The 57,671-nt window shown below is 39.5% G+C and carries 55 protein-coding genes, 2 tRNA genes and 1 other RNA gene (2 of these 58 cut by a window edge); 52 read left to right on the forward strand and 6 right to left on the reverse strand.

Annotated elements, in window-relative coordinates; translation table 11 throughout:
• The 16 genes from EL087_RS01580 to EL087_RS01655 form a co-directional block, all read left to right on the forward strand.
• Nucleotides 1-16 carry the final stretch of a peptide ABC transporter substrate-binding protein gene (locus EL087_RS01580; RefSeq protein ID WP_126406426.1) on the forward strand. The gene continues 1,943 nt to the left of window position 1, outside the view, so only the last 16 of its 1,959 coding nucleotides appear in the window; its start codon lies beyond the left edge, outside the window; the stop codon is at nucleotides 14-16.
• A 200-nt stretch (nucleotides 17-216) separates the two neighbouring features.
• A tRNA-Leu gene (locus EL087_RS01585) sits at nucleotides 217-302 on the forward strand.
• A 203-nt stretch (nucleotides 303-505) separates the two neighbouring features.
• The gene (locus EL087_RS01590) at nucleotides 506-1,387 is read left to right on the forward strand and encodes a class II fructose-bisphosphate aldolase (RefSeq protein ID WP_003025917.1); all 882 of its coding nucleotides are present in this window, start codon (nucleotides 506-508) and stop codon (nucleotides 1,385-1,387) included.
• 104 nt (nucleotides 1,388-1,491) lie between these two features.
• Nucleotides 1,492-1,953, forward strand: coding sequence for a GNAT family N-acetyltransferase (locus EL087_RS01595; protein WP_126406428.1), 462 nt, complete (start codon nucleotides 1,492-1,494; stop codon nucleotides 1,951-1,953).
• A gap of 50 nt (nucleotides 1,954-2,003) precedes the next feature.
• Nucleotides 2,004-2,076: transfer RNA gene (locus EL087_RS01600), tRNA-Thr, on the forward strand.
• Nucleotides 2,077-2,289: 213 nt separating this feature from the next.
• Nucleotides 2,290-2,736: a LytTR family DNA-binding domain-containing protein gene (locus EL087_RS01605; RefSeq protein ID WP_049514692.1), complete on the forward strand. Its 447-nt coding sequence runs from the start codon at nucleotides 2,290-2,292 to the stop codon at nucleotides 2,734-2,736.
• A gap of 5 nt (nucleotides 2,737-2,741) precedes the next feature.
• The gene (locus tag EL087_RS01610; RefSeq protein ID WP_126406430.1) at nucleotides 2,742-3,404 is read left to right on the forward strand and encodes a LiaF transmembrane domain-containing protein; all 663 of its coding nucleotides are present in this window, start codon (nucleotides 2,742-2,744) and stop codon (nucleotides 3,402-3,404) included.
• A 134-nt stretch (nucleotides 3,405-3,538) separates the two neighbouring features.
• Nucleotides 3,539-3,727 (forward strand): 50S ribosomal protein L28, encoded by a 189-nt coding sequence (rpmB, locus tag EL087_RS01615; protein WP_003025909.1) that lies wholly within the window; start codon nucleotides 3,539-3,541, stop codon nucleotides 3,725-3,727.
• Nucleotides 3,728-3,902: 175 nt separating this feature from the next.
• Nucleotides 3,903-4,268: an Asp23/Gls24 family envelope stress response protein gene (locus EL087_RS01620; protein ID WP_003031118.1), complete on the forward strand. Its 366-nt coding sequence runs from the start codon at nucleotides 3,903-3,905 to the stop codon at nucleotides 4,266-4,268.
• Between the two features lie 2 nt (nucleotides 4,269-4,270).
• Nucleotides 4,271-5,938: a DAK2 domain-containing protein gene (locus tag EL087_RS01625; RefSeq protein WP_003043464.1), complete on the forward strand. Its 1,668-nt coding sequence runs from the start codon at nucleotides 4,271-4,273 to the stop codon at nucleotides 5,936-5,938.
• 285 nt (nucleotides 5,939-6,223) lie between these two features.
• Nucleotides 6,224-7,099, forward strand: a complete 876-nt coding sequence (locus EL087_RS01630) for an ABC transporter ATP-binding protein (protein ID WP_126406432.1) — start codon at nucleotides 6,224-6,226, stop codon at nucleotides 7,097-7,099.
• Nucleotides 7,100-7,112: 13 nt separating this feature from the next.
• Nucleotides 7,113-7,847, forward strand: coding sequence for an ABC transporter permease (locus EL087_RS01635; protein WP_126406434.1), 735 nt, complete (start codon nucleotides 7,113-7,115; stop codon nucleotides 7,845-7,847).
• A gap of 4 nt (nucleotides 7,848-7,851) precedes the next feature.
• Nucleotides 7,852-8,949: a sensor histidine kinase gene (locus EL087_RS01640; RefSeq protein ID WP_126406436.1), complete on the forward strand. Its 1,098-nt coding sequence runs from the start codon at nucleotides 7,852-7,854 to the stop codon at nucleotides 8,947-8,949.
• On the forward strand, nucleotides 8,946-9,545 hold the full coding sequence (locus EL087_RS01645) for a response regulator transcription factor (protein ID WP_106082864.1): 600 nt from the start codon (nucleotides 8,946-8,948) through the stop codon (nucleotides 9,543-9,545). Before EL087_RS01640 ends, EL087_RS01645 begins: the two co-directional genes overlap by 4 nt.
• 126 nt (nucleotides 9,546-9,671) lie before the next feature.
• On the forward strand, nucleotides 9,672-10,559 hold the full coding sequence (locus EL087_RS01650; protein ID WP_022526805.1) for an SPFH domain-containing protein: 888 nt from the start codon (nucleotides 9,672-9,674) through the stop codon (nucleotides 10,557-10,559).
• A gap of 109 nt (nucleotides 10,560-10,668) precedes the next feature.
• The gene (locus EL087_RS01655) at nucleotides 10,669-10,884 is read left to right on the forward strand and encodes a hypothetical protein (protein WP_003025899.1); all 216 of its coding nucleotides are present in this window, start codon (nucleotides 10,669-10,671) and stop codon (nucleotides 10,882-10,884) included.
• A 511-nt stretch (nucleotides 10,885-11,395) separates the two neighbouring features.
• On the opposite strand, the gene EL087_RS01660 is transcribed toward EL087_RS01655, so the two are convergent.
• Together EL087_RS01660 and EL087_RS01665 are read right to left on the reverse strand one after the other, a co-directional pair.
• A complete protein-coding gene (locus tag EL087_RS01660; protein ID WP_003031085.1) occupies nucleotides 11,396-12,136 on the reverse strand; it encodes an amino acid ABC transporter ATP-binding protein in 741 nt (246 codons plus the stop codon).
• Nucleotides 12,133-13,698: an ABC transporter substrate-binding protein/permease gene (locus tag EL087_RS01665; RefSeq protein WP_126406438.1), complete on the reverse strand. Its 1,566-nt coding sequence runs from the start codon at nucleotides 13,696-13,698 to the stop codon at nucleotides 12,133-12,135. Before EL087_RS01665 ends, EL087_RS01660 begins: the two co-directional genes overlap by 4 nt.
• Nucleotides 13,699-13,825: 127 nt before the next feature.
• Between EL087_RS01665 and EL087_RS01670 the strand changes: the two genes are divergently transcribed.
• The 8 genes from EL087_RS01670 to sufU all read left to right on the forward strand — a co-directional run bounded on the left by EL087_RS01670 (nucleotide 13,826) and on the right by sufU (nucleotide 22,514).
• The gene (locus tag EL087_RS01670) at nucleotides 13,826-15,715 is read left to right on the forward strand and encodes a DUF2207 domain-containing protein (RefSeq protein ID WP_126406441.1); all 1,890 of its coding nucleotides are present in this window, start codon (nucleotides 13,826-13,828) and stop codon (nucleotides 15,713-15,715) included.
• A gap of 66 nt (nucleotides 15,716-15,781) precedes the next feature.
• The gene (locus EL087_RS01675) at nucleotides 15,782-16,624 is read left to right on the forward strand and encodes an undecaprenyl-diphosphate phosphatase (protein WP_126406444.1); all 843 of its coding nucleotides are present in this window, start codon (nucleotides 15,782-15,784) and stop codon (nucleotides 16,622-16,624) included.
• A gap of 123 nt (nucleotides 16,625-16,747) precedes the next feature.
• Nucleotides 16,748-17,503 carry an adaptor protein MecA gene (gene mecA / locus EL087_RS01680; protein WP_003028444.1) on the forward strand — a complete coding sequence of 252 codons (756 nt, stop codon included), beginning with the start codon at nucleotides 16,748-16,750 and terminating at the stop codon, nucleotides 17,501-17,503.
• On the forward strand, nucleotides 17,494-18,660 hold the full coding sequence (locus EL087_RS01685; RefSeq protein ID WP_003028442.1) for a glycosyltransferase family 4 protein: 1,167 nt from the start codon (nucleotides 17,494-17,496) through the stop codon (nucleotides 18,658-18,660). The genes mecA and EL087_RS01685 overlap by 10 nt, the downstream gene beginning before the upstream one ends.
• Nucleotides 18,661-18,751: 91 nt before the next feature.
• Nucleotides 18,752-19,522, forward strand: coding sequence for a Fe-S cluster assembly ATPase SufC (gene sufC / locus EL087_RS01690; RefSeq protein WP_003025885.1), 771 nt, complete (start codon nucleotides 18,752-18,754; stop codon nucleotides 19,520-19,522).
• A 39-nt stretch (nucleotides 19,523-19,561) separates the two neighbouring features.
• Complete coding sequence (gene sufD, locus EL087_RS01695) at nucleotides 19,562-20,824, forward strand: Fe-S cluster assembly protein SufD (RefSeq protein WP_003025884.1); 1,263 nt, start codon at nucleotides 19,562-19,564, stop codon at nucleotides 20,822-20,824.
• A 15-nt stretch (nucleotides 20,825-20,839) separates the two neighbouring features.
• Nucleotides 20,840-22,072 (forward strand): cysteine desulfurase, encoded by a 1,233-nt coding sequence (locus tag EL087_RS01700; RefSeq protein WP_126406446.1) that lies wholly within the window; start codon nucleotides 20,840-20,842, stop codon nucleotides 22,070-22,072.
• A complete protein-coding gene (sufU, locus tag EL087_RS01705) occupies nucleotides 22,059-22,514 on the forward strand; it encodes a Fe-S cluster assembly sulfur transfer protein SufU (RefSeq protein ID WP_003025879.1) in 456 nt (151 codons plus the stop codon). Before EL087_RS01700 ends, sufU begins: the two co-directional genes overlap by 14 nt.
• A 456-nt stretch (nucleotides 22,515-22,970) precedes the next feature.
• Here sufU and pbp3 read toward each other — a convergent pair whose 3' ends face one another.
• Nucleotides 22,971-24,212 carry a D-alanyl-D-alanine carboxypeptidase PBP3 gene (gene pbp3 / locus EL087_RS01710; protein ID WP_126406449.1) on the reverse strand — a complete coding sequence of 414 codons (1,242 nt, stop codon included), beginning with the start codon at nucleotides 24,210-24,212 and terminating at the stop codon, nucleotides 22,971-22,973.
• Between the two features lie 157 nt (nucleotides 24,213-24,369).
• Between pbp3 and EL087_RS01715 the strand changes: the two genes are divergently transcribed.
• From EL087_RS01715 to pepC, 9 genes are all read left to right on the forward strand, one after another.
• Complete coding sequence (locus tag EL087_RS01715; protein ID WP_003025874.1) at nucleotides 24,370-25,713, forward strand: DEAD/DEAH box helicase; 1,344 nt, start codon at nucleotides 24,370-24,372, stop codon at nucleotides 25,711-25,713.
• 159 nt (nucleotides 25,714-25,872) lie between these two features.
• The gene (locus EL087_RS01720; RefSeq protein ID WP_126406452.1) at nucleotides 25,873-26,682 is read left to right on the forward strand and encodes an amino acid ABC transporter permease; all 810 of its coding nucleotides are present in this window, start codon (nucleotides 25,873-25,875) and stop codon (nucleotides 26,680-26,682) included.
• Nucleotides 26,682-27,425, forward strand: a complete 744-nt coding sequence (locus EL087_RS01725) for an amino acid ABC transporter ATP-binding protein (protein ID WP_126406457.1) — start codon at nucleotides 26,682-26,684, stop codon at nucleotides 27,423-27,425. Before EL087_RS01720 ends, EL087_RS01725 begins: the two co-directional genes overlap by 1 nt.
• A gap of 108 nt (nucleotides 27,426-27,533) precedes the next feature.
• Nucleotides 27,534-27,758 (forward strand): DUF4059 family protein, encoded by a 225-nt coding sequence (locus tag EL087_RS01730; RefSeq protein WP_003031103.1) that lies wholly within the window; start codon nucleotides 27,534-27,536, stop codon nucleotides 27,756-27,758.
• 62 nt (nucleotides 27,759-27,820) lie between these two features.
• Nucleotides 27,821-28,732, forward strand: a complete 912-nt coding sequence (gene trxB / locus EL087_RS01735) for a thioredoxin-disulfide reductase (protein ID WP_126406460.1) — start codon at nucleotides 27,821-27,823, stop codon at nucleotides 28,730-28,732.
• A 396-nt stretch (nucleotides 28,733-29,128) separates the two neighbouring features.
• Nucleotides 29,129-30,505 (forward strand): amino acid permease, encoded by a 1,377-nt coding sequence (locus EL087_RS01740; protein ID WP_126406463.1) that lies wholly within the window; start codon nucleotides 29,129-29,131, stop codon nucleotides 30,503-30,505.
• A gap of 214 nt (nucleotides 30,506-30,719) precedes the next feature.
• On the forward strand, nucleotides 30,720-32,180 hold the full coding sequence (locus EL087_RS01745; protein WP_126406467.1) for a nicotinate phosphoribosyltransferase: 1,461 nt from the start codon (nucleotides 30,720-30,722) through the stop codon (nucleotides 32,178-32,180).
• Nucleotides 32,177-33,001, forward strand: a complete 825-nt coding sequence (nadE, locus tag EL087_RS01750; protein WP_003043513.1) for an ammonia-dependent NAD(+) synthetase — start codon at nucleotides 32,177-32,179, stop codon at nucleotides 32,999-33,001. Before EL087_RS01745 ends, nadE begins: the two co-directional genes overlap by 4 nt.
• Nucleotides 33,002-33,148: 147 nt before the next feature.
• Nucleotides 33,149-34,486, forward strand: coding sequence for an aminopeptidase C (gene pepC, locus EL087_RS01755; RefSeq protein ID WP_126406470.1), 1,338 nt, complete (start codon nucleotides 33,149-33,151; stop codon nucleotides 34,484-34,486).
• Between the two features lie 196 nt (nucleotides 34,487-34,682).
• Here pepC and pbp1a read toward each other — a convergent pair whose 3' ends face one another.
• Both pbp1a and recU read right to left on the reverse strand, forming a co-directional pair.
• Complete coding sequence (gene pbp1a, locus EL087_RS01760) at nucleotides 34,683-36,863, reverse strand: penicillin-binding protein PBP1A (RefSeq protein WP_126406472.1); 2,181 nt, start codon at nucleotides 36,861-36,863, stop codon at nucleotides 34,683-34,685.
• The gene (recU, locus tag EL087_RS01765) at nucleotides 36,856-37,458 is read right to left on the reverse strand and encodes a Holliday junction resolvase RecU (protein WP_049533529.1); all 603 of its coding nucleotides are present in this window, start codon (nucleotides 37,456-37,458) and stop codon (nucleotides 36,856-36,858) included. The genes pbp1a and recU overlap by 8 nt, the downstream gene beginning before the upstream one ends.
• Nucleotides 37,459-37,527: 69 nt before the next feature.
• Between recU and EL087_RS01770 the strand changes: the two genes are divergently transcribed.
• From EL087_RS01770 to ahpF, 7 genes are all read left to right on the forward strand, one after another.
• Nucleotides 37,528-38,055 (forward strand): DUF1273 domain-containing protein, encoded by a 528-nt coding sequence (locus EL087_RS01770; RefSeq protein WP_126406476.1) that lies wholly within the window; start codon nucleotides 37,528-37,530, stop codon nucleotides 38,053-38,055.
• Between the two features lie 69 nt (nucleotides 38,056-38,124).
• Complete coding sequence (gpsB, locus tag EL087_RS01775) at nucleotides 38,125-38,469, forward strand: cell division regulator GpsB (protein ID WP_022525308.1); 345 nt, start codon at nucleotides 38,125-38,127, stop codon at nucleotides 38,467-38,469.
• A 13-nt stretch (nucleotides 38,470-38,482) separates the two neighbouring features.
• Nucleotides 38,483-38,849: RNase P RNA component class B (rnpB, locus tag EL087_RS01780), an RNA gene on the forward strand.
• A gap of 55 nt (nucleotides 38,850-38,904) precedes the next feature.
• Complete coding sequence (locus tag EL087_RS01785; protein WP_126406479.1) at nucleotides 38,905-40,059, forward strand: THUMP domain-containing class I SAM-dependent RNA methyltransferase; 1,155 nt, start codon at nucleotides 38,905-38,907, stop codon at nucleotides 40,057-40,059.
• Between the two features lie 12 nt (nucleotides 40,060-40,071).
• Nucleotides 40,072-41,568 carry a cell division site-positioning protein MapZ family protein gene (locus EL087_RS01790; protein WP_126406482.1) on the forward strand — a complete coding sequence of 499 codons (1,497 nt, stop codon included), beginning with the start codon at nucleotides 40,072-40,074 and terminating at the stop codon, nucleotides 41,566-41,568.
• Nucleotides 41,569-41,670: 102 nt separating this feature from the next.
• A complete protein-coding gene (gene ahpC / locus EL087_RS01795) occupies nucleotides 41,671-42,237 on the forward strand; it encodes an alkyl hydroperoxide reductase subunit C (protein ID WP_003031092.1) in 567 nt (188 codons plus the stop codon).
• A gap of 10 nt (nucleotides 42,238-42,247) precedes the next feature.
• The gene (gene ahpF, locus EL087_RS01800; RefSeq protein WP_126406486.1) at nucleotides 42,248-43,780 is read left to right on the forward strand and encodes an alkyl hydroperoxide reductase subunit F; all 1,533 of its coding nucleotides are present in this window, start codon (nucleotides 42,248-42,250) and stop codon (nucleotides 43,778-43,780) included.
• A gap of 197 nt (nucleotides 43,781-43,977) precedes the next feature.
• On the opposite strand, the gene EL087_RS01805 is transcribed toward ahpF, so the two are convergent.
• Nucleotides 43,978-44,460, reverse strand: coding sequence for an S-ribosylhomocysteine lyase (locus tag EL087_RS01805; RefSeq protein ID WP_126406490.1), 483 nt, complete (start codon nucleotides 44,458-44,460; stop codon nucleotides 43,978-43,980).
• A gap of 215 nt (nucleotides 44,461-44,675) precedes the next feature.
• Between EL087_RS01805 and EL087_RS01810 the strand changes: the two genes are divergently transcribed.
• The 12 genes from EL087_RS01810 to EL087_RS01865 form a co-directional block, all read left to right on the forward strand.
• Complete coding sequence (locus EL087_RS01810) at nucleotides 44,676-46,283, forward strand: ribonuclease Y (RefSeq protein ID WP_126406493.1); 1,608 nt, start codon at nucleotides 44,676-44,678, stop codon at nucleotides 46,281-46,283.
• 164 nt (nucleotides 46,284-46,447) lie between these two features.
• Complete coding sequence (gmk, locus tag EL087_RS01815; protein ID WP_021001355.1) at nucleotides 46,448-47,074, forward strand: guanylate kinase; 627 nt, start codon at nucleotides 46,448-46,450, stop codon at nucleotides 47,072-47,074.
• A gap of 25 nt (nucleotides 47,075-47,099) precedes the next feature.
• On the forward strand, nucleotides 47,100-47,414 hold the full coding sequence (rpoZ, locus tag EL087_RS01820) for a DNA-directed RNA polymerase subunit omega (protein ID WP_003031464.1): 315 nt from the start codon (nucleotides 47,100-47,102) through the stop codon (nucleotides 47,412-47,414).
• A 58-nt stretch (nucleotides 47,415-47,472) separates the two neighbouring features.
• Nucleotides 47,473-49,854 carry a primosomal protein N' gene (locus EL087_RS01825; RefSeq protein WP_126406496.1) on the forward strand — a complete coding sequence of 794 codons (2,382 nt, stop codon included), beginning with the start codon at nucleotides 47,473-47,475 and terminating at the stop codon, nucleotides 49,852-49,854.
• A 74-nt stretch (nucleotides 49,855-49,928) separates the two neighbouring features.
• Entirely contained in the window at nucleotides 49,929-50,864 is a 936-nt protein-coding gene (gene fmt, locus EL087_RS01830) for a methionyl-tRNA formyltransferase (RefSeq protein ID WP_126406499.1), read from the forward strand.
• Nucleotides 50,854-52,167, forward strand: a complete 1,314-nt coding sequence (rsmB, locus tag EL087_RS01835) for a 16S rRNA (cytosine(967)-C(5))-methyltransferase RsmB (RefSeq protein WP_126406502.1) — start codon at nucleotides 50,854-50,856, stop codon at nucleotides 52,165-52,167. The genes fmt and rsmB overlap by 11 nt, the downstream gene beginning before the upstream one ends.
• Before the next feature lie 18 nt (nucleotides 52,168-52,185).
• Nucleotides 52,186-52,926: a Stp1/IreP family PP2C-type Ser/Thr phosphatase gene (locus tag EL087_RS01840; RefSeq protein ID WP_126406505.1), complete on the forward strand. Its 741-nt coding sequence runs from the start codon at nucleotides 52,186-52,188 to the stop codon at nucleotides 52,924-52,926.
• Nucleotides 52,923-54,797, forward strand: a complete 1,875-nt coding sequence (gene pknB, locus EL087_RS01845; RefSeq protein ID WP_126406508.1) for a Stk1 family PASTA domain-containing Ser/Thr kinase — start codon at nucleotides 52,923-52,925, stop codon at nucleotides 54,795-54,797. Before EL087_RS01840 ends, pknB begins: the two co-directional genes overlap by 4 nt.
• Before the next feature lie 260 nt (nucleotides 54,798-55,057).
• The gene (gene liaF / locus EL087_RS01850) at nucleotides 55,058-55,756 is read left to right on the forward strand and encodes a cell wall-active antibiotics response protein LiaF (RefSeq protein ID WP_003025810.1); all 699 of its coding nucleotides are present in this window, start codon (nucleotides 55,058-55,060) and stop codon (nucleotides 55,754-55,756) included.
• A complete protein-coding gene (locus EL087_RS01855; RefSeq protein WP_059221090.1) occupies nucleotides 55,753-56,748 on the forward strand; it encodes a sensor histidine kinase in 996 nt (331 codons plus the stop codon). Before liaF ends, EL087_RS01855 begins: the two co-directional genes overlap by 4 nt.
• Nucleotide 56,749: 1 nt before the next feature.
• On the forward strand, nucleotides 56,750-57,382 hold the full coding sequence (locus EL087_RS01860) for a response regulator transcription factor (protein ID WP_003028406.1): 633 nt from the start codon (nucleotides 56,750-56,752) through the stop codon (nucleotides 57,380-57,382).
• A gap of 39 nt (nucleotides 57,383-57,421) precedes the next feature.
• A protein-coding gene (locus EL087_RS01865) for a bifunctional Cof-type HAD-IIB family hydrolase/peptidylprolyl isomerase (protein ID WP_126406510.1) crosses the window boundary here: on the forward strand, nucleotides 57,422-57,671 show its 5' end (the start). It continues 1,151 nt past the right edge of the window; 250 of the gene's 1,401 nt are visible here — the first part of the coding sequence; its start codon is at nucleotides 57,422-57,424; its stop codon lies beyond the right edge, outside the window.

The raw sequence follows: 57,671 nt of genomic DNA on the forward strand, positions 1-57,671 counted from the left end.
AAATCATGTGAAATAAAACAAATGTAAGAAACTTCTATGAACGACAAGCTTCGTAGGAGTTTCTTTTTGTTGTTCCTATCTAAAGAACCTATATCGAAGAAGTCTCAAATAAGAGTTGGCTTTAGGGAGTGATTTTAAGTGCTGACAGATACATTTTTTCAAAAAAATTTCTTGACAAGGAGTTTCTATCCTGTTATACTAATAAGGTACCCAATCGCGGGGATGGCGGAATTGGCAGACGCGCAGGACTAAGGATCCTGTGACCGCTTTAGGTCGTGAGGGTTCAAGTCCCTCTCTCCGCATCAGATAACCTGGCTTCGGCCGGTTTTTTTGTTACTATAGTTGTATTTTGTTTTATCATTTTTGAAATATGAAGCAGGAAAAACAGTTTTATAAGAGAAAACGCTTAAAAGATTAGGAAATGCTGGTATTTTTTCCTAAAAAGTGATAAAATAAACAATGTAAATGGGAAAACCCATAAAAATAAATAGGAGGCCTAGTACTAATGGCAATCGTTTCAGCAGAAAAATTTGTCCAAGCAGCTCGTGACAATGGTTATGCAGTTGGTGGATTTAATACAAACAACCTTGAGTGGACTCAAGCTATCTTGCGTGCAGCAGAAGCTAAAAAAGCTCCAGTTCTTATCCAAACTTCTATGGGTGCTGCTAAATATATGGGTGGTTACAAAGTATGTAAACTTCTCATCGAAAACCTTGTAGAATCAATGGGAATTACTGTACCAGTTGCTATTCACCTTGACCATGGTCATTATGAAGATGCACTTGAATGTATCAAAGTTGGTTACACTTCAGTTATGTTTGATGGTTCTCATCTTCCAGTTGAAGAAAACCTTGAAAAAGCTCGCAAAGTTGTTGAATTTGCGCATGCAAATGGCGTGTCAGTAGAAGCTGAAGTTGGTACAATCGGTGGTGAAGAAGACGGTATCATCGGTGACGGTGAATTAGCTCCAATCGAAGATGCAAAAGCAATGGTTGAAACTGGAATTGACTTCCTTGCAGCAGGTATTGGTAACATTCATGGACCATACCCAGCTAACTGGAAAGGTCTTCACCTTGACCACTTGCAAAAATTGACAGAAGCTGTCCCTGGATTCCCAATCGTACTTCACGGTGGTTCAGGTATTCCTGATGACCAAATCCAAGCAGCTATCAAATTGGGTGTTGCTAAAGTAAATGTAAACACTGAATGTCAAATTGCTTTTGCAAAAGCTACTCGTAAATTCGTTGCTGAATACGAAGCAAACGAAGCAGAATACGATAAGAAGAAACTTTTTGACCCACGTAAATTCTTGAAACCAGGTTTTGAAGCCATTACAGAAGCTGTTGAAGAACGTATCGATGTATTTGGTTCAGAAGGTAAAGCTTAATTAGGCTTACCAAATAAACAAGAAAATCTCGCCTTGTGCGGGATTTTTGTTGATTGTTGAATACATAAAAGATAAAAATTTGTTGGCAGGAGTGGGAGAGAGGAATGACTCAGATTAAAGAAATCAAGAAAGAGGAGCAGAAGTTAGCGATTGCAGCTGAGATTTTGGCTGATTTACCAGAGTGGTTTGGTATTCCAGATAGTACTCAAGCCTATATTGAGGCGGCTGGGAAACTTCGTGTCTGGGGAGCTTATGAGGGGGATGATCCACTTGGTTTTATTAGTTTGTCCTATTCTAGCGAAGACTGTGCAGAGATTGACTGCCTAGCTATCAAGAAAGAATATCATAGACAAGGGATTGGGTCAAAGCTAGTGAATGTTTTGGAAATGGCAGCAAGACAACAAGTTGACTATTTACAAGTCAAAACAGTGGCACCGGGTCATTATCCAATCTACGATAGAACTAATGCTTTCTATCAGGCTCAAGGTTTTAAAAAATTAGAAATCTTCCCTCAACTGTGGGATTCACACAATCCCTGCATGGTTTTAATCAAGAAAATTTCCTAAAAACTTCTTGACAAAAAAATTTGACGTGTTAGAATAAGAATGTGTTGAATGCCGATTTAGCTCAGTTGGTAGAGCAACGCACTCGTAACGCGTAGGTCGTAGGTTCAAGCCCTATAATCGGCATTATTGAAGGTCTTCATTGATTGAAGGCTTTTTGTTTATTGTTAAGTATTGTTGTGTAAAAAAAGCTAATCGCATCTGACCAGCTTATGAAAAACAAGTAGGATATCCAAATTTTACAACCACTTGCGTCTCGAAAGGAACCACTTACTGAAAATCACTTGAATTTCACGAACCAATTGTTATAATAAAATAAAGAAAAACGAGGGAGCGTTTATGAAGATTCGAGTAGAGCTAGATTCTAATCTAGAAGAAGCAGAAATTGTCATTAAGGCACCTCGCTTTGATGAGCAGATAGAGCGCGTTCAGCGTTCTCTGGAAGAAGTTGCTAAGCCGTCTATTCTTTTTTACAAAGATACGAGCGAATACTATGTTGATTTAGCGGATATTCTCTTTTTTGAGACAGAGGGAAATAAGATTTTTGCACATGCTCGAAATAATGCTTATGAAGTAAAGCTGAAATTGTATGAGCTGGAAGAATGCTTGCCACGCTATTTCTGCCGTATTTCTAAGTCAACGATTACGAATATTAAAGCAATTTATTCGTTGGAAAAGTCTTTTTCAGGGACCAGTAGCATTCGCTTTTATGATACTCATAAACAAGTGCATGTGTCTCGGCATTATTTTCAATTTTTAAAAGAAAAATTAAGTGAAATGAGGTAAATATTATGAGAAAAACATTGTTTGGAATGGGGCTTTTGGTATTGGCAGGCTGGGTGCTACTACAAGGAAATTTTGGTATTCCACTTATTGATTTCAATTTTTGGCCGATGCTCGTTGTGCTTGGATTTGCTTACTTTGCGATTGAAAATTTTTGGAGAGGAAATTTATCTGGTGGGGTTATTTTAGCCATTATTTCCTTAATCGTTGCAAATAGTAGCTATCACTTTTTGCCAATCTCATCTGGAACGATTTTCTTAGCAGGGATTCTGGCTTCTATTGGTATTGGCTTGATTTTCAAACCAAAACGAATTTGGGGTGTTTATCGTGGTTCAAATGCTCATCGCATTATAAATGGGGATATTAATTTTGGAAGTGGTACGCGCTACATCAATTCGGAAGATTTTACCTATGAAACGCTAGATTGTACCTTTGGTAATGCCACAGTTTATTTTGACAATGCCACGATAAAAGGCGATTCCGCTACCTTTGATGTTGATATATCTTTTGGGAATGCAACGTTATATGTGCCTAGTAATTGGCGTGTGGAGTTGGATGTAGACAATGCTTTCGGCACAGTTACCAATCCCCGTAACATCAATGAGAAAGACAAGACCCTCTATGTAAAGGGAGATGTATCTTTCGGTCGTTTGGGAATTATCTATATTTAAGACTGATGGATTGGGCTGCCTTGGCTAAATTTTGAAATATAGAGAAAATAGTCTTGCAAAATCTTAAAAATTGTGATAAAATTTTACGGTATGTGGTATAAAGCCCGTGAAACTAATCAGGAGGACAAGTATAAATGGCAAAAGTATGTTACTTTACAGGTCGTAAAACTGTATCAGGAAACAACCGCTCTCACGCAATGAACCAAACAAAACGTACTGTGAAACCAAATCTTCAAAAGGTGACAATCTTAGTTGATGGTAAACCTAAGAAAGTTTGGGCTTCAGCACGTGCCCTTAAATCAGGCAAAGTTGAACGCGTTTAATTTATGAAGAATCGGACCTCTGGGGTCCTTTTTCTTTTTGCACAAGAAAATAGATTTTTTACGACAAGGAAAATCCCCAACATTGACTGAATCCTTTCTAATTATGTACTCTCTCTTTTACAGTCCGCGTAAAATATGGTAAAATAAACTATAAAATACTTTTGAGGTAGAAACTATGACTGTAAAAATCAATACAAAAGATGGTCAAATCGAACTGACAGATGATGTCATTGCGACAATTGTTGGTGGGGCAGCAACTGAAATTTTTGGTGTTGTCGGAATGGCCAGTAAAAATGCCATTAAAGATAATTTCCAAGCTTTATTAGGCAAAGAAAATTATGCGAAAGGCGTTGTAGTAAAGACCACGGACGAAGGTAGCATTGCTGTTGATGTGTATACAGTTTTGAGCTATGGTACCAAGATCAGTGAAGTGTCTAAAAATATTCAAGAACGTGTGAAATTCAGTCTTGAAAATCAGCTTGGAATTACTGCCGAAACAGTAAATGTCTATATCCAAAATATTAAAGTTGTAGGAGAATAATCGTGTCAAATATTACTACTAGTTTATTTCAAGAAATGGTGCAGTCTGCATCTACTCGTTTGAATAAACAGGCTGAATATGTCAATTCTTTAAATGTTTTTCCTGTGCCAGACGGTGATACAGGTACCAATATGGGAATGACCATTGAAAATGGGGCAAAGGAAGTTGCAGATAAATCTGCTTCTACTGTCGGTGAAGTAGCTGGGATTTTTGCAAAAGGTCTATTGATGGGAGCGCGTGGAAATTCTGGTGTTATCACTTCTCAGCTGTTCCGTGGTTTCTCTCAAAGTGTGAAAGAAAAGGAAGAATTAACAGGACAAGATTTAGCCCTTGCTTTTCAATCTGGAGTGGAAGTAGCCTACAAAGCTGTGATGAAGCCAGTTGAGGGAACGATTTTAACAGTTTCTCGTGGAGCTGCGATCGGTGCTAAGAAAAAAGCAGAAGAGACAGATGATGCTGTTGAGGTCATGAAAGCAGCTCTTGATAGTGCTAAGGTGGCTCTTGCTAAAACACCAGACATGCTTCCGGTCTTAAAAGAAGTTGGTGTTGTAGACTCTGGTGGTCAAGGTCTTGTTTTCATTTATGAAGGCTTTTTGTCAGCATTGACAGGCGAATACATTGCATCTGAAGAATTTCAAGCAACGCCTGCAACTATGACAGAAATGATCAATGCAGAACACCATAAGTCGGTAGCTAGTCATGTGGCAACAGAAGACATCAAATATGGCTATTGTACGGAAATCATGGTCGCTTTGAAAAAAGGTCCAACGTATGTAAAAGAATTTGACTATGATGAATTCCGCAACTATTTGAATGAACTGGGCGACTCACTTCTTGTCGTAAACGATGATGAAATCGTAAAAGTTCATGTTCACACGGAAGACCCAGGTTTGGTCATGCAAGAAGGTTTGAAATATGGAAGCCTTGTCAAAGTCAAAGTAGACAATATGCGTAATCAACACGAAGCGCAGGTTGAAAAAGAAGAGCGCGAAAGTAGCCAACCAATAGAAGAAAAAGAATATGCTATCATTGCAGTTGTTGCAGGAGAAGGCTTGTCAGACATCTTTAAAGCACAAGGTGTAGATTATATCATTTCTGGTGGGCAAACGATGAATCCTTCAACAGAAGATTTCATCAAGGCTGTTGAACATGTGAATGCTCGTCATATCATTATTCTGCCAAACAACAAAAATATTTTCATGGCGGCGCAATCAGCGGCGGAAGTGATTGAACAACCTGCTGCAGTGATTGAAACAAGAACGATTCCGCAAGGTTTGACTAGCTTGCTAGCTTTTGATCCAAGCAAATCCATTGAAGACAACCATGATCGTATGACTGCTGTTCTTGCTGATGTTGTCAGTGGTAGTGTGACGACAGCTGTTCGTGATACAACGATTGATGGTCTTGAAATTCATGAAAACGATAACCTTGGTATGGTGGATGGAAAAATTGTTGTTTCCAATCCAGACATGTTGACGACATTGAATGAAACTTTTAGCAAAATGCTAGATGTAGATAGTGAGATTGTAACGATTTATATCGGTGAAGACGGTAGTGAAGACTTGGCTAATGAACTAGCGCAAGATATTACTGAAAAATTTGAAGATGTAGAAGTAGAAATACATAATGGCGGACAGCCAGTTTATCCATACCTTTTTAGTGTTGAATAAAACAGAAGAATTATTGCGAAGGGCGACTCGATGGAGTCGTCTTTTTTATGACATTTGTCATGTTGAGCGATGACAAAATCATCTAGTGGCGATAAAAGAGTTGAGATATAATGAAAGTAACAAGAGGAAATGTAGAGTTAGAAACCAAGTCTACAACCTGTTTTATTCTTCTTGCTGCAAGTAACTTTGTGGTAATCTAATCGTTGACCAGAAACTTCCTGAGCCAATTGCTAGGACTTCTGTATGTGTTGCATTTCCACCAATAAAAATAATGAGGAGAAAAAGATGAAGCTGATTGAGGTGAACCGTTTATCTAAAAAGATTCGTGGGAAAGAAATTTTGAAAGATATCTCTTTTACTATTAACGAGGGAGAATGTGTGGCGTTGATTGGTCCAAATGGCGCTGGGAAAACCACGCTCATGGATTGTTTGCTAGGTGATAAGTTTCTTACAAGTGGGCAGACTAGTGTTCGAGGATTAAAGCCAACAGATGAGCGATTAAAGCAGATTGTTGCTATTTTACCACAAGAAAATACAGTTGTGGCAGATTTGAAGGTAAAAGAACTACTGAACTTTTTTCAAAGTATTTACCCACGTAGTTTAACTAATCAAGAAGTTGATGCCCTTTTGACATTTACGGATAAGCAAAAAGATCAGCTAGCCAGCAAATTATCTGGTGGGCAAAAACGGTTGTTTTCTTTTATTTTAGCTCTTATTGGCCGACCTAAAATTCTCTTTTTAGATGAGCCGACTTCTGCTATGGATACTTCCACTCGGCAGCATTTTTGGGAAATTGTGGATGAATTGAAGCAAAAGGGTGTGACCATTATTTACTCTTCTCACTATATTGAGGAGGTGGAGCATACAGCAGATCGGATTTTGGTTTTGCATAAGGGTGAATTGATTCGTGATACGACGCCTTACGCTATGCGCAGCGAAGAACAAGAAAAACACTTTACTATTCCGCTTTCTTACCAAGCTATTTTGGAAATGTTACCTGAAGCAACCGAAATCGAAATCAAGCAAAGTGCTCTGTCCTTTGCAACTAAAGAGGCCAGTAAAGTATGGCAAGTCTTGGTAGAGAATGGTTGTACGATTGAGGAAGTAGAAGTGCGCAACCGGACACTATTGGATAGTATTTTTGAGACAACGCAAGAGTAAAAGGAGATCTATCATGAAAAATATGAGAAGTTTAATGAAGGTTGAATTGATTTTAATGAAGCGCCAAGCGGCTTATTATCTATTGTCTATTGGATTGCCTAGTGTCTTTTATCTGATTTTCTCAGGTATGATGTCTGGGAGTGCCACCCCTACACTTGTACTCCAAACCTATCTCTTTTCTATGACAGTTTTTAGTATTATGTCCAGTGCTTTCTTTAGTATTCCAAGCACCTTGCAGTCTGATAAAACTAATAATTGGCAAAAAATGCTTCAACACTCACCTGTTTCTATGATAGAATATTATATATCCAAACTTTTCAGTGCTTTACTGACTTTCCTTCTTTCCATAGTCGTTGTATTTTCTATTGGACATTTCGTTCGTGGAGTCAATCTTCCTGCAATGGATTGGTTAATCATCGCCCTAATTATTTTATTTGGAAGTTTGGTTTTCATTGCTATGGGAGTACTAGTGAGTTTACTTCCCAGCGCTCAGCTTATGTCTGTTGTGGGGAATATTGCCTATATGGCTTTGGCAGTCCTGGGTGGTCTTTGGTTTCCTTTGACCATGTTTCCAAAATGGCTCCAACCAATCGGTAAGTTGACTCCTAGTTATCAACTCATGCAGATTGTATCTTCTTATTTGGAACATCGCGAGTTTAATGCCATTGCAGCACTGGTTGTTCTGATTTACACAGTTGGTGTCAGCCTAGTGGTTCTTCAACTCAAAAAACGGATTGAGGTAAAATAAATTCATGTGGAAAAAACTAAAAAATATTCACTATCTGTTTCATATTGCTTTAGTTTTTATTGTCTTTCCAATAGCGGGGGTCATCGGTGGGGACTACTCGCTTTTGCTCTTGTTGTGGACAGCATTTTTTATCGGAGCTTATTACAATCTTCTACTCGATAATCATCCGTTTCACCAGTGGTTGTCTTGGTGGATAATGATTGCCTACATTTTTTATAGTTCTATTTGGTTAAATCCAAGTTTTGTTTGGTACATCTTTTATCTATCAAATCTACTAATCTATCACTTTAATGAAATTCCATTTAAATCTTGGCGTTTTTGGTCCTTTTTTACCTTACAGCCAATCATTCTGTTTTCTATTTTTCTTAGAAATCCGAGTGATTTATCTTATCTGATATTTTTAATTGCGACCTTTTTATTTGCTGATTTATTGACCTTCGGATTGTATCGCATGCAGGTGGCTGAATTGCTTCAGGAGGAAAAAAGAAAGCAGAATGCTCAACTCAATCTGTTTCTAGCTGAAAATGAGCGCAATCGTATTGGACGAGACCTACATGATAGTCTAGGACATACATTTGCTATGCTCAGTGTCAAGACAGAATTAGCACAACAGTTTCTTCAAATGAAATCCTATGAGAAAGCTGGTAAAGAATTGCAGGAAGTACATGAAATTAGCAAGCAGTCTATGGCAGATGTGCGACGGATTATTGATAATCTAAAAACACGAACCTTGGATGAGGAGTTAGTGACTATTCAGGCTATGCTGGAAATGAGTGGAATTCGGGTACAAGTACAGCATCAACTCAATATTGCTAGCATCGCACCGAATATTCAATCAAGCTTAAGTATGGTTCTACTAGAATTAGCAACAAATATCATCAAGCATGCTCAAGCAAGCAGTTGCCAAATTCATCTGTATTCTGAAAAAAATAGGTTAATAGCAGATGTTGAGGATAATGGGAAAGGTTTCAAAATTGCCACAGGAAAAGAGTTGCATTCTATTCGGGAGCGTGTGGAAGTTTTGCTTGGACAAGTAGAGATTTTAAGCTGTAAACAGCCAACTAAGATTCGAATAAACTTACCAATGGAGGGATACAAATGAAATTGTTAGTTGCCGAAGATCAAAGCATGCTACGGGATGCTTTGTGTCAATTGCTAGAACTGCAATCAGACGTGGAAACGGTTCATCAGGCTTCTAATGGGCAGGAAGCAATGAATCTGCTGCAATCTCAAAAGATAGACGTGGCTATTTTAGATGTGGAAATGCCTAAGCAGACAGGTTTAGATGTGTTGGAATGGGTTAAGGAGAAGCAGCCAACTGTCAAAGTTGTTATTGTCACCACATTTAAACGACCTGGTTACTTTGAGCGAGCGATTAAAGCAGATGTAGATGCTTATGTCTTAAAAGAACGCAGTATAGCCGACCTTATGAAAACGATTCATACTGTGTTAGGCGGAAAAAAAGAATATTCTCCTGAGTTGATGGAAGTCATGATGACAAGTAAAAATCCCTTGTCCAATCAAGAAATTTTGGTTTTGCAAGCGGCAGCAAGAGGTCTGTCTAGCAAAGAAATCGCTCAAAAGCTTTATCTGTCAAATGGTACCGTTCGTAATTATATGTCAAGCATTCTAACGAAATTAGCAGCGGAAAATCGATTGGAAGCGGTTCGAATTGCGCAAGAAAATGGTTGGATCTAAACTAGATATTGTGAGATATTGAAGAGAAATTTAACATAGTGATTTAACTAGTTTTTATCGCTTTTGTTTGATAAACTTTTATAAGTGTGCTATAATCTTGGAAAAAGAAGATAGGAGTTTCATATCATGTTATTTTTAGTAGTACCAATTGTTGTTGTCGTACTTATTCTCATTCTTTTTAGTTCCTTATATGTTGTTCGTCAACAGTCTGTCGCGATTATAGAACGTTTTGGGAAATATCAAAAACTCAGTAATAGCGGGATTCATTTGCGTTTGCCATTTGGTATTGACCATATCGCAGCGCGTGTACAATTGCGCCTCTTGCAAAGTGAGATTGTGGTTGAAACTAAGACACAAGACAATGTATTTGTCATGATGAACGTTGCGACACAATACCGTGTCAATGAAAATAACGTAACAGATGCTTACTATAAATTGATTCGCCCAGAAGCTCAAATCAAGTCTTATATTGAAGATGCATTGCGTTCATCTGTTCCTAAATTGACCTTGGATGAATTGTTTGAAAAGAAAGATGAAATTGCGCTTGAAGTCCAAAAGCAAGTGGCAGAAGAAATGTCTACTTACGGTTATATCATCGTAAAAACCTTGATTACTAAAGTTGAGCCAGATGCAGAAGTCAAGCAATCAATGAATGAAATCAACGCTGCCCAACGGAAACGTGTTGCTGCGCAAGAATTAGCTGAAGCTGACAAGATTAAAATTGTAACAGCCGCAGAAGCAGAAGCTGAAAAAGATCGCCTTCATGGGGTTGGGATTGCAGAACAACGGAAAGCAATTGTAGATGGATTGGCAGACTCAATTAAGGAATTAAAAGGTGCGAATGTTGAATTGAAGGAAGAACAAATCATGTCCATTCTTTTAACCAACCAATATCTTGACACGTTGAATAATTTTGCAGACAATAAGGGAAATAATACAATTTTCTTACCAGCAAATCCTGACGGAGTGGAAAGTATTCGAACACAAATATTATCTGCACTCAAAGCTAAATAAAGAATATTCTGAATTGTTTTATTCATCAAAATAGACAGCCTTTTCCATTGACAAAACAAACAAAAACCTTTACAATATTTAGTTAGAAATAATAAAATAGGAGAAGGAAATGGCTAAATCTAACTTTGAAAAAGTAGAATCAGTTGTTAGCTGGGTTCGTGATAAAAAAATCACGGGTTATCGCATCAGTAAAGAAACGAACGCTCGTGAAATGTCTATCATTGCCCTTGCTCAAGGCCGTGCTAAAGTGAAAAATATTTCATTTGAAACCGCTCTTGGATTGATTGATTTTTACGATAAAAACCACGAAAAGTTTGAAAACTAATCGTTGTATTTTTAACAGGCTATCAGCCTGCTTTTTTTTACAATTGTAAAATAGTATGATTTTATATGGAAATAACAAATAATTATAAAGCAGAAAGTTTATTTATTCGTTACCTATCTAATTTTTAAAGATGAATATTTTTACAGAAAAATGATAAACCGCTTTCTACAATACAATCTATTTTAAAAAATATTCTTAAAAATTAGAGTTTTATTTTTAACAAGAAAATGTTCTAATGAATGTGTATTCAAACATTCTGTTTTGTTTGAATAAAAATTAGTTTTTCAATTGACTTCTTAAAGATTTTGAAGAGAAAATAAAGACGAGACTGGGACAAAAGTCCTTAACCTCGTCAGATTTTTATGAGTTTCTTGCAAGTCTCAGTGGTGAGTGGGTTCTATGCGGTTGATAAATCAACCTTTACAGCCCTACTCAACTGTGCGGGGGTGGGACGACAAAATCAAATTTCTTCGAAATTACCGATTTTTGTCCCACTCCCGTCGGTTGTGGATTATCGTAAGTAACGTTGTAAAAATTCTTTTGTGCGTTCTTTCTTAGGGTGAGTAAAAATGTCTTCAGGCTTGCCTTCTTCAGCAATGATGCCTTTGTCCATGAAAATGACACGATTGGAGACATCACGCGCAAACTCCATCTCGTGCGTGACAACAATCATGGTTAAGCCCTCTTGAGCAAGGTCTTTCATTATTCTCAGCACTTCGCCGACCATTTCAGGGTCAAGCGCTGAGGTTGGCTCGTCAAATAAAATGGCATCTGGGTTCATGGATAAGGCGCGTGCAATAGCAACCCGTTGCTTTTGTCCTCCAGAGAGTTGTTTTGGTTTGGCTTGCCAGTAAGGTTGCCCCATGCCAACTTTTTCAAGATTTTCTTTGGCGATTTTTTCGGCCTCTGCTCGTTCTCGCTTGAGAACAGTTGTTTGTGCGACAATGGTATTTTCAAGAACATTAAGGTTTTCAAAAAGGTTAAAGCTTTGGAACACCATACCGAGTTTTTCACGGTAATGAGTGAGGTTATAGTTTTCTTCTAGTACATTTTCACCACGATAAAGGATTTCTCCTCCACTTGGCTCTTCAAGGAGATTGATAGAGCGTAAGAAAGTAGATTTTCCACTACCAGAGCTTCCGATGATAGAAATGACTTCGCCGGAGTGGACAGTGAGAGAAATGTCTTTTAAGACTTCATTTTGTCCGTAGGATTTTTTAAGATGATTGATTTCTAAAATGGTATCGCTCATGCCTTTACTCCTTTCGTTTGCATTTGATTAGCGCCCGTTGTGTAATCATCTGTGTCAAAACGCCGTTCTACATAGCGGAGAATGCGTGTTACCGTAAATGTTAGGACAAAGTAGATCACGGCAATAATCGTAAAGGTTTGGAAATATTGGTAAGTTTGGGTGGCAATAGTATTTCCTGAGAAATAAAGTTCAACAACGGAGATAACATTCAGTACGGAAGTATCTTTGATATTGATGACAAATTCATTCCCTGTAGCAGGTAGAATATTGCGCACGACTTGAGGAAGGACAACTTTGCGCATGGTTTGGTTATGTGTCATTCCCAGAGCAGTTGCAGCTTCAAATTGCCCCTTATCAACAGCAAAGATTCCTCCGCGGACAATTTCACTCATATAAGCACCTGTGTTAATGGAAACGATAAAGATGGCTGCGATTGTACGATCAATGGAAACTCCAAATGCCTGTGCTGTTCCGTAGTAAATAACCATAGATTGAACAATCATAGGTGTTCCACGGAAAATTTCGATGTAGACATTCAAGAACCAGCCGAATAAGGTTTGTAACATCGCTAGAGCTTTATTTTTGGCAATAGGAGCGGTGCGATAGACACCGATTAAGAGTCCAATGATGAGTCCTGCAATTGTGCCAGTAATGGAGATGAGAAGAGTTAAACCAGCTCCACGCAGAAACTGGGGCCAGTTGTCTTTCAGAATCTTTGTCACTTGTCCAAAGAAAGTAGTTTTGTCTTTGCTGGCGTCAGTGTCAACAGGTTGGTTTTGAATCATCTTGTCCATTAAAGCGACTTGGTCTTTGGCACTGATTTTAGCGATAGCAGCATTGACTTGTTCTAGACGATTGTCGTTTTTGCGCATTCCGATTGCAATCGTAGCATCCTCTTCATTAACTTCAAAACCTTTTTTGAACTGAATCATTTTAAATTTCGAGTTGGCGGATTCTGCTGTGAGGGCTTCGGGACGTTCAGAAATGTAGCCGTCTATCACTCCTGACTCAAGTGCTTGGCGCATCTGAGCAAAGTCGCCCATTGCGGTTTCTTGCTTAGCACCAGTCAATTGGGAAATCAGATTATAGAGGTAGACACCTTGTTGAGAGGTGATTTTTGCTCCTTTGAAGTCCTTCAACGTTTTTGCATTAGCATAAGTCCCGTCTTTGTTGACCAGTACTACAGGCTCACTGGTATAATAACTATTGGAAAATGCAATTTCTTTTTTCCGCTCGGCAGTTGGGCTCATACCTGCTATAATCATGTCCAATTTTCCTGATGTTAAAGCAGGAATCAAACCATTCCAAGACGTTTTGACCACTAACGGTTTTTTACCTAATTCTTTTGCGACTTGTTTTGCGATTTGGACATCATAACCATTGGCATATTGGTTGGTGCCTTCGATTTTGACGGCACCATTTTTATCGTCATCTTGTGTCCAGTTGAACGGAGCGTAAGCTGCCTCCATTCCGATTCGCAAGTATTCATCGGCATGAACGGTATTTACAAATCCTAGACTGAACAGAAAAAGTGTAAATAGAGATAAGCAAATTTTCTTCATATTATTCTCCTAATTTTAAAATAGGTTCCTTGTATTATATCGAAAAAAGCAATGCTTTTCAATATTGGGGAAACCCTTACTTGAAAAAATGGTATAATAAATATAATCAGTATAAGGAGATTGCTAGATGAAAAAGTTCTTTTGGAGTATGGTGATTTTTTTCTCGTGTTTGTTCATTAGCCAGCGAGTTTTAGCAGTGAGTTATGATATTGAATCCTATAAAGGCAATTTACAGATTCATTCTGATAATACAGCGACATTTGTTGAAACAGTCAATTACCATTTCTCAAGCGGCTACAGAGGACAAATAATTACTTTGGGGACATCCGGTAAAGTTCCTCTGGGCTTTGATGTGGAAGGAAAGCCGACGATTCTAGCTTTAAGAAATGGACAACCAAAAACGGATATTACTGCTGTTCAGGAATACATTGCGGGTGGTTATAAATATAAAATTTATAATGCTGGTCATAAAGGAGACCGTGTAACCATTACGGTTACTTGGAAGTTGAAGAATATGTTGTTTGTCTACAATGATATTGTAGAATTACACTGGGTTCCAATCAGTGATTGGGATAAAAAATTAAATAATGTAGAATTTCGGATTACTCCTCCAGCTACTTCACAACAGACTGAATTGTATGCTCACACGGGTTATTTTATGAAGCCGGCCCAAGTGACACGAGAGGGAGATAGCTATCTGATCCGTATCGCTAGTATTGCTAAAAATAGAAATTTAGAATTTCATGCATATTGGGATCGATCGCTAGTAACTGTTACTGAAAATAGTTTAGCTGTTACAAAACGCAATCAGTTGCAAGAGTTTCGTCAAGTTGAAAAGGAAGTTGCTACCAGTACAAAAAAATATCAGAGATTAGTAGACTGGGACTTACCACTTGCTTTTGTGCTAGTTGGTCTGATTAATCTAACTTTTTATGGCCTCTTTCAGTTCGCTATAAAACCCCGTGTAACGTTTCCTAAGCGTGCTCGTCTATACGAAATACCGCAAGATTTGCCACCAATGGTCATCGCTTCCAATGTTTATTCGGTAGATTTGACAGAGCTGGATCCAACGGAGAAGCAAGCAACGTCTTTGAAATTTGAAAATCTTGTACAAGCCACTTTGCTAGATTTGATTGACAGAGGGAATCTTATTTTTACAGATGATATGAAACAACCAAAATTACAAAGAGTGACAGATAAGGGTTTAGCTGATTTTGAAAAAGAATTTTTAAAAATGGCTATGGGAAACAATAAGCAGTTGCTTGTAAAAAATTTGTTTTCAGATTTTAAAATTGACGATAAGATATATAATAGTGGCGAGAAAGCTGTTCGTAGCGCGGGCAATAGAGTGAGAAAACTATTAAAACGCTATTTAAAACTTATTACAGAAAATATACATAAAATTATTGAGCGTGAGCAATTGCCAAATAATTATCGCCCTGTTGCTAAAAAGGAGCTCTTGTGTTTATATCTTTCAATGCTCCTTATGAATCTTATTGTGTTTGCTTCTCTTGGCATCTTAGCTTGGATTTTCTTGGAGTATGGACTCGTATTTTATCAATTTGTAGTTAGCTTCTTCATTGCCGGCGGAATGCTGTATTACCTTTTGAGAAAATGCAAAATGGTGAAGCGTGATGGCGTCTTAAATGAAGAAGGGGCAGAAAACTATTATTACTGGAAGAGTTTTGCTAATATGCTGCATGAGATTGCTCATTTAAAGGATACAGAAGTAGAGGGAGTGATTTTGTGGAACAGATTATTGGTTTATGCTGCTATGTTTAATTGTGCAGATAAGGTGACTAAGACGATGAAACTACGCAAAATCACAATTGATAATCCATCAATGAATGCTTTTATTTATCAGGATATGGTGTATGATTTCCATGCGAGCTCACATGCTTTTGTTGGCTATGGGGCAGCAGCTAATTCGGCTAGCAGTTTCTCTGTTTCATCAGGTGGAAGTAGCGGTGGCGGCTTCTCTGGTGGTGGCGGAGGCGGAGGAGGAGGTGCTTTTTAAAAAGTGCCTCTATTCTCTCACTTGAAATTATGCTATAATGAAACAAATCAACCTTAGGAGAAGAAAATGTTTATCATTGAAATTTTAAAATCCATCATCTTTGGGATTGTGGAAGGAATTACAGAGTGGTTGCCTATTTCTAGCACAGGTCACTTGATTTTGATACAGGAGTTTATCAAGTATAAAAATCAGAATGCTGCCTTTATGGAAATGTTCAATGTCGTTATCCAATTAGGAGCGATTTTGGCGGTTGTAGTGATTTATTTTGATAAATTAAATCCATTTAAACCGGGAAAGACAGCGCGTGAAGTGCAGAAAACATGGCAATTGTGGGCAAAAGTAGTGATTGCGGCTGCGCCGGCTGCCATTATTGGCTTACCTTTGGATGATTGGTTTGATGCTCATTTTTATAACTTCATTTCTGTCGCTTGTATGTTAATAATTTATGGTGTTGCCTTTATTTTGTTAGAAAAACGCAATAAAACTGTGGAACCTGCGATTACCAATTTGGATCGCTTGCCTTATAAAACAGCGCTTTACATTGGGCTATTTCAAGTATTGTCGCTTTTCCCAGGTACCAGTCGTTCAGGAGCAACCATTGTGGGTGGGCTTTTGAATGGGACCAGTCGTTCTGTGGTGACAGAGTTCACTTTCTTTTTGGGAATTCCTGTCATGTTTGGTGCCAGTGGTTGGAAGATTTTGAAATTTATTATCAAAGGAAACACACTTGGATTTGGGCAATTCTTCTTGCTGCTTGTAGCAATGGGCGTTGCGTTCGGGGTCAGTCTCTATGTGATTCGTTTCTTGACGGATTATGTGAAAAAGCACGACTTTACGATCTTTGGGAAATATCGTATCGGGCTCGGTGTTTTGCTTATCGTGTACGGAATCTTTAAAGCTATTTTTTAAGTATTCAAAACTCAACAGTTTTTGTTGAGTTTTTTATTGGTAAAAGAAAATGAGGTTGTCTATTTTTTGTAAAAAACCCGAAATTTTAGTATAATGAAAAGACTAGAAGTATGAGGTAATGCGATGGAAATGAAGCAAATTAGTGATACAACGATTAAGATCACAATAAAATTAGAAGATTTAGAAGAACGTGGAATGGAGATGGCAGATTTTCTTGTTCCGCAAGAAAAGACAGAAGAGTTTTTCTATGCAATTTTAGATGAGTTGGAAATGCCAGAGAGTTTTTTGGATAGCGGTATGCTCAGTTTTCGTGTAACTCCTAAACCAGACCGACTGGATGTGTTTGTCACCAAGTCTAAGATTGATAAGAATCTGAATTTTGATGATTTGGCAGATTTACCAGATGTAGAAGAGCTGTCTCAAATGTCTCCTGATGAATTTCTAAAGACATTAGAAAAAAATATTTTTGAGAAAAGTAAAGACGATATGGAGGCTGTTCGTTCTTTGGAAACGGCGGAAGCAGACGATAACACAAGCACTTCTGATATGGAAGAACAAGAGGAAAATAGTGACGAGCTAACGCAAAAATATATCTATTACATTTTGAAATTTTCCAGCCTGAAAGAAGCGATTGTCTTTTCTAAAACAGTAGACTATGCTGTTAACACTTCGGAGTTGTACAAAATGGATGGTTACTATTATTTAACAATCTTGGTTGATATTGAAGGACATCCTAAGCGTTATCCAGCTTGGCTTCTGGCTTCTATGCGTGAACATGCAGAAGACACAGATGTGACAAGAGCTGTTTTACAAGAGCATGGTTATTTATTGCTTGTCAACGAGGCAGTTGCCAGTCTTAAAAAGGTTAAATGCTTATGATTCCCTTCCCTTTAAAATTCATTTTGGTGTTGCTTGGAACCTTTTTCATTGGTGTGATTCTCACACCTTTGGTGCGTCTATTAGCATTTAAGATAGGTGCGGTTGATTATCCAAATGCACGAAGAATCAACAAAAAGCCGATGCCAAGCAGCGGCGGTTTAGCTATTGTCATTGCTTTTTCGGTTGCTACGCTTGTTTTTATGCCGATGATTGTACAGGCGACCTTTCATGGAAAAAGTTATTTTGATTATATTTGGCCTGTTGTTTTAGGAGGCGGAATCATTGCTCTGACAGGATTGATTGACGATGTAAAAGAGTTGAAGCCCTTAGCCAAGATGTCAGGAATTGTGTTAGCTGCCAGTTTGATTTGGCTATTGACGGATTTCCGTTTGAATCATTTTAAAATTCCTTTTGGTGGGCCGCTGCTGCACTTTGCTCCTTGGTTGTCTTTCATCTTAACCGTTATCTGGATTATTTCGATTACCAATGCTGTTAATTTGATTGACGGGTTGGACGGATTAGTGAGTGGTGTATCCATTATTTCGCTGGTGACAATGGGGATTGTTTCCTACTTTTTCTTGCCAGATCACAATGTTTTTCTAACCTTAACTATTTTCGTCTTGGTCATGTCTATTGCAGGATTTTTCCCTTATAATTATCATCCAGCTATTATTTATCTAGGAGATACAGGAGCACTGTTTATCGGTTTTATGATTGCGGTTTTGTCATTGCAAGGCTTGAAAAATGCGACAGCTGTCGCTGTGATTACTCCGATGATTATTCTGGGAGTGCCGATTACAGATACATTTTTAGCGATTGTGCGTAGAACTTTATCTGGACAAAAATTTTATACCCCCGATAAACGTCATCTTCATCATCGGCTGCTCTCTTTAGGCTTGACCCACCGTGGGACAGTTTTGGTTATTTATGGCATTTCTATGATTTTTGCCATGATTTCTCTTTTGCTAAATGTTTCGAGCCGTATCGGTGGGACGCTGTTAATTATTGGACTACTTTTTGGAGTGGAACTTTTGGTAGAACTAATTGGTGTTCTGGGTCCAAATCGAACACCGCTACTCAATATCCTTCGTTTTATCGGAAATTCGGCTTATCGGGAAGAAATCCGAACAAAGTTCAGAAATAGAAAAAAGAAGTAGACTCGCACTTAAACAAAATCAAAGCCTTTTTGGCTTTTTTTTGCTATACTTATAAGGGAAATGAATGGTTACAAAGAAAGGAAAGTTTGCCATGTCTGTGTTAGAAATCAAAGACCTCCATGTAGAAATTGAAGGAAAGAAAATCTTAAAAGGAGTCAATCTGACTCTTAAAACAGGAGAAATTGCAGCCATTATGGGACCAAACGGTACGGGGAAATCCACCTTATCAGCAGCGATTATGGGAAATCCGAATTACGAGGTAACCGAGGGAGAAGTTCTCTTTGACGGTGTCAATATCTTAGAATTGGATGTGGACGAACGAGCTCGCATGGGGCTTTTTCTGGCTATGCAGTATCCAAGTGAAATTCCAGGTATTACTAATGCGGAATTTCTGCGTGCAGCTATGAATGCAGGTAAAGAAGACGACGAAAAAATTTCTGTTCGTGATTTCATCATGAAATTGGACGAAAAAATGGAACTACTCAATATGAAAGAAGAAATGGCAGAACGTTATCTAAACGAAGGTTTTTCTGGCGGTGAAAAGAAACGTAATGAAATCTTGCAGTTGTTGATGTTGGAACCAACCTTTGCGTTACTGGACGAAATCGACTCTGGACTAGATATTGATGCACTGAAAGTGGTGTCTAAGGGTGTCAATGCCATGCGTGGTGAACATTTTGGTGCTATGATTATTACGCACTATCAACGTCTGTTGAATTATATTACGCCTGATGTGGTCCATATCATGATGGATGGGCGTGTAGTTGCTTCTGGTGGTCCGGAATTAGCTGTTCGTTTGGAGCAGGAAGGTTATGCCAAATTGGCTGAAGAACTTGGTTTTGATTACCAAGAAGAAGTCTAGTCAACCTTTCTTTTTACTTAGAAAAGATAGGAGAATGAAATGACAAAAGAAACCATTAAACATTTTTCACAAATGCATGCGGAGCCTGAGTGGTTGGTAAATCTCCGTCAAGCTGCCTTTGATAAAATAGATAAGTTGGAACTGCCTGTTATTGAGCGGGTGAAATTTCACCGCTGGAATTTGGGAGACGGCACGCTGTCAGAAAGTGAGGTTCTTGCAAATGTGCCTGATTTTACAGCACTGAATGACCATTTGACATTGGTTCAGGTTGGAACACAGACTGTTTTAGAGCAATTGCCGACTGAACTAGCGGAACAAGGAGTTATCTTTACAGACTTTTACACTGCTCTTGAGGAAATTCCAGAAATCATGGAAAAGTATTTTATGTCTTCAGTTAAATATGATGAAGATAAGCTGGCAGCTTACCATACAGCTTATTTCAATAGTGGAGCGGTACTCTATATTCCGGATAATGTTGAAATCAATCAGCCCATTGAAGGCATTTTTTACCAAGATAGTGAAAGTGATGTGCCATTTAACAAGCATATTCTGATTATCGCAGGGAAACACTCCAAGTTCACCTATTTAGAGCGTCTGGAGACCTATGGTTCTGGCAGTCTTTCTGCAACAGCAAATATCACGGTGGAAGTGATTGCACAGGCTGGTGCTCAGATTAAGTTTTCAGCTATTGATCGATTGGGTGAAAATGTCACAGCTTATATCAGTCGTCGGGGTAAGTTGGACGATGATTCAATGATTGACTGGGCAATTGGGGTCATGAATGAAGGCAATGTGATTGCTGATTTTGACAGTGATTTATTTGGGCGCGGAAGTCATGCAGATATGAAAGTGGTGGCTCTCTCTCGTGGTAAGCAGATTCAGGGGATTGACAGTCGCATCACCAACTACGGTTGCAATTCGATTGGTAATATCCTCCAACATGGAGTGATTTTGGAAAAGGGAACGTTGACTTTTAACGGAATCGGTCACATTATCAAGGGAGCCAAGGGAGCAGATGCTCAACAGGAAAGTCGAGTGCTCATGTTGTCTGATAAAGCACGTTCAGATGCTAATCCTATTCTTTTGATTGATGAAAATGATGTCACAGCAGGGCATGCGGCTTCTATTGGTCAGGTGGATCCAGAAGATATGTACTATCTCATGAGTCGGGGACTGGATAAGGCGACTGCGGAACGTTTAGTTGTGCGTGGCTTCTTAGGCTCTGTTATCGTTGAAATTCCAGTCAAAGAAGTGCGTGCTGAGATGATTGAAAATATTGATGAAATTTTGGCTAAGAAATAAGAGATAGGAAAAGAAATGTCTAAACTTGATGTAGAAGTCCTTCGGAAAGATTTTTCAATTTTGGATCAAATCGTCAATGATGAGCCCTTGGTTTATTTGGACAATGCGGCTACAACCCAAAAGCCTACGCAGGTGTTAGAGGCGATTGCAGCTTATTACGCAAAAGACAATGCCAATGTTCATCGTGGTGTTCACACACTAGCAGAACGGGCAACGGCAGCTTATGAAGCTGCGCGGGAACGAATGCGCTCCTTTATCCATGCCGCTTCAACGAAAGAAGTTCTCTTTACGAGAGGAACGACAACGGGACTCAATTGGGTAGCGCGTTATGCTGAAAGTGTCTTGCAGCCAGGCGACGAAGTACTTATTTCCGTTATGGAGCACCATTCCAATACCATTCCTTGGCAGGAAGCCTGTAAGAAAACAGGTGCTAGATTGATTTATGCTTATCTGAAAGACGGTATGTTAGATCTCGCTGACTTTCGGTCGAAATTGACTGAAAAGACGCGATTTGTTGCTTTGGCGCATGTTTCTAATGTACTAGGTGTGGTGAATCCCATAAAAGAAATAGCAGAGTTAGTGCACCAGGCAAATGCTCTTTTAGTGGTGGACGGAGCTCAATCAGTTCCTCACATGAAGATTGATGTACAAGACTTGGACGTTGATTTCTTTGCATTTTCAGGTCACAAGATGCTAGGTCCGACTGGTATCGGTGTTCTCTATGGCAAAGAAGGGCTACTTGAGCGAATGTCGCCTGTCGAATTTGGTGGGGAAATGATTGATTTTGTCTATGAACAGGATGCGACATGGAAAGAGCTCCCTTGGAAATTTGAGGCAGGTACACCTAATATAGCTGGTGCTATTGGCCTGGCTGCAGCCATTGACTATCTGGACAAGATTGGAATGGAAACAGTTCATCAGTATGAGCAGGAATTGATAGCTTACGTATTTCCAAAATTACAAGCTGTTAAGGGTCTTACTATTTATGGTTCAGAAAACGTGGATCAGCGGTCAGGTGTTATTTCTTTTAATCTAGCTGGCCTTCACCCCCATGATGTAGCCACAGCTCTGGATTATGAAGGCGTGGCTGTACGGGCTGGACATCACTGTGCTCAACCTTTGTTGAGTTACCTAGGAGTGGCAGCAACTGTTCGGGCTAGCTTTTATCTGTATAATACCAAAGCCGATTGCGATAAGCTCGTTGAAGCTTTACAGAAAACAAAGGAGTTTTTCGATGGCACTTTCTAAATTAAATAGTCTTTATAAAGCAGTTGTGACGGACCATTCAGCTCACCCTCATCATCAAGGTCGATTGGAGGGCGTAGAACAAGTTAGTCTCAACAATCCTACGTGCGGTGATGTCATCAGCCTGTCGGTTCAATTTGATGAGCAGGGCATGATTGAAGATATTGCCTTTGTTAATTCTGGCTGCAGTATTTCTACAGCTTCAGCCAGTATGATGACGGATGTAGTCCTAGGGAAGACGAAGGATGAAGCGCTAGCTTTGGCAGAAATTTTTTCTCAAATGGTGCAAGGTAAGGACGATGAGCAGCAAAAGGAACTAGGAGACGCAGCTTTTTTAGCTGGTGTTGCTAAGTTCCCTCAACGCATCAAATGCTCAACCTTAGGTTGGAACGCTCTTAAAAAGGCGATTGAGGAAGCTGGAAATTCTGAAAAGTTGAGTAAATGAAGCTAAAATAAATAAGCTGAGACAAAAGTGCTCAGCTTTCTTTGTTTATATCGTTAGCATTACAGACGCAGTAGCTAATTACTCAAAGCACTGCGTTGAGGTTACGGATAGAGCTTGAAAAGCAAGTCTCAAGGCGATTCGCTTTTCAAGCTTGGAAGAGTACTTTTGACGAAAACTTTGTTTTCTTTATCTGCCACCTCGACAGTCTCTCAGGCTGTTGAGCAGCCTTGTGGGAATGAGACTACAAACTAAAAATTTTTGATTTTGAGTTTTGTCACATTCCCAATTACTATTGAATGAGCTATAATATGTTCTATATCAACTTTTACAGCCCATTTGTCATTAAGTTACATTTGCTTATTTCCAACCTCAAAAGGTTTTTCAAGTCTTTCGAACTATGCGGAGATGAACGATGAAATCAAGCTTCTACGAAATACTGATTTCTATTTCGCTCGTTTATAATTTTTCATTGACATATTGTACGAATTCATTCCACCATGATTTGAGGAAGAAAGGACGACCAATTTTCTCCGCTGAAAGCATGGAAATAGTTGGTGGCTTCTTGTCAAGATAGCCTTTTCCAATCAAATCATTATCAGTATAGGTCAATTTCCCAACAATGACACCCTTTTTTAAAGGAGTGGGATAACCGTTTTTATCAGTTGTAAAATGAACAGTCGGTTTTTTATGATTGTATCTCCGCACAATGGTGAGTTTTTCACTAGCAACAGCAGTGACTTCATCTTTTTGCCCGTTAATGACGCGGGCAGAGCTTTTATTGTAGGCTTCACCTTTTTTCACAAGAGTTTGGACTGTGAATTGTTGATAAATATAGGTCATAAATCTAGAGGTAGCCGTAAAGCGGGCATTCTCATCCTCATCTGCATGATCAACATTGAGGAGAACCGTAATCAAACGCATCCCTCTTTGCTGGATTGTTCCGACAAAGGAAGAGCCTCCTTTATCAGAAGATCCAGTCTTGAGACCATCTACTCCAGCTCGAAAGGCGGGCATGTTTTCGAGCATGTGGTTGGACGATGTAAGCGTCATGCCTGCAAAGTTAGACGTAGCTTTTTGGGTGATTTCTAGAACTTCTGGGTAATCAAGGATTAAACGCCGAGCAATAATGGCAACATCATGGGCACTCATTTTATTTTCGTCTTCTTTTCCGGAACCAGGATAAATATGTTCTTCTCCTAAAACAGAATTATTCAGCCCAGAAGCATTGACGATAGTAGCATCTTTGATTCCCCATTGTTGCAATTTAGCTTTCATCAAGTCAACAAATTTTTTCTCACTGCCAGCGACTTTTTCAGCTAAGGCAATTGCTGGGCTGTTGGCACTTGCTATTAAAGAAGTTTCTAACAATTCTTCGACAGTATATTTTCTAGCTTCCAAAGGAACGTTACTGGTGTCTGGATTAACGGTTAGTTGATAAGGGTAGTCAGAAATATCTACGGAAGTTTGTAAAGTGAATTTTCCTTGATGAATTGCTTCATAGACTAAATAGGCTGTTAGTAGTTTAGTAATAGAAGCAATTTCAACTGGCTGATTAGCATCTTTTTCATACAAGATTTTTCCAGTTGCAGCATCAACTGCGATAGCATGCTTAGCACCTACTTCAAAGTTGTCCGCTAAAACTGTAGGAGCTAGGAAGATCAAGAGAGTCGTTACAAGAGTAATAATAAATTTTTTCATGGTCATCCCTTTTTTGTAAACTTATTATTATTGTATCATAAAATAAGGAGAGCTTCATAGAAAAGGGAGGAAATAAGAAGAGAAAAACATGATTCATTTTTATTTTTAAAGCAAGTTCTGGTATAATAGATAGGATAAGAGACGAATAGAGGAAAACATGGAATTTACAGAATTTAAGTTTAAAGATTACATTCAAGAGGCACTCAAAGATTTGAACTTTGTTGAGGCGACAGAAGTCCAGGAAAAACTCATTCCGGTTGTGCTTGCTGGTCGTGACTTGGTAGGTGAGTCCAAAACAGGCTCAGGGAAAACCCACACTTTTTTGCTGCCGATTTTTCAAAAGCTAAATGAAGACGCAGATAGTGTTCAGGTCGTCATTACCGCTCCTAGTCGTGAGCTGGCTAGGCAGATTTATCAGGCTGCACGTCAAATTGCTGCTTTCTCTGACAAGGAAATCCGAGTGGCTCATTACGTTGGTGGAACTGATAAAAATCGTCAGATTGGGAAATTGAGTTCTAGTCAACCGCACATCGTCATTGGCACGCCGGGCCGCATTTATGATTTGGTCGAATCAGGTGACTTAGCCATTCATAAGGCACATACTTTTGTCGTTGATGAAGCAGATATGACGCTTGATATGGGATTTTTAATGACGGTGGATAAGATTGCGTCCAGTTTGCCAAAGGATTTGCAATTTCTGGTCTTTTCTGCGACTATTCCGCAAAAATTGCAGCCATTTTTAAAAAAATATCTATCAAACCCTGTCATTGAGCAAATCAAGACCAAAACAGTTATTTCAGATACCATTGAAAATTGGCTGATTTCGACAAAAGGACGTGATAAGAATGCGCAGATTTATGAAATCACACAGCTGTTACAGCCGTATCTAGCTATGATTTTTGTCAATACTAAGACACGAGCGGATGAATTGCATAGCTATCTGACGGCGCAAGGTCTCAAGGTGGCAAAGATTCATGGGGATATTGCACCGCGGGAGCGAAAACGGATTATGAATCAGGTGAAGAACCTAGATTTTGAATACATTGTTGCGACAGATTTAGCTGCGCGGGGAATTGATATTGAAGGCGTTAGTCATGTCATCAATGATGCGATTCCGCAAGATTTGTCCTTCTTCGTTCACCGAGTGGGACGAACTGGCAGAAATGGTCTATCGGGAACAGCCATTACACTTTATCAACCGAGCGATGATTCAGATATTCGTGAGCTGGAGAAAATGGGTATTCACTTCAATCCCAAGATGATTAAAAACGGAGAATTTCAAGATACCTATGACCGCGATCGCCGTGCCAATCGTGAAAAAACGCAGGAAAAATTGGACACGGAAATGATTGGTCTGGTTAAAAAGAAAAAGAAGAAAATCAAACCGGGCTATAAGAAAAAAATCCAGTGGGCTGTCAATGAAAAACGCCGTAAGACAAAAAGAGCTGAAAATCGCGCACGCGGTCGTGCAGAAAGAAAAGCGAAACGTCAAAGTTTTTAGTCTTAAAATTTCTTTATCACTCTCATAAATAAAAACAATTATTCTTTATAGAACGAATGTGATAGACTAGTCTTGCTAGTCTATTTTTATCGTAGTAAATAATTGGTGAAATAAAAAAATTGTGATAGAATTAGACATTATCGAGAAAGGGAAGTTACTATGATTGTTACAACAGTGATTTTAGCCTCTAATTGGTATCAAGAATTGGTTCAGAAGATTCCAGACGGACAGCTTTTTAGCTGGCGATCTGTGTTTGACGGACTACCAAGAATTATCGAAAAATTACCAACAACACTACTATTGACTTTGGGAGGAGCTTTTTTGGGCTTGATTTTGGCTCTCATTTTTGCTATTGTCAAAATCAACCGTGTGAAAGTTTTGTATCCTTTGCAGGCTTTTTTCGTTAGTTTTTTGCGAGGGACACCAGTGCTTGTTCAGCTCATGCTGACTTATTATGGGATTCCTTTGTTTCTGAAGGCCATCAACTTGCGATTTGGAACGGGCCTGAATATCAATGCTATTCCAGCCTATCTATTTGCCATTGTAGCTTTTGCTTTTAATGAAGCGGCTTACGCTAGTGAAACCATTCGAGCGGCGATTTTGTCTGTTGATGCTGGAGAAATTGAAGCGGCTCGTAGTTTGGGAATGACAAATGGGCAGGTCTACTGTCGTGTTATTATTCCCAATGCCGCAGTGGTTGCCACACCGACCTTGATTAACTCTTTGATTGGCTTGACCAAGGGAACTTCTCTGGCTTTTAGTGCAGGAGTTGTTGAGATTTTTGCTCAAGCGCAGATTTTGGGTGGTGCAGATTACCGTTACTTCGAGCGCTTTATCTCGGTTGCTCTTGTCTATTGGGGCGTGAATATTGTGATTGAAGCATTTGGGCGGTTTATCGAAAAGAAAATGGCGATTGAAGCGCCTGATAATCTCAATCCACAAATACAGGCGAAAGGAGATGTTCGATAATGATTCGTATTTCAAATCTCAGCAAATCCTTTTCTGGACAAATGGTTTTAAACAATCTTAGTTTAGAGATTCAAAAAGGAGAAGTAGTTGCTTTAATTGGCTCATCTGGTGCGGGGAAATCTACTTTCTTACGCAGCTTGAATTATCTGGAACAGCCAGACAGCGGCACGATTGCCATTGATGATTTTACTGTCGATTTTTCTAAGATTAGCAAGGAAGAAATCCTAACCTTGCGACGAAAGTTAGCTATGGTGTTTCAGCAGTTTAATCTTTTTGAGCGCCGAACGGCTTTGGACAATGTCAAAGAAGGTTTATTGATTGTAAAAAAATTCTCAGACCAAGAAGCAACGAGTCTTGCCAAAGAAGAATTGGCAAAAGTTGGTCTGTCAGACCGTGAAAATCACTATCCGCGTCATTTGTCAGGTGGACAAAAACAGCGTGTTGCTTTGGCGCGTGCGCTTGCGATGAAGCCAGATGTTCTGCTTTTAGACGAGCCAACATCAGCACTTGATCCTGAATTGGTAGGGGAAGTTGAAAAATCCATTGCAGATGCAGCCAAGGCTGGTCAGACCATGATTTTAGTCAGCCATGACATGTCTTTTGTGTCTCAAGTGGCAGACAAGGTACTCTTTTTAGATAAGGGGCACATCATTGAAATGGGAATTCCAGATGAAATAATGAACCACCCTAAAGAAGAACGCACAAAAGAATTTTTTGCCAGTTACAAACGGACATATATTTGATATAATAGAAAAAGAAGCCCAGTTGGCCTTGCTAGCTGGGTTTATTTTCAAGTTTGCGGCATTTGTTTTGAATGCCTTTAACAAAAATTAGGGAATAGAGGAGTGACTATGCTGTCTCGAGTTTTTTTACTCTATTTAGAGAGTTTGTTGATTACGGCACTATTGGTAGGGAGTTTTCTAGGATTATGGATTGGGTTGCGTGCTGTTCGGCGTGTTGATAAAACAATCAAAGATCGACAAGCTCATCTGTATGATATGCTATTGATTGCAGTGATGACGATTCCGATTTTATCCTTTGCAATGATGGGGATTCTGCTTATCTTCAGAGCATAATGTTTGAAAAAAGAGCTTAATAACGTTAGAATAACAGTGATTACAATAAAGGAAGTAAATTTATGTACGACACAATTATTATTGGGGCTGGACCAGCAGGCATGACAGCTGCGCTTTATGCTGCTAGAAGTAATCTTAAAGTGGCTCTTTTGGAACGTGGCATTCCAGGCGGACAAATGAACAATACCTCAGATATTGAAAATTATCCTGGATATGCTAATATCAGTGGTCCAGAACTAGCCGAAAAAATGTTTGAACCGCTCGAAAATTTGGGAGTGGAGCATTTGTTTGGCTCTGTTGAAAAAATCGAACACCAAGGAGCAATAAAAAAAGTCTTTACAGAAGATGAGATTTTTGAAACCAAGACGCTTATTATTGCGACTGGAGCTGTTCATCGTCATCTAGGAGTTCCGGGTGAAGAAGAATTAAACAGCCGCGGGGTGTCTTACTGTGCAGTCTGTGACGGAGCCTTTTTCCGAGATGAAGATTTGCTTGTGGTCGGTGGAGGCGACTCTGCGGTGGAAGAGGCTGTATTTTTGACTCGTTTTGCAAAAACGGTGACGATTATTCATCGGCGCGATGAATTGCGAGCCCAAAAGTTACTGCAAGAACGTGCATTTGCCAATGAAAAAATTCATTTTATATGGGATTCAGTTGTGAAGGAAATCAAAGGTGACAAGCGCGTTAGCAGCGTTATGGTAGAGAATGTCAAAACGGGTGAAATATCTGAACATGAATTTGGCGGTGTCTTTATCTATGTTGGTTTAGATCCAGTTAGTGAGTTTGCCAAAGATTTGGGCATTACCAATGAAGCAGGCTGGATTGTAACCAATAATCATATGAAAACGGCTATTTCTGGCATCTATGCTATTGGAGATGTTCGCGAAAAAGATCTTCGTCAAGTAACGACAGCTGTTGGTGACGGAGCAGTCGCAGGACAAGAAGTCTACAAGTATATCACAGAGAATTTTTAGAGAGAAAGGCCAAAATCATCTTGAAAATTTTTAGTTCGTAGTCTCATCCCCGCAAGGCTGCTCGGCAGTTTAGGTGGTGGATAAAAAACGAAGTGCTGGACAAAGGTACTCATTTGAAACAGCAAAGCGAATCGCCTTTAGACTTTCGTATCAGCCTCAATTGTACTCTAAATTGCCTAAGGGTAATAGAGTTTCTCCAAACGCACGATATAAACAAAGGAAGTTGAGCACTTGTCCCAGCTTCTTTTTGATTAATAAAAAGACAGTGATGCATTGGAGGATTAGAAATGAAAGGGCTTCTTTTGATTTGTTCAATTCTCGTGTCCTCATAAATGACTAGTGAAATTGTCAGAATTGTGGTACAATGGAAAAGTTCATGTGAAAAGGAGGCTTCGTATGAGTAAAAAGAATTCTGAAAATAATAAAAATAAAATGGAACGTGGCTTAAAAAATCGTCATGTCCAAATCATTGCTATTGCTGGGACAATTGGAACGGGTCTCTTTTTAGGAGCAGGACGTTCGATTAGTCTGACAGGGCCGTCAATTATTCTCATTTACATGCTTACAGGCATCTTTATGTATTTGATGATGCGGGCGATTGGAGAGATGTTGTATTATGATCCAGACCAGCACACATTTATCAACTTTATTACCAAGTATCTTGGGAATGGCTGGGGCTATTTTTCCGGTTGGTCCTATTGGATTTCTCTCATTTTTATTGGTATGGCAGAAATCACGGCAGTTGCACAGTACGTCCAATTTTGGTTTCCGACTTGGCCAGCATGGCTGATTCAAATCGTCTTCCTTGCCGTTTTGAGCATGGTCAATCTGATTGCAGTCCGAGTTTTTGGTGAAGTTGAATTTTGGTTTGCCATGGTTAAGATTGTAGCGATTATTGCTTTGATTGTGACAGCGATTTTTATGGTGTTGACAGGCTTTAAAACGCCCAATGGTGTAGCCAGCATCAGCAATATCAGTCAAAATCTCCAATTATTTCCTAATGGTTTTATGAGTTTTGTCATGGGCTTTCAAATGGTCTTCTTTGCTTATCAAGCTATTGAATTTATTGGAATCACAACATCTGAAACGGCAAATCCTCGGCAGGTATTGCCAAAGGCTATTAAAGAAATCCCCTTGCGGATCGTTCTTTTCTACGGTGGCTCTTTGCTTGCAATTATGGCGATTATCCCTTGGCGGGATTTGGCAACCACAGATTCCCCCTTTGTGATTGTTTTCAAGTTGGCAGGTCTCAAATGGGCTGCAGCTTTGATTAACTTTGTCGTATTGACTTCAGCTGCTTCAGCTTTAAACTCTACCTTGTATTCAACTGGGCGTCATTTGTATCAAATTGCACATGATTCACCTAATCGCTTTTTGAATGGGATCGGTGCTGGGAAATTATCTAGACAAAATGTTCCGCAAAACGCTATTTTGACCTCAGCGGTAGTGATTGCATTAGCTGCTTTTATTCAGGTGTTACCAGGAGTATCAGACTCCTTTGCTTTGATTACTGCTTCTTCATCAGGAGTTTATATTGCTATCTATGCACTCACTATGATTGCTCACCTGAAATACAGAAAATCAAAAGAATTTATGGCAGATGGCTATCTAATGCCAGCCTATAAGTTTCTCAATCCTCTTACTTTGCTCTTCTTTGCCTTTGTATTTATAACCCTCTTTTTACAAAAATCAACCGTTGTAGGAGCAATCGGTTCAGCTATTTGGATACTTATATTTGGTATCTATAGCCAATTGAAATTTAAAGATAAATAATAATATAATAAAACCAAGGATAAATTTGCGACTTTTTAAAGTTGTACCCAATGCACCTTGGTTTTTAAGATGTTTTAAAACTGAAAATTTAAACACCGCAATACAACAGAAAACTTGAGAATAGTTATTTAAACACCTAAAGTTGAACAAGATTTCCTCTTGCTTGTTTGATTTGTGGTATAATAAGTGAAAATACATCTTATAAGGAGTCGTTATGTATCCAGATGATAGTTTAACCTTGCATACGGATTTGTATCAAATTAACATGATGCAAGTTTATTTTAGAAGAAATATTCATAATAAACGTGCTGTTTTTGAAGTTTATTTTCGGAAAGAGCCTTTTCATAGTGGCTATGCGGTTTTTGCTGGCTTGGAGCGGATGGTTCATTATTTAAATCATTTGACATTTTCAGATAGTGATATTGCCTATCTTCGTTCTCTTGGCTATGATGAAGAATTTTTAGACTATTTAGCAAATTTAAAATTGGAATTAACAGTGCGGTCTGCACAAGAGGGAGATTTGGTCTTTGCGAATGAACCCATTGTTCAAGTAGAAGGTCCCCTTGCTCAATGTCAATTAGTGGAAACCGCCTTATTAAACATTGTCAACTATCAAACCTTGGTAGCGACAAAAGCAGCTCGGATTCGCTCAGTTATCGAAGATGAGCCTTTAATGGAATTTGGTACACGTCGAGCACAGGAAATGGATGCGGCTATCTGGGGAACTCGTGCGGCAGTGATTGGTGGAGCAAATGGAACCAGTAATGTTCGGGCTGGAAAACTCTTTGATATTCCAGTCTTAGGAACGCATGCTCATGCTCTCGTTCAAGTTTATGGAAATGACTATGAAGCTTTTAAGGCATATGCTGAAACGCACCATGACTGTGTTTTCTTGGTGGATACCTATGATACATTCCGTCTCGGTGTGCCTGCAGCGATTCAAGTAGCGCGTGAAATGGGGGATAAAATCAATTTCCTTGGAGTGCGGATTGACTCAGGGGATTTGGCTTATATTTCTAAAAAAGTCCGCCAGCAGTTGAATGAAGCTGGTTTTCCAAATGCTAAAATCTATGCTTCTAACGACTTGGATGAAAATACAATCCTCAACTTAAAAATGCAAAAGGCCAAGATTGATGTGTGGGGCGTTGGAACCAAGCTCATCACGGCTTATGACCAACCAGCACTGGGAGCCGTTTATAAGATTGTGGCTATTGAAGATGAACATGGTAATTTGCGTAATACGATTAAGCTCTCTAATAATGTGGAAAAAGTATCAACGCCGGGTAAAAAACAAGTTTGGCGGATTACTAGCCGTGCAAAAGGCAAGTCAGAAGGAGACTATATCACTTATGATGGCGTAGATGTGAATGCTATTGCCGAGTTAGAAATGTTCCACCCAACTTACACCTACATCAATAAAACAGTGACAAATTTTGATGCAGTGCCTCTTTTGGTAGATGTTTTTAAACAAGGCCAACTCGTATACCAATTGCCAACCTTAACAGAAATCCAAACATATGCTCGCAAAGAGTTTGATAAGTTGTGGGATGAATACAAACGGGTTCTCAATCCACAAGATTATCCTGTGGATTTGGCACGTGATGTATGGCAAGATAAGGTGGATTTGATTGATCAAATGCGCAAAAAAGCAAGCCAAATGGGAGAAACAAAATGACCTTACAGGAAACGATTGTCCAGCAATTAGGTGTGAAACCTGTCATTGATCCACAAGAAGAAATCCGTAAATCCATTGATTTTTTAAAGGATTATTTAAAAAAACATTCCTTTTTGAAAACCTATGTTTTGGGAATTTCGGGCGGACAAGATTCCACTTTAGCAGGACGTTTGGCGCAATTAGCAATAGAGGAAATGCGAGCTGAGACTGGCGATGCTAGCTATCAATTTATCGCAGTACGTTTACCATATGGAGTGCAGGCTGACGAAGCTGATGCCCAAAGAGCGCTCGCTTTTATCCAACCAGATGTCAGCCTTGTAGTTAACATCAAAGAAAGTGCAGACGCTATGACAAAAGCGGTTGAGGCTACAGGAGCAATTGTCTCAGACTTCAATAAAGGCAATATTAAAGCTCGTAGTCGCATGATTGCGCAATACGCTTTAGCAGGCTCTTATAAAGGAGCAGTGGTTGGAACGGATCATGCCGCAGAAAACGTCACGGGATTCTTTACGAAATTTGGTGATGGTGGTGCAGACATTCTGCCCCTTTATCGTCTCAATAAACGGCAAGGTAAGCAACTGTTGGCTGCCTTGGGCGCTGATCCTGCCCTCTATGAGAAAGTACCGACTGCGGATCTGGAAGAAGAAAAGCCAGGCATTGCAGATGAAGTCGCTCTCGGTGTCACTTATAACGAAATTGATGACTATTTGGAAGGTAAGACCATTTCTGACCAAACGAAAGCAAGGATTGAATCTTGGTGGCATAAAGGGGAGCATAAACGCCATTTGCCGATTACAATCTTCGATGATTTTTGGAAATAAGCAGGAGAATTGTTCTGACTCACGTTTTTTAGAATACGAAGACTACTAAAATTAGTTGTATAACAAAAAGTTAGGTGCGCCTAACTTTTTGTTTGAAGAATTTTGAAAATAAGCTATAATAGTGTTTAGAATTAGAAGGAGGTATCTATGAATTCTATAGATCAACAATTTACAGATAAATTATATGCAAATTATGAAGCAACTGCTAAGTATGCTGCAATTGAAAATGCAGTTAGCCACAATGGTTTATTAACATCGCTTGAAAAGCGCAGCAGTGCGATTGAAAACAATCCTGTGTTTTCTATTGACTTAACCAAAGATAAAGTCAGCAATCAAAAAGCATCTGGACGTTGCTGGATGTTTGCAGCACTCAATACTTTCCGTCATAAAATGATTGCAGGCTTTCAATTGGAAGAATTTGAATTGTCGCAAGCACATACATTCTTTTGGGATAAATATGAAAAATCCAACTGGTTCTTAGAGCAAGTCTTAGCAACAGCTGACCAAGACTTAACCAGCCGCAAAGTGAAATTCCTCTTAGATACGCCTCAACAAGACGGCGGACAATGGGATATGGTTGTGGCACTTTTTGAAAAATATGGAGTTGTTCCAAAATCAGTTTACCCAGAATCCATTTCATCTAGCAATAGCCGTGAGCTCAACCAATATCTCAATAAATTACTCCGTCAAGATGCACAAATCTTGCGTGACTTGGTTACTAGTGGAGCAGACACAGCAGCTATCCAAGCTAAGAAAGAAGAGCTTTTACAAGAAATCTTTAATTTCTTAGCAATGTCACTTGGACTCCCACCTCGTACTTTTGATTTTTCTTATCGTGATAAAGACAACAATTTCCACAGTGAAAATGGATTAACACCACAAGCATTTTACAAAAAATACGTGGATCTTCAATTAGATGATTACGTTTCAATCATCAATGCTCCTACAACTGACAAACCGTACGGTAAATCTTACACTGTTGAGATGTTAGGAAATGTCGTAGGAGCACGCGACGTTCGTTATTTGAATGTTAATATGGAGCGTTTGAAAGAGCTGGCTATTGCTCAAATGCAGGCTGGAGAAACTGTTTGGTTTGGTTCTGATGTCGGTCAATCTAGTAACCGCAAAGCGGGCGTTATGGTTAACGATATGTATGATTTCACATCAAGCATGGATATTGAATTGACACAAGATAAAGCGGGACGTTTGGATTACAGCGAAAGTCTCATGACCCATGCTATGGTCTTGACGGGTGTTGATTTGGATGAAAATGGAAAATCAACAAAATGGAAAGTGGAAAATTCTTGGGGAGATAAAGTTGGAGACAAAGGTTATTTTGTTGCCAGTGATGACTGGATGGACGAATACACTTATCAAATCGTTGTCCGCAAAGAATTTTTAACGGCTGAAGAATTAGCTGCTTATGAAGCAGAACCAAAAGTACTTGCTCCGTGGGATCCAATGGGAGCTTTGGCTAGCAAATAATAAGAATTAAAAAGAAGCGGGATAAAACTTTTAATCTTGCTTCAAAAGACTCTGCAAGAGAATGAAATATTAAAAACACGAGCAATCAAGCCCAGTAAATAACTGGCTATAAGATTGTTCGTGTTTTTTAATTTTTACAAAACTCTGATTTGAAGGTGTTAACTTTTAAACGGCTTGGCTTTCAGAAACTTCTTCATTATCGATTTCGTGCGGGAGGAGTTTCCGAATTTCTACTGTTATTAGGAGAATTTGTAGATGTGGAAGCACTGGGTTCCGTACTTGATGAAGAACTGCTTGATGAAGAACTACTTGATGACTCTTGAGTAGAGCTTTCTTGACTATTTGAAGATGTAGACGATTCTTCTAAGCTAGAACTTGAAGTAGAATTATAATAATTTTGTTGATATCTATTAGTTGCATTGGCTAAAAAGACATAATTTCCGCTACGATAAAGGCCGCTAGGCATTTCCCAGTCTTCTGTCCCACTTTCAGACAAGTAAGACATCATCGCACGGTAAACATCTGTTGCAACTTTCACACCGTCATCCAGAACAGGAGTAAGACGATTAGTGTAACCTGTCCATACCGCCATTGAATATTTCTGCGTATAACCAACAAAGAGTTCATCAGGAGTCACAACACTAGAGCCACCATAAGGCTTCGTTAGTTTCGCCAATTCATCATCGGAATAGTTGGAAGTTCCTGTTTTACCAGCTTGATAGACACCAGATATAGCTGCATTGGTCCCAGTACCAGATGTAAGAACTGTTTTCAGCATATTTGTCATCATGTAAGCTGTTGTTTCTTTCATTGCGGTTGTACCTTGATTAGAGAAATCTTTTGAGGTTCCATCGCTAAAGACAACACGGCTGACATATTGTGGTTTGTAATAAGTTCCACCATTTGCAAAAGCAGCATAGGCAGCAGCCATTTTTTCACTGCTAGCACCATATTTTCGATCGGATTTTGTCGTGTTACTTGAAATGGCATTTGCATATACCATATCTGGATAATTAATGCCTAGTCCGCTTAGGAATTTCTTAGACTTGCTGAGTCCGACAGCTTCTAACGTCTTGACAGCTGGAACGTTCCGAGACTCTTGAAGTGCATACTGAATGGTGATGTTTCCAAAATAGCGCATATCCCAGTTGTAGACTGGAGTAGTTGTTCCAGGATAATTATAAGGAGCATCACTAATATAAGCAGCCGTAGAAGTGTAAATGCCATTTTCAATGGCTGGAGCGTAATCCGTGATCGGTTTCATGGTTGATCCCCAGTCGCGATTGGTTTCAACTGCTTGGTTAGTACCAAAAGAAACATTTGAAGCTTGATTTCGGGCTCCTAGTTGAGCAATTACCTTACCAGTTGTAGCATCTATAATGGTAGAAGCTACTTGTAGTTCATCATCTGGATAAGCAACATATTCATTGCTATTATAAATATTCCAAAGGCGCTCTTGAGCTGCTCTGTTTACGTTTGTATAGACTTCCATTCCCGTCGTCAGCAAGTTATAACCCGTTTCTTCTTGGACTTGCTCAATAACTTGCTTTAAGTAGTTATCCATGTAAGCAGGATAAGAAGCTGAATTTTTTAAGCTTTGCAGACCATCTGTGACGGGTGTATTGACTGCTTTTTCATATTGCTCAGCAGAGATGTATTTGAGTTTATACATTTCTGACAATACAAGATTGCGACGATTTTTAGCAGCTTCTGGTTTTGTATAAGGGTCGTATTGGTTTGGTGCCTGAGGCATCCCCGCCAATAAAGCAGTTTGAGCTAAGCTCAAATCTTTCAAATCTTTGCCGTAATAACTTTTAGCAGCTGTTTGCATACCGTAGTTACCATTTGACATGTAGACCTTGTTTACATAATACGTAATAATTTCTTGCTTAGTGGCTTTCCGCTCTAATTGAACTGCTAACCAGGCTTCTTGAATTTTCCGTGATAGTGTTTGGTCAGCACTTGAAGTGGAGAAGTAGGTCAGTTTAATCAACTGTTGCGTCAACGTTGACCCTCCTTGTCGATTTCCTCTGCGCAGATTATTCAAGAAAGCACCAAAAATACGAACAGAGTCCACGCCGCGATGATTGAAGAAACGGTGGTCTTCAATTGCAACGATAGCTCGTACTAAGTCAGTTGGAATATCACTTGTTGCCGCATTGACCCTTTTTTCAGAACCTAAGTCAGCAATAAGATTGTTTTCACTATCATAGATTTTACTGGAAGTTGTGGCGACTAGTTTCTTTTCTGACAAGGCAGGTGCCTTGTGAACTTGATAGAGAAGAATTCCTCCACCAGCTACAACTCCAAGCATAAATAATGTAATGAGACCGATAGCTACATATTTTGCAGCTGTCAGTAAAGATTGCTTATTCATTTATTTTACCACCTAGTAAATTTTGTTGAATGATTTCAAGATAGGGAATGCTAGGAAGACCATTCTGTGAGATAGAATATCCATGCTTTTGAATGTAGTCAAGCGGCATGGACTTTTTCCCCTTGTCAATCTTGAAGAAGTTAATTAAATAAGGAGCAGGAAGCAGATATGTCGATTTTAAGGCTGAAAAGTGCAATAAAACGAAACAAATTCCTCCTTGTTTGACGACTTGTTCCATGTGCTTGATTTGATGAGCATGAAAATTTTTCATCGGCATAGAAGCCTTTTGATGTGTTTCTTTTGCTTCAAAATCTATATAATGTCCTTGATAGACACCAGAATAGTCTGTTGTAGAGGCTTGTCGAAAGTAGGCTTCAACAATTTTTGCCCGACTACGTCTGGGATAATCCACTTTTACAATCTGAATAGGGGTTGGTTTCTTGTGAATGACCGCTAAATCGTGACTAAGATAATAATCATTCGTTTCATTGATCATTTTTTCAAACGACATTCCCCGATTCGCAAAGTCAACGGACTTCTTTTTGGGAAGTCTTAATGGATTTCGAGAGGAAACTTTATGTGGATAGTTGACCATATATCTCCTTATTGGTACAATAACATCACTCTATTATAACATAAAAAAGGAAATAAAGGGATAATTTAAGTGGTTAGCGTATTAATAGTAGGTTATCGGAATTTTGATTTGGGAATTTTTAATGACAAAGACCCTCGAATCAAGATTATTAAAAAAGCCATTCAGCGTGATTTGACGCGTTTATTGGAAGAAGGAGTAGAGTGGCTGATTTTCACTGGGAACTTAGGTTTTGAAGTTTGGGCACTAGAGGTTGCAAAAAAATTGCAGCAAGATTACGATTTTCAAATTGCGACGATTTTTACTTTTGAGAATCAAGGTGAAAACTGGAATGAAGCCAATCAAGAAAAATTAAGTCGTTTTAAACAGGTGGATTTTGTTAAATACGCCTATCCTCATTATGAAAATCCCAGCCAATTTCGTGATTACAATCACTTTCTACTCAGTAATACAGACGGGGCTTATATTTTTTACGATGAAGAAAATGAAACAAATTTAAAATATCTTTACCAAATGATGAAGAAACAAGAACAATACTTTATCAAACAGTTAACATTTGATGACTTGAATGAGGTCGCAGAAAATTTTTCCGAAAATTAGATGTTTAACCTTGATTTTTGCGGTTCATTTTTTATATAATTAAAGTAATGAACGAGAATGGAGAGAGAAATGGCTAGTATTATTTACACACCGAAAGATATTTTTGATCAAGATTTTAAAGTTGGTGTCCGTGGTTATAGCAAGGTTGAAGTGGACGAATTTTTAGATGATGTCATTAAAGATTACGAGACATATGCTGCTTTGGTAAAGGAACTGCGTGAAGAAAATGCTCGTTTGAAAGCAGAACTCGCTAAAAAGTCAAATGAGGCGGCGACTTCACCTTTGACGCAATCTATCATGGAAACCCCTCATCAAGCGGCATCTGCTACGCTGACAAATTTTGATATTTTAAAACGCTTAAATCGTTTGGAAAAAGAAGTATTCGGCAAGCAAATCTTAAATAACGAAATTTAATCAGTAATGTGCAATTTTTGGATAATCGCGTGAAGAGTTCGTCTTTTCATGAGGAAAGTCCATGCTAGCACGGGCTGTGATGCCCGTAGTGTTTGTGCTAGGTGAAACAATAAGCCTAGGGACGGAAGTATCCGTTACGGCGACTGAAATGGCTAAGTCTTTGATAAGTCAAAATAGGTCTGAAAGTGCCACAGTGACGTAGTTTTTGCGGAAACGCAGGAAGTGGAACGCGGTAAACCCCTCAAGCTAGCAACCCAAACTTTGGTCGGGGCACGGAATGCGTGGAAACGAACGCAGCATTCTGACTGGAAACAGTAGACAGATGATTATCGAAGGAAATGATACCTAGTTATTTCTGGAACAAAACATGGCTTATAGAAAGTTGCATATAGGTTTAGCTAGCGTATTATGCTAGCTTTTATTTTGAGAGGACGAATGAAAACAAAATTTAAGTTGATTGCGACTGCTGCGGCTGGTTTAGAGGCTGTGGTTGGTCGTGAAATCAGAAATCTTGGCATAGAATGTCTAGTAGAGAATGGGCGCGTGCGGTTTAACGGAACTGTTGAAACCATTATTGAAACGAATCTCTGGTTGCGCGCGGCAGACCGCATTAAGATTGTTGTTGGTAGCTTTCCGGCTAAGACCTTTGAGGAATTATTTCAGGGAGTTTTTGCGCTGGATTGGGAGAATTATCTACTGCTGGGAGCTAAATTTCCTATTGCCAAGGCAAAATGTGTCAAATCAAAACTTCACAATGAACCAAGTGTGCAGGCTATTTCTAAAAAAGCAGTAGTCAAGAAGCTGCAAAAGCATTATGCACGCCCAGAAGGCGTTCCCTTGATAGAAAATGGGGCAGAGTTCAAGATTGAAGTTTCTATTTTGAAAGACGTGGCAACTGTCTTAATCGATACGACAGGTTCTAGTCTCTTTAAACGTGGTTATCGGACTGAAAAAGGTGGTGCACCGATTAAAGAAAATATGGCGGCTGCGATTTTGCTCTTGTCCAATTGGTATCCAGATAAGCCTTTGATTGATCCAACCTGTGGTTCAGGAACTTTCTGTATTGAAGCAGCTATGATTGGCATGAATATAGCGCCGGGGCTTCATCGCCATTTTGCGTTTGAAGAATGGAATTGGGTTGACTCAGATTTGGTTGGGCGTGTTCGCGCTAGAGCTTTAGGACAGATTAAGCAAGACATTCAGCTTGATATTTTAGGGACTGATATTGATGCACGGATGGTGGAGATTGCCAAGCGAAATGCCGAAGAAGCAGGTGTTTCTGAGCAGATTGTTTTCAAGCAAATGCGCTTGCAAGATTTGCATACAGATAAGATAAATGGTGTCATTGTTTCCAATCCCCCTTATGGAGAGAGATTGCTGGATGATGATGCTGTAACCAAGCTTTATCAAGAAATGGGGCAGACTTTTGCGTCACTAAAGACGTGGAGTAAGTTTATCTTGACGAGTGATGAAGCATTTGAAGCAAAATTTGGTAGTCAAGCCGATAAAAAACGCAAACTCTATAACGGGACTTTAAAAGTTGATTTGTACCAATATTTTGGTCAGAGAGTCAAACGCCAAATAGATTAGAAAGGATTTGCCGTGAGTAAAGACGAAAAATATTTGCCAGAACAAGAAGAAAAAGAATCAATTCTTGATTTTGAAACAGCTAAAGAAATGACGATTGGTCAGGCTGCGCGAAAAAGTGAAGAACTTGAAGCAGGAGTGACGGAAGAGGACAATGTACTGGATAAATACATCAAACAGCACCGTCAAGAAATTGAAGCTGGAAAATTTTCGGCTCAATCTGCAGAAGAAATGCCTGAAGCAGAAGATCAAAAACAACTGAGCCAATTAGACTTGGCAGAATTTATCCAAGAGATGCACGAGGAGGTTCAAGAGGAAAAAATTCTAGAATCTGCAGAGGTGGCGTCTGAGGAGTCTGCCTTTGATGAAACAGTAGCTGCACTTGCAGCCAGCGAAGCGGAACCACAAGAAACTTCGGAAGAAAACAGTACACAAACTTCAGAGGAGCTAGGGGCTGAGACAAAAATAATGGAACCAATTCAGCCTGAAATGGATGATATTCCTGTGAGTTCAACTGAGTCAATGGAAAGCTATCCGACTTTTACAGCGTTGGATGAAGAAATGGAAACGGAGAAAGTTCCATTTTATAAAAATAAAAAAGTCGTGTATTCAGCAGTAAGTGTTATTGTACTGGCTTTAATCGGCGGAACAGCTTATCTGTCTTTGAACAAAAAGCAAGCGAAAACAACTACAACTTCAACGAGCCAAACAAGTAAATCTTCTACCGCTTCTAGCTCTGAAAATAAGGATTTGAAAGCTTTCAATAGCCTTTATGATTCATTCTTTACAGATGCCAATAAATTGGTTTTGAAAAACAGCAGTTTCGGAAACTTAAACAAACTAAAAGCAGCATTGGAAAAATTAAAAAACACTAACGAGTACAATGTTGCCAAAGCAAAATACGATAGCTTGGTCAAACAAGTTGAGGCTGTTCAAAATGTGAATGCACAATTCACTTCATCAGCTATTACAGATGGTGTTTTAGATACTAAAGCAAAGATTAAGGCTGATGCTAAATTTACAGATGTTACAACTGGAAATACCGACTTGGATAAGGTGTTGAAATCTGCTATTAGCTTAGGAAAGAGTCAACAAACCTCTGCTCCTCAATCTGAGGTTGCAGCTGCACCGTCACAAAGCTCCGCTCAAGCACCTGTAGCAGAACAACCAGCTTCTGTACCAGCGCAAGCAACTGCTCCAGCAGCATCAGCGTCAGGCACGAATTTACAGCGTCAGTTGAGCCGAGTGCCGTACGACCAAACTAAAATTAACGACAGTAATAATCCAGCTTGGAATTTCAATCCTGGTGTGTTAGAAAAAATCTTAGCAACCTCACGGGAACGTGGCTATTTCACAGGAGATAATTATATTCTTGAACGTGTGAATATTATCAACGGAAATGGTTATTACAATTTATTTAGAACGGACGGAACCTACCTCTTTAGTATTAACTGTAAAACGGGTTATTTTGTAGGAAATGGCGCGGGTTACGCAGATGCTTTGGATTATTAGGAAACGTTTTCAAGCAAGATATTAGACACTAAAAATCTTATAGGCTATAATGGGCTTATAAGATTTTTATTTTATTATAAAACTAATTTTGGAGGTAATCTTATGTCACTTATTGGTAAGGAAATTGTCGAGTTTACAGCAGATGCTTATCACGCTGGAAACGGGAAATTTATCACAGTTTCTAGTGAAGATTTAAAAGGTCATTGGAGCGTCGTTTGCTTCTATCCTGCTGATTTTTCATTTGTTTGTCCGACTGAGTTGGAGGATTTGCAAGAGCAGTATGCAGCTCTTAAAGAACTAGGTGTGGAAGTTTATTCTGTTTCAACAGATACGCATTTTACACATAAAGCTTGGCATGATTATTCAGATGCCATTGGAAAACTTGAGTACATTATGATTGGAGATCCATCTCACACTATTTCACTTGGTTTTGACGTGTTAGATGAAAGCGGGCTGTCTCAACGTGGTACCTTTATCATCGATCCAGATGGTGTTGTTCAAGCGCTTGAAATCAATGCAGATGGTATTGGTCGTGATGCGTCTGTCTTGATTGACAAAATCCATGCTGCACAATATGTACGTAGCCACCCAGGTGAAGTGTGTCCAGCTAAGTGGAAAGAAGGAATTGAAACGCTGACTCCAAGTCTTGATTTAGTTGGTAAAATTTAAGGAGGCTTATATGGCTTTAGATGAAACAATTAAAGCACAACTGAAGCAATACTTGGAACTTTTAGAATCTGATGTTGTATTTCAAGCGTCTTTAGGTCAAGATGATCGTTCTGAGCAGGTGCGGGCTTTTCTAGATGAAATTGTAGCAATGTCTCCTCGCTTATCACTGGAAAATACAGAAACTAACCGTAAACCAAGTTTTACCGTGACACAAGTTGGTCAAGCAGGTCGTGTTCAATTTGCAGGTCTTCCCTTGGGGCATGAATTTACATCTTTTGTGCTTGCTTTGCTACAAGTCTCTGGTCGCGCACCAAAAGTAGAAGATGCTGTTGTAAACCGAATTCAAGCTATTAAGCAGCCGCTTCATTTTGAAACCTATGTCAGCTTGACTTGTCATAATTGCCCAGACGTTGTGCAAGCACTGAATACAATGGCTGTGCTGAATCCAACTATCAGTCACACAATGGTCGAAGGAGGCATGTTTAGACAAGAAGTTGAAGACAAAAAGATCATGGCTGTCCCAACGGTTTTTCTAAATGGTGAAGAATTTGCGAATGGTCGTATGACCATTGAGCAACTGCTTGACAAGATTTCTGGACCTACTTCAAGTGAGGAATTTGACAAAAAAGAACCATTTGATGTGTTGGTCGTTGGGGGCGGACCTGCAGGAAATAGCGCAGCTATTTATGCTGCTCGTAAGGGAATTCGTACAGGTATGGTCGTTGAAACTTTCGGTGGACAAGTTATGGAGACTGTCGGTATCGAAAATATGATTGGTACGCCTTATACAGAAGGACCTAAGCTGATGGCGCAAGTAGAAGAACATGCCAAGAAATATCCAATTGATATCATGAAGAATCAACGCGTGAAGAACATTGAGAAAAAGGAATTGATTGAAGTGGAACTTGAAAATGGAGCTGTTCTGAAAGCGAAAACGGCAGTTCTTTCTGTTGGTGCTCGCTGGCGAAATGTTAATGTTCCTGGTGAAGAAGAATTCCGAACAAAAGGTGTAACCAATTGTCCACATTGTGACGGTCCTATTTTTACAGGTAAAAAAGTAGCTGTTATCGGTGGAGGAAATTCCGGTATTGAAGCAGCGATTGACTTGGCTGGTCTGGCAGAGCATGTTTATGTGTTAGAATTTCTACCAACTTTGAAAGCCGATCAAGTATTGCAAGATCGGGTACACCAACTTGAAAACGTGACGGTTCTAACCAATGTAGCAACAAAAGAAATTCAAGGTTCTGATCAAGTGGAAGCCATTACTTATCTCAATCGTGCGAACAATGAAGAACATAAAATCGAACTCAGCGGTGTCTTTGTTCAAATTGGTCTTTTACCAAATACAGACTGGCTCAAAGATAGTTCAGTTGCTCTTAATGAACGTGGTGAAATTATTGTTGACAAACATGGTGCAACAAATGTTCCAGGAATTTTTGCGGCTGGTGATTGCACAGATAGCGCTTATAAACAAATTATTATTTCAATGGGTTCAGGAGCGACAGCAGCTCTGGGAGCGTTTGATTACTTAATTCGTCAATAAAAAAAACGAGAGTGGGACAGAAATCAATCATTCGAAAAATGTGATTTCGTCGTCCCACTTTCCGCACAGTTGGTTAGGATAGCCGCTATCACCGGTATGATTAGGAATAAGGATATCCAACCAACCACTGCGTCTTGCAAGCTAAACTATAAAATGCATGAGGCTGGGAACTTTTGTCCCAGCCTCATTTTTTAATTTTACACAAGATGCCGCTCAAAAGCATCGTCGGAAATGCCTTTCTCTAAGATCAGTTTGCACCATTCTTTGGCAGAAAAGAGGCTGTGATCTTTGTAATTGCCACAAGATTCAATAGTCGTACCAGGGACATCTTCCCAAGTGGTGATTTCAACAATTTCCTCTAAAGCTGCCTTAATGACTTTGGCAATTTCAGTTGAGCTATGCTGACCCCACATAATCATGTGAAATCCTGTCCGACAACCAAAAGGTGAGCAATCAATCATACCATCAATGTGAGTACGAATGAGCTTAGCTAGCAGATGTTCAATCGTATGAAGTCCAGCGGTCGGAATGGCATCTTCATTAGGCTGTACCAGACGAACATCAAAGTTGGAAATGATGTCCCCTTTAGGTCCCACCTCTTCGCCAATCAAGCGTACATAGGGGGCTTTGACAATCGTGTGATCCAACTCAAAACTTTCAACAATGACTTCTTTGACCATAAATAGAACTCCCTTTACTTTTAATAAATTATACCATATTTTGCTCTAGCAAAGAAAAAAATTCTGCTTACCAAAGCCAGACAGGAAAAAGGATTCGCGAAAAAGAATGTGAAAACAGTCACGTATTTATAAGAATTTAGTTTGTGAAAAATCGATTTTTATGATAAAATAATTAAGAATTTTACAATTCAATATCAATAATTTGAGGTAAAAACATGGAAATGATTTTTGCAGGTGTTTTTGCCGTCATCATTGGTTTAGTCATTGGATATGTAAGTATCACAGTTCGCATGAAATCTGCGAAAGAAGCTGCGGAACTTACTCTTTTAAATGCTGAACAAGAAGCAACTAATTTACGTGGACAAGCTGAGCGCGAAGCGGATTTGTTATTAAAAGAAGTGAAGCGCGAAAGTAAATCCCTTAAAAAAGAAGCACTGTTAGAGGCAAAAGAAGAAGCCAGAAAATATCGAGAAGAAGTTGAGGCAGAATTTAAATCTGATCGTCAAGAGTTGAAGCAATTGGAAAGTCGTTTGACAGAACGTGCGACAAGTCTTGATCGTAAAGATGACAATTTGACCAGCAAAGAAAAAACACTCGAACAGAAAGAACAAAGTATTTCTGATAGAAACAAAAACCTTGAGGCGCGTGAAAACAAACTGACAGAGTTGGAGCAACACAAAGAAGCAGAATTAGAACGTGTTGCTGCACTCTCACAAACTGAAGCCAGAGATATCATTCTCACTCAGACTGAAGATAAGCTATCAAAGGAAATTGCGACGCGTATTCGTGAAGCAGAGCAAGAAGTCAAAGAACGTTCTGATAAAATGGCAAAGGATATTTTAGTCCAAGCCATGCAACGGATTGCAGGTGACTATGTTGCGGAGCAAACCAATTCAACAGTTCATCTGCCGGATGATACGATGAAGGGTCGCATTATTGGACGTGAAGGTCGGAATATTCGAACCTTTGAAAGTTTAACGGGTATTGATGTCATTATTGACGATACACCAGAAGTGGTGACTTTATCTGGTTTTGACCCTATTCGACGTGAAATTGCACGCATGACAATGGAAGCTCTGTTAAAAGACGGTCGTATCCACCCAGCTCGCATTGAAGAATTAGTAGAGAAAAATCGTCTGGAAATTGACCATAAGATTCGTGAATATGGTGAAGCAGCGGCTTATGAAATCGGTGCACCAAACTTACATCCGGATTTGATGAAGATTATGGGACGCTTGCAGTTCCGTACATCTTATGGACAAAATGTATTGCGTCATTCTGTTGAAGTTGCTAAGTTATCTGGAGTCATTGCAAGTGAGCTTGGAGAAAATGCTAATTTAGCTCGCCGCGCTGGTTTTCTTCACGATATTGGCAAAGCCATTGACCGTGAAGTGGAAGGCAGCCATGTGGAAATTGGAACAGAATTGGCTCGTAAGTATAAGGAACATCCAATTGTGGTCAATACAATTGCCAGTCATCATGGTGATGTAGAACCTGAAAGTGTGATTGCAGTTATCGTGGCGGCTGCCGATGCACTTAGTGCAGCTCGTCCAGGTGCTCGTAGCGAATCCCTTGAAAGCTATATCAAGCGCCTGCAAGATTTGGAAGAAATTGCCAATAGTTTTGAAGGTGTGAAAAATAGTTTTGCTTTACAAGCGGGTCGTGAGATTCGGATTATGGTTAATCCTGGCCAAATCAAAGACGATAAGATTACTATTTTGGCTCATGATGTGCGTGAAAAGATTGAGAATAACCTCGAATATCCAGGTAATATCAAAGTGACGGTCATTCGGGAAATGCGTGCTGTGGATTATGCCAAATAGACATTACTAAGAATGAATGTTTATCTAGCTAATGTATAATTTTAGGCAAGTAAGAGTGACTTGCATTGTTTTCTCAAAAAACAAGCATCTACCTATGCTAAAAAGCAGTTGAAAAAATACTGCTTTTTTGTTACACTAGATAGAAAGACAATGAAGGAGATATGATGGCGGATCGTGGCTTGTTAATCGTTTTTTCTGGTCCCTCAGGTGTGGGGAAGGGAACGGTTCGACGTGAGATTTTTGAAAGCTCAGACAATCAGTTTCAATACTCTGTGTCCATGACAACTCGTGCTCAACGTCCCGGTGAAGTGGATGGGGTTGACTATTTTTTCCGTACGCGAGAAGAGTTTGAGGAGTTGATTCGGCAAGGTCAGATGTTAGAGTATGCAGAGTATGTTGGCAACTACTATGGGACTCCTTTGACCTATGTGAATGAAACTTTAGATAAAGGGATTGATGTTTTCCTTGAGATTGAAGTTCAAGGAGCGCTTCAGGTGAAGAAAAAAGTGCCGGATGCTGTCTTTATCTTTTTGACGCCACCTGATTTGGTGGAATTGCAAGATCGCTTAGTGGGACGTGGAACAGATAGCGCAGAGGTGATTGCCAAACGCATTGCCAAAGCAAGAGAAGAAATTGCTCTCATGCGCGAATACGACTATGCGATTGTCAATGATGAAGTTCCGTTAGCGGCTGAGCGTGTCAAGCGCGTCATTGAAGCAGAGCATTTCCGCGTGGAACGTGTCATAGGTCACTATCAAGATATGCTGTCAGAACAACTTTCAGTAAGATAAGAATTTAGAAATTAGGTACAAGATTATGATGTTAAAACCTTCAATTGACACCTTGCTTGATAAGGTGCCTTCAAAATACTCCTTGGTAATTCTTGAAGCAAAACGTGCTCATGAATTGGAAGAGGGAGCAGCTCCGACTCAAGAATTTAAGTCCGTCAAATCGACACTTCGTGCTTTAGAAGAAATCGAATCTGGCAATGTCGGGATTCACCCAGATCCTGAAGGCAAGCGAGAAGCAGTTCGTCGACGTGCTGAGGAAGAACGCCTGCGCAGAGAAGAAGAAGAACGTAAAATCAAAGAACAAATTGCGAAGGAAAAAGAAGAGGGAGAAAAGATTTAAGGTTGGGTCAGCTCAATCTTATTTTTTCTTTTACTGATAAATGAGAGGTGGTGAGAATGTGCAACTTGCAAAAGTCATTGTGGATGTCCCTTTAATGCAGACCGATAAACCTTACAGTTATGCGGTTCCGAAAGAATTTTCAACTATGCTAGAAGTTGGTATGCGTGTGCATGTGCCTTTTGGGAAAGCCAATCGCTTGATTCAAGGGATTGTCGTAGAGCTGACAGAAGAAACGACACCAGAATTGAAAGAGATTGTAGAGGTTTTGGACTTTACGCCAGTTTTAAATGAGGAGCAACTGTGGTTGGCAGAAGAATTGAGAAAATCTGTCTTTTCTTACAAAATTTCAATTTTAAAAACTATGTTGCCGGGATTTTTGAATTCTAGCTATGATAAGATTCTCCATGCGCAACCTTCTTTGAATGAACAAGATAGACTGCTTATTTTTGGCAATGCAGAGCAGCAACATTTCTCATCGCTTGATAAAGAGCTGCAAGCTAAGGTAATGCGTTTGACACGGCAAGGGGCAATTCAGGTAGAATACCAAGCGATAGATCAAAAGCATATTAAAACAGAAAAATGGTATCAAGTTAATCAAGGAATTTTGGAGCAGCTAGTCATTCCCCAACGGGCGAAAAAAAAGCAAGCCTTGCGAGACGTTTTGCAAGGTCAGACTGACATGTACCGTTTGACGGATTTGAAAGAGCATTTTTCAAGAGAGGTCATTCATTATTTTGTGGAGCAAGAGGCTGTACAAATCATCGAAAAAGAAGTTAGTCGTTCTGAGGCTTATTTTGAAAATGTTGCAACGGATTCTGCACTGGTGCTAAATGAAGAGCAAGGAGCCGCGGTTCAAGCTATCACGCAGCAAATCGGGCATGGTGGGAAGCCATTTCTACTAGAAGGAGTGACAGGTAGCGGTAAGACAGAGGTTTATTTGCAGGTCATTCAAGAGGCGCTCAGCCGTGGCAAGACAGCCATTATGTTAGTGCCTGAAATTTCCTTGACACCACAAGTTACCAATCGTTTTATTGCGCGTTTTGGAAAGAAAGTAGCCATTCTTCACTCAGGCCTTTCAAATGGAGAAAAGTATGATGAATGGCGCAAAGTTGAGCGAGGAGAAGCGCAAGTTGTTGTTGGCGCCCGTTCTGCCATTTTTGCTCCGTTAAAAAATATTGGTGCAATTATCATTGATGAAGAGCATGAAGCGAGTTACAAGCAAGACTCCAATCCACGCTATCATGCACGAGATGTCGCTTTACTACGTGCAAAGTACAATCAAGCCGTTCTGGTGTTGGGGTCGGCGACGCCGAGTTTAGAAAGCAGAGCGCGGGCTGGCAAAGGTGTGTATCACTTTTTGCAATTGACCAAGCGAGCCAAGCCACAAGCTCAGATTCCTGAAGTAGAAATTGTGGATTTTCGTGATTATATTGGGCAAAATGAGGCTAGTAATTTCACTCCGGTTCTGTTAGAGGCAATCCAAGATCGACTAGATAAGAAAGAACAGGTTGTTTTGATGTTGAACCGACGTGGCTATTCTAGTTTTGTCATGTGTCGTGAATGCGGAACGGTTGATACCTGTCCAAACTGCGATATTTCCTTGACCTTGCATATGGATACGAAAAGTATGAATTGTCACTATTGTGGTTTCTCAAAAGGGATTCCTCATACTTGTCCGAATTGCTCCAGTCGGAGCATTCGATACTATGGAACTGGGACACAAAAAGCCTACGGTGAATTAGCAGAAGCCTTTCCGCAAGCTCGAATTTTGAGAATGGATGTTGATACCACTCGTAAAAAGGGCAGTCACGAACAAATCTTAAAAGAATTTGGTGAAGGGCGTGCAGATATTTTACTGGGAACGCAGATGATTGCAAAGGGGCTGGATTTCCCGAATGTCACTCTCGTTGGAGTGCTCAATGCAGACACGGCTTTGAATTTGCCAGATTTTCGTTCATCTGAGCGCACCTTTCAACTCTTAACTCAGGTTGCTGGGCGTGCAGGACGAGCTGAAAAGGAAGGTCATGTGATTATTCAAAGTTACAATCCGAAGCATTATGCGATTACTTTTGCGAAAAATCAGGATTATGAGGGCTTTTATGCTTATGAAATGAGTATCAGAAAGCAGTTGGCCTATCCACCTTATTATTTTACGGTGGGACTTACCTTGTCTCATAAAATAGAAGCAGAGGTCGTCAAAAAGTCATACGAAGTCTTGAATATGATACGTTCTGGCTTGTCAGATAAGGTTCAGATATTGGGACCAACTCCTAAGCCGATTGCCCGCACTCACAACCTCTATCACTATCAATTGATTATTAAATACCGTTTTGAAGAACACTTGCAAGATGTGTTGAATCAGATTTTGGATTGGACGCAAGAAAAGATCAATAAAGACTTACGCTTGAGTATTGATCATGAGCCACAAAGTTTTATGTAGCCTTATTTTTAGCCTTTTTTAAAGAAATACACGACTTCTTCTGATATAATAGTAAAAAAGAATGTGAGGAAACCATGACAAACATTATTTTTATGGGAACGCCGAATTTTTCTGCAACGGTGCTTAAAGGATTGCTGGAAAGCAAACAGTACGAGATTTTGGCAGTAGTTACACAGCCAGATCGCGCAGTAGGACGTAAAAAAGAAATCCGCATGACGCCTGTTAAAGAACTGGCTTTAGACTATGGCTTACCAATCTATCAGCCAGAGAAATTGTCTAAAAGTGCTGAATTAGATAGTTTGATGAATTTAAACGCTGATGGTATCGTCACAGCAGCTTTCGGTCAATTTTTACCAAGCAAATTGCTAGATTCGGTCAATTTTGCTGTCAATGTGCATGCGTCATTGTTACCCAAATATCGCGGAGGAGCTCCCATTCACTACGCCATTATCAATGGTGACAAAGAAGCCGGTGTGACTATTATGGAAATGGTCAAAGAGATGGATGCGGGTGATATGATTGCGCGTCGAGCGATTCCTATTGAGGAAACAGACAATGTTGGGACGATGTTTGAAAAGTTAGCGTTGGTCGGACGTGATTTGCTACTTGAGAGCTTGCCTAGTTATCTAGCTGGAGATTTAAAACCAGTTCCGCAAGACAAAAATCAAGTTACCTTTTCACCAAATATTTCACCAGAAGAGGAGAGAATTGATTGGACCAAGACCAATCGACAACTTTTTAATCAGATTCGAGGCATGTATCCGTGGCCTGTAGCGCATACGCTTTTAAATGGAGAACGTTTTAAAATTTACGAAGCTACTCCAGTAGAAGGAGCTGGTCAACCGGGAGAAATTCTTGCTATCGGGAAAAAGGAATTGATTGTAGCAGCTGGTGAGAGCGCACTTTCTCTGAAAACAGTACAGCCAGCTGGAAAGTCCAAAATGACTATCGTTGATTTTCTGAATGGTCTGGGACGGCAATTATCAGTAGGTGATTTCTTTGGTCAATAAAATAAAAACAGCGCGGCAAACGGCTCTTGCAGTTTTAGAAGCAGTTTTTTCAGAAGGAGCTTATTCCAATATTGCTCTCAACCAGACTTTGCTAGAAGTGCCTTTAAGTTCTGCAGACAAAGGACTTGTAACAGAAATCGTATATGGTACCGTTGCACGTAAAATCACTTTAGAATGGTATTTGTCTCATGTTATTGAAGATCGAGATAAGTTGGATTCCTGGCTTTATATTCTTTTGTTGATGAGTTTGTATCAAATACAGTATCTTGATAAAATTCCGGCGCATGCAATTGTCAATGAAGCGGTGGAGCTGGCAAAGGCGCGAAAAAAAGGAAGCGAAAAGTTCGTCAATGCAGTGCTGCGAAGACTATTGCGGGACGGTGTGGCAGATATAGGCAGTATTAAACGTAAAAATAAACGCTATTCTATTCAATATTCTTTGCCAGTTTGGCTGGTTAAAGTGCTGATTGAAGAGTACGGTGAAAAACGAGCTCTAGCCATTTTTGAGAGTTTATTTCTTCGGAACAAAGCCAGTGTTCGAGTGGTGGATTTAAGCCGTAAAGAAGAATTAAAACAAGTGTTGCAAGCAGAAGATTCGCTATTAGCTCCGAGTGCGTTGGTGAAAAGCCACGGTCATTTTGCGGGGCATGCCTTGTTTGAGGAAGGTGCTATTGCTATTCAAGACGAGTCTAGTCAATTGGTCGCGCCAACTCTTGAATTGCGCGGCGATGAAAAAGTGCTAGATGCATGCAGTGCGCCGGGTGGCAAAACCATGCACATTGCTTCTTACTTAACGACAGGACAGGTCACGGCATTAGATCTCTATGAGCATAAGTTGGCTCTGATAAAAGAAAATGCACAGCGCTTAGGTGTGGCAGATAAAGTGATTACGAAAAAGCTTGATGCCAGAAAGGTTTTTGAAACTTTTGGCGCAGATGCCTTTGATAAAATTTTAGTAGATGCGCCGTGTTCAGGAATTGGCCTGATCCGAAGGAAACCAGACATTAAATACAATAAAGAAAATGCAGATTTTGCCTCGTTGCAAAAAATTCAGCTTGAGATACTGGATAGTGTTTGTCAAAGCTTGCGAAAAGGTGGTATAATAACTTACAGTACCTGTACGATTGTTTCGCAAGAAAATTTTCAAGTTGTTGAGCAGTTTTTGGCAGCTCATCCAAATTTTAAACAGGTAAAACTAGAACATAATAGACAGGATATTCTAAAAGATGGCTGTATTTTAATTACGCCAGAATTGTATGGAAGTGACGGATTTTTCATCAGTCAATTCAAACGAATATCCTAACAGGAGGAAACTGACAGTATGGAAATTTCATTATTAACAGATGTTGGTCAGAAGCGTACAAATAATCAAGATTATGCCAATCAATTTGTTAATCGTGCCGGTATGACAATGGTTCTTTTAGCAGATGGTATGGGAGGTCACCGTGCCGGTAATATTGCTAGTGAAATGGCAGTAACAGACCTCGGTGCCGCTTGGGTGGATACTCAAATTGATTCTATTAACGGTGTCCGTGAGTGGTTCGCAGAACATCTCGAAACAGAAAATCAAAAAGTTCACCAATTTGGTCAAGATGAAGAATATAAAGGCATGGGAACGACGCTTGAAGCCTTAGCAATTATTGGCAATCAAGCAATTTATGCTCATGTAGGGGATTCTCGTATTGGTTTGGTGCGTGGGGACAGCTACAGACAGTTGACGAGCGATCATTCTTTGGTGAATGAATTACTCAAAGCAGGACAAATTACGCCTGAGGAAGCAGAACGTCACCCACAACGCAACATCATCACGCAATCAATCGGTCAAAGAGGCGAAGTGCAGCCTGATGTTGGCATGATTAGCTTAGAAGATGATGATTACATTATTTTGAATAGTGATGGTTTGTCCAATATGATTTCAGAAAGTGAAATTTATGACATTATGACAAGCGATATTGCTCTTTCAGAAAAGGCGGAAACCTTGATTCGCTTTGCAAATAATGCAGGCGGTCTGGACAATATTACAGTTGCCCTGGTTCATTATCATAAGGAGGACGCAGAATGATTCAAGTCGGCAAGATATTTGCCGGACGATATAAAATCATCAAACAAATTGGTCGAGGTGGCATGGCAGATGTCTACTTGGCGAAAGACTTGATTTTAGACGGGGAAGAAGTCGCAGTTAAGGTTCTAAGAACCAATTACCAGACAGATCCGATTGCTGTGGCGCGTTTTCAAAGAGAGGCGCGAGCTATGGCAGACTTGGATCATCCTCATATTGTTCGGATTACCGACATTGGAGAAGAAGAAGGTCAGCAATATCTAGCAATGGAATATGTGGCTGGACTCGACTTAAAGCGCTATATCAAAGAGCATGCTCCTTTGTCCAATGAAGAAGCGGTTCGAATCATGGGACAAATCCTTTTGGCGATGCGTTTGGCACACACGCACGGGATTGTTCACCGTGATTTGAAACCTCAAAATGTCCTTTTAACTCCAGATGGCGATGCAAAAGTCACTGACTTTGGAATTGCGGTAGCTTTTGCAGAAACGAGCTTAACGCAAACCAACTCTATGCTGGGGTCTGTACATTATTTGTCACCAGAACAGGCGCGTGGTTCAAAAGCGACCGTTCAGAGCGATATTTATGCCATGGGGATTATTTTCTATGAAATGCTGACAGGACATATCCCTTATGATGGAGATAGTGCTGTTACGATTGCCCTACAGCATTTCCAAAAGCCTCTTCCTTCTGTGATTGCTGAAAATCCAAACGTTCCACAAGCATTGGAAAATGTAGTCATCAAGGCAACGGCAAAAAAATTGACGGATCGTTATCAGTCAGTTGCAGAAATGTATGTGGATTTATCAAGCTGCTTATCTGCTGACCGTCGAAATGAGAAAAAACTAGTTTTTGATGACACTGCTAAAGCAGACACAAAGACACTGCCGAAAGTATCACAAAATACCTTGACTTCTGCGACGAAGTCAACACCTGCTCCTACAAAAGAAGTAGTCAGTAGTACGCCTACGCCTACGCCAAAAGCAAAAAAGAAGCGCCGTTTAAGAACGCGCTATAAAGTTTTGTTATCAGCGGTGGTTTTAGTCATCGTAGCTCTGGTGGCTTTAGTCTATTTGAGTCCGTCAAATGTAAAAATCCCAGATGTTACTGGAAAAACTATTGCCCAAGCACGTTCTGCAATCGAAACTGCAGGTTTGAAAGTTGGCAAGGAAAAAGACGAATACAGTGATTCTGTTAAAAAAGATTCAGTTATTCGCACCAATCCAGAAGCGGGAACGCAACGTCGTGAGGGCAGTACGGTGGATCTGATTGTCTCAAAAGGGACTAAAACTTTTATTATGGAAGATTATAAAGGTCAGAAAAGAGCAGATGCTATCAACAATCTGGTACAAAAATACAAGGTTTCAAAAGGCTTAATTAAAACAGAAGAAGTTGAAAGTAGTGAGTATGCGGCAGGAACAGTTGTTGATCAAACACCAGCAGCAGGCAGCACTTATGATTTGACTTCAAAGACACGTATTACGTTAAAAGTAGCGAAGTCCGTTTCAAGTGTCACGATGCCAAGCTATATCGGCTCAACTTATGAATTTGCTTATAATAATTTGACAGAAGTGATTGGTATTCAAGGTGCGAATATTGAAAAACGTACGGTTACAACAGCTCCAGCGGGTACACAGGCAAATACGATTATCAGACAAACCCCAGAAGCTGGTCAGTCTTTGAATTTGAAGAGTGATCGCATTGTCTTATATGTATATGAGCCAAAAACCGAAGATTCTTCAACATCTGGAAGTAGTTCACAATCTGATAGCAGCTCAGATAAAACTAGCCCATCCTCTAGCAGTTCGTCAGCTAGTGGTAATGATGGAAGCAGCTCAAAAACACCAGACACAAGTGCTAGTGCAAGTAATTAAAAAAGAGAGAGGATAAAATCGTAGTTTTGTTAAACCGATTTTCCCTCACTCTTTTTTTGCACTCGTTTTACATCATTGATAAGCATTGTTTTTGCTCAATCAAGTTTATCCAGTATATTGTAAATAAAAATGTTAGCTTCTAGGACTACAAACTAGAACTTGAAAATATTTTCTTCCAGTTCACTCCCTTCTTTTCATACCTTAGCCGGAGGAATTTTTGTAAGTTTTTGATACAATAGAGTAAGAAAGGTATCGAGGCTATGAGAAAGATCCAATTTTTTATCTTTGTTGAATCTATTCTATTAACATTTGCATTAGTGACCATTTTGTCTGGTCATTTTTCACGTGTTATTCTTTTTTTGGTGCTCTTCTTGTTATTGCTCTATTATTATTTTGGAAAACAAAGAGGAAATTTTCTGCTAGTAACCTCTACCATACTGCTCTTTTTCATTATTATGCTCAATCCTTATGTTATTGCTGCTTTGCTCTTTGCGGTCATTTATGGCATGATTGTGGCTTATCCTTACATTTATAAGGAAAATGGAGTGACGAATCTCATCTTTGATGATGCAGTAGAACAAAAACGTGAAAAAAATCAATGGTTGGGAAATCTTCATCATTTTGGCTCATCGGATACCTGTAGATTTGATGACATCAATCTTTTCCGTCTTATGGGTAAAGATACGATTCATTTGGAACAAGTCATTATCACAAACCATGACAATGTGATTATTTTGCGAAAATTTTTCGGAAATACAAAAATCATCGTGCCAGTTGATGTGGCAGTCAGCCTGAAAGTGAATAATTTATATGGTGAATTGCAGTTTTTAGATCAACCTGTTTATGAATTGCGAAATGAAAGTATCAGCCTAACGACACCAGACTTCAAGCGAGCACATAAAAGCGTCAAAATTGTCCTGTCAACGTTTTTAGGAAATGTTGAGGTGGTTCGCAAATGAAAAAAGTCTACTATCTCTTGATTAGCTTTTATTCCCTACTCATTTTAGGAATCATTATTCATTATATTTTTAGCCTATTTAATTTTGATTGGCAACTGATTTTTAGTAATGTAGAGCGGTTGGAAAAGTTCAGTTTCTTTGTGATTGTACTGACTTTATCTCTGACGATGCTGATGATTTTAGGTGTTAAAGTGATTCAAATGGTCACTTTGTCGGCCATTCAAACAAACCTAAAAAATGTTTTAGAAGGTCGAGAATTACAAGAGATTCATCAGCCTGAAATTGATGCCTCTTTTCGGCAGGTTTCAGAGAAATTGACTCATTTGACAGAAAATCTGCAAAAGTCAGAGAACCGTGCCCTGCAAAATGAGGAGACGATTATTGAGAAAGAACGCAAGCGAATTGCGCGTGACTTACATGATACGGTCAGTCAAGAGCTTTTTGCTGCTAATATGATTTTGTCAGGTGTGACAGGTCAAGTGGAGAACTTAGATACGGATAGCTTATCAAAACAATTGACAGGCGTATCAGGAATTTTAAATACTGCCCAAAGGGATTTGCGTATCTTGCTTCTACATTTGAGACCGACAGAGTTGGAGGGGAAGAGCTTAGTTGAAGGGCTGAACCTCATCTTGAAAGAGCTATCAGATAAAAGCGATATTGAGGTGAGTTTTCACCATGATGTTCAAAAATTACCGAAACAGATTGAGGAGCATATTTTTAGAATTGCTCAGGAAATTATCAGTAATACGCTCCGTCACGCCAATGCGAATCATTTAGATGTTTATTTGTATCAAACTCGGAATGAATTGCAGTTGAAAATGACAGATGATGGGATTGGCTTTGAGCATACCTCATCTGATGAATTGAGCTATGGTTTGAAAAATATGGAAGAAAGAGTAAATGACATGGCAGGAACAATGCAGATTTTAACCGCTCTGAAGCAGGGAGTGGCAATTGACATTCGTGTGCCATTATTGAAAGGAGCTTAGGATGCAGATTTTATTAGTAGATGACCATGAAATGGTAAGACTTGGCTTGAAAGGTTATTTGGATTTACAAGACGATGTGGATGTAGTGGCAGAAGCTTCAAATGGTCGCGAAGGAGTTGAAAAAGCTTTGGAGTTGCACCCAGATGTGATTATGATGGACATTGTCATGCCTGAAATGAATGGGATTGAAGCGACGCTTGCCATTTTAAAAGAATGGCCTGAAGCTAAAATTCTCATTTTGACTTCTTATTTGGATAATGAAAAAATTTATCCAGTTTTAGATGCGGGTGCTAAAGGATATATGCTAAAAACTTCTAGTGCTGATGATATTTTACGAGCGGTCCGAAAAGTAGCCAAGGGTGAACTTGCTATTGAAACAGAGGTCAGCCAAAAAGTAGAATATCATCGAAATCATATTGAATTGCACGAAGATTTGACTGCGCGTGAGCGAGATATTTTAGGACTACTGGCAAAAGGTTATGAAAATCAACGCATAGCAGATGAATTATTTATTTCTTTAAAGACAGTGAAAACACATGTGTCCAATATCTTATCAAAGCTAGAGGTGAGTGACCGTACACAAGCTGTTGTTTATGCTTTCCAACATCACCTTGTCCCACAAGATGACATTTAGTGGTATAATAGAAAACAGAATAATTGCTAGAGGGAGATTATGGACGCAAAATTAAAGTATAAAGCCAAGAAAATCAAAATCGTCTTTTTCGATATTGATGATACGTTGCGAGTGAAAGATACTGGCTATATTCCGGACTCTATCAAAACGGTGTTTAAACAGCTAAAAGAAAAAAGAATTTTGACAGGAATTGCTTCAGGGAGAGGGATTTTTGGTGTAGTGCCAGAGCTGAAAGCATTGCAGCCGGATTTCTTTGTCACTTTGAATGGTTCCTATGTAGAGGATAAAA

Source organism: Streptococcus milleri (genome assembly GCF_900636525.1).
Classification (GTDB): domain Bacteria; phylum Bacillota; class Bacilli; order Lactobacillales; family Streptococcaceae; genus Streptococcus; species Streptococcus hominis.

What these genes read in the sequence shown, in the direction of transcription:
- EL087_RS01590 (WP_003025917.1), top strand. Translation starts at nt 506, where the DNA reads ATGGCAATCGTTTCAGCAGAAAAATTTGTCCAAGCAGCTCGTGACAAT.
- EL087_RS01595 (WP_126406428.1), top strand. Translation starts at nt 1,492, where the DNA reads ATGACTCAGATTAAAGAAATCAAGAAAGAGGAGCAGAAGTTAGCGATT.
- EL087_RS01605 (WP_049514692.1), top strand. Translation starts at nt 2,290, where the DNA reads ATGAAGATTCGAGTAGAGCTAGATTCTAATCTAGAAGAAGCAGAAATT.
- EL087_RS01610 (WP_126406430.1), top strand. Translation starts at nt 2,742, where the DNA reads ATGAGAAAAACATTGTTTGGAATGGGGCTTTTGGTATTGGCAGGCTGG.
- rpmB (WP_003025909.1), top strand. Translation starts at nt 3,539, where the DNA reads ATGGCAAAAGTATGTTACTTTACAGGTCGTAAAACTGTATCAGGAAAC.
- EL087_RS01620 (WP_003031118.1), top strand. Translation starts at nt 3,903, where the DNA reads ATGACTGTAAAAATCAATACAAAAGATGGTCAAATCGAACTGACAGAT.
- EL087_RS01630 (WP_126406432.1), top strand. Translation starts at nt 6,224, where the DNA reads ATGAAGCTGATTGAGGTGAACCGTTTATCTAAAAAGATTCGTGGGAAA.
- EL087_RS01635 (WP_126406434.1), top strand. Translation starts at nt 7,113, where the DNA reads ATGAAAAATATGAGAAGTTTAATGAAGGTTGAATTGATTTTAATGAAG.
- EL087_RS01640 (WP_126406436.1), top strand. Translation starts at nt 7,852, where the DNA reads ATGTGGAAAAAACTAAAAAATATTCACTATCTGTTTCATATTGCTTTA.
- EL087_RS01645 (WP_106082864.1), top strand. Translation starts at nt 8,946, where the DNA reads ATGAAATTGTTAGTTGCCGAAGATCAAAGCATGCTACGGGATGCTTTG.
- EL087_RS01650 (WP_022526805.1), top strand. Translation starts at nt 9,672, where the DNA reads ATGTTATTTTTAGTAGTACCAATTGTTGTTGTCGTACTTATTCTCATT.
- EL087_RS01655 (WP_003025899.1), top strand. Translation starts at nt 10,669, where the DNA reads ATGGCTAAATCTAACTTTGAAAAAGTAGAATCAGTTGTTAGCTGGGTT.
- EL087_RS01660 (WP_003031085.1), bottom strand. Translation starts at nt 12,136, where the DNA reads ATGAGCGATACCATTTTAGAAATCAATCATCTTAAAAAATCCTACGGA.
- EL087_RS01665 (WP_126406438.1), bottom strand. Translation starts at nt 13,698, where the DNA reads ATGAAGAAAATTTGCTTATCTCTATTTACACTTTTTCTGTTCAGTCTA.
- EL087_RS01670 (WP_126406441.1), top strand. Translation starts at nt 13,826, where the DNA reads ATGAAAAAGTTCTTTTGGAGTATGGTGATTTTTTTCTCGTGTTTGTTC.
- EL087_RS01675 (WP_126406444.1), top strand. Translation starts at nt 15,782, where the DNA reads ATGTTTATCATTGAAATTTTAAAATCCATCATCTTTGGGATTGTGGAA.
- mecA (WP_003028444.1), top strand. Translation starts at nt 16,748, where the DNA reads ATGGAAATGAAGCAAATTAGTGATACAACGATTAAGATCACAATAAAA.
- EL087_RS01685 (WP_003028442.1), top strand. Translation starts at nt 17,494, where the DNA reads ATGCTTATGATTCCCTTCCCTTTAAAATTCATTTTGGTGTTGCTTGGA.
- sufC (WP_003025885.1), top strand. Translation starts at nt 18,752, where the DNA reads ATGTCTGTGTTAGAAATCAAAGACCTCCATGTAGAAATTGAAGGAAAG.
- sufD (WP_003025884.1), top strand. Translation starts at nt 19,562, where the DNA reads ATGACAAAAGAAACCATTAAACATTTTTCACAAATGCATGCGGAGCCT.
- EL087_RS01700 (WP_126406446.1), top strand. Translation starts at nt 20,840, where the DNA reads ATGTCTAAACTTGATGTAGAAGTCCTTCGGAAAGATTTTTCAATTTTG.
- sufU (WP_003025879.1), top strand. Translation starts at nt 22,059, where the DNA reads ATGGCACTTTCTAAATTAAATAGTCTTTATAAAGCAGTTGTGACGGAC.
- pbp3 (WP_126406449.1), bottom strand. Translation starts at nt 24,212, where the DNA reads ATGAAAAAATTTATTATTACTCTTGTAACGACTCTCTTGATCTTCCTA.
- EL087_RS01715 (WP_003025874.1), top strand. Translation starts at nt 24,370, where the DNA reads ATGGAATTTACAGAATTTAAGTTTAAAGATTACATTCAAGAGGCACTC.
- EL087_RS01720 (WP_126406452.1), top strand. Translation starts at nt 25,873, where the DNA reads ATGATTGTTACAACAGTGATTTTAGCCTCTAATTGGTATCAAGAATTG.
- EL087_RS01725 (WP_126406457.1), top strand. Translation starts at nt 26,682, where the DNA reads ATGATTCGTATTTCAAATCTCAGCAAATCCTTTTCTGGACAAATGGTT.
- EL087_RS01730 (WP_003031103.1), top strand. Translation starts at nt 27,534, where the DNA reads ATGCTGTCTCGAGTTTTTTTACTCTATTTAGAGAGTTTGTTGATTACG.
- trxB (WP_126406460.1), top strand. Translation starts at nt 27,821, where the DNA reads ATGTACGACACAATTATTATTGGGGCTGGACCAGCAGGCATGACAGCT.
- EL087_RS01740 (WP_126406463.1), top strand. Translation starts at nt 29,129, where the DNA reads ATGAGTAAAAAGAATTCTGAAAATAATAAAAATAAAATGGAACGTGGC.
- EL087_RS01745 (WP_126406467.1), top strand. Translation starts at nt 30,720, where the DNA reads ATGTATCCAGATGATAGTTTAACCTTGCATACGGATTTGTATCAAATT.
- nadE (WP_003043513.1), top strand. Translation starts at nt 32,177, where the DNA reads ATGACCTTACAGGAAACGATTGTCCAGCAATTAGGTGTGAAACCTGTC.
- pepC (WP_126406470.1), top strand. Translation starts at nt 33,149, where the DNA reads ATGAATTCTATAGATCAACAATTTACAGATAAATTATATGCAAATTAT.
- pbp1a (WP_126406472.1), bottom strand. Translation starts at nt 36,863, where the DNA reads ATGAATAAGCAATCTTTACTGACAGCTGCAAAATATGTAGCTATCGGT.
- recU (WP_049533529.1), bottom strand. Translation starts at nt 37,458, where the DNA reads ATGGTCAACTATCCACATAAAGTTTCCTCTCGAAATCCATTAAGACTT.
- gpsB (WP_022525308.1), top strand. Translation starts at nt 38,125, where the DNA reads ATGGCTAGTATTATTTACACACCGAAAGATATTTTTGATCAAGATTTT.
- EL087_RS01785 (WP_126406479.1), top strand. Translation starts at nt 38,905, where the DNA reads ATGAAAACAAAATTTAAGTTGATTGCGACTGCTGCGGCTGGTTTAGAG.
- ahpC (WP_003031092.1), top strand. Translation starts at nt 41,671, where the DNA reads ATGTCACTTATTGGTAAGGAAATTGTCGAGTTTACAGCAGATGCTTAT.
- ahpF (WP_126406486.1), top strand. Translation starts at nt 42,248, where the DNA reads ATGGCTTTAGATGAAACAATTAAAGCACAACTGAAGCAATACTTGGAA.
- EL087_RS01805 (WP_126406490.1), bottom strand. Translation starts at nt 44,460, where the DNA reads ATGGTCAAAGAAGTCATTGTTGAAAGTTTTGAGTTGGATCACACGATT.
- EL087_RS01810 (WP_126406493.1), top strand. Translation starts at nt 44,676, where the DNA reads ATGGAAATGATTTTTGCAGGTGTTTTTGCCGTCATCATTGGTTTAGTC.
- gmk (WP_021001355.1), top strand. Translation starts at nt 46,448, where the DNA reads ATGGCGGATCGTGGCTTGTTAATCGTTTTTTCTGGTCCCTCAGGTGTG.
- rpoZ (WP_003031464.1), top strand. Translation starts at nt 47,100, where the DNA reads ATGATGTTAAAACCTTCAATTGACACCTTGCTTGATAAGGTGCCTTCA.
- fmt (WP_126406499.1), top strand. Translation starts at nt 49,929, where the DNA reads ATGACAAACATTATTTTTATGGGAACGCCGAATTTTTCTGCAACGGTG.
- EL087_RS01840 (WP_126406505.1), top strand. Translation starts at nt 52,186, where the DNA reads ATGGAAATTTCATTATTAACAGATGTTGGTCAGAAGCGTACAAATAAT.
- pknB (WP_126406508.1), top strand. Translation starts at nt 52,923, where the DNA reads ATGATTCAAGTCGGCAAGATATTTGCCGGACGATATAAAATCATCAAA.
- liaF (WP_003025810.1), top strand. Translation starts at nt 55,058, where the DNA reads ATGAGAAAGATCCAATTTTTTATCTTTGTTGAATCTATTCTATTAACA.
- EL087_RS01855 (WP_059221090.1), top strand. Translation starts at nt 55,753, where the DNA reads ATGAAAAAAGTCTACTATCTCTTGATTAGCTTTTATTCCCTACTCATT.
- EL087_RS01860 (WP_003028406.1), top strand. Translation starts at nt 56,750, where the DNA reads ATGCAGATTTTATTAGTAGATGACCATGAAATGGTAAGACTTGGCTTG.